The organism is Variovorax sp. P4_B11 (assembly GCF_056402355.1).
In genome coordinates this window covers 1-57,671 of record NZ_JBFUHO010000026.1, presented here as the reverse complement: position 1 = coordinate 57,671, position 57,671 = coordinate 1, and the positions used below count along the sequence as shown (strand labels likewise).

49 protein-coding genes and 1 riboswitch (1 of these 50 running past the window's edge) are annotated in these 57,671 nt (G+C 68.7%); of the genes, 24 read left to right on the top strand and 25 right to left on the bottom strand.

From position 1 onward, the window contains the following. The 6 genes from AC1DYD_RS22245 to AC1DYD_RS22220 form a co-directional block, all read left to right on the top strand. Nucleotides 1-1,007, top strand: the 3' portion of a protein-coding gene (locus AC1DYD_RS22245; protein ID WP_478174926.1) for a TRAP transporter substrate-binding protein. The gene continues 22 nt to the left of window position 1, outside the view; the window shows 1,007 of its 1,029 coding nt (coding positions 23-1,029); the start codon falls outside the window, past its left edge; it ends in the stop codon at nt 1,005-1,007. Between the two features lie 148 nt (nt 1,008-1,155). Then, complete coding sequence (locus tag AC1DYD_RS22240) at nt 1,156-1,659, top strand: TRAP transporter small permease (RefSeq protein WP_478174925.1); 504 nt, start codon at nt 1,156-1,158, stop codon at nt 1,657-1,659. Nucleotides 1,660-1,818: 159 nt separating this feature from the next. Beyond that, nucleotides 1,819-3,120: a TRAP transporter large permease gene (locus AC1DYD_RS22235; RefSeq protein ID WP_478174924.1), complete on the top strand. Its 1,302-nt coding sequence runs from the start codon at nt 1,819-1,821 to the stop codon at nt 3,118-3,120. A gap of 221 nt (nt 3,121-3,341) precedes the next feature. Next, entirely contained in the window at nt 3,342-3,755 is a 414-nt protein-coding gene (locus AC1DYD_RS22230) for an acyl-CoA thioesterase (protein WP_478174923.1), read from the top strand. A 106-nt stretch (nt 3,756-3,861) separates the two neighbouring features. Then, the gene (locus AC1DYD_RS22225; RefSeq protein WP_478174922.1) at nt 3,862-4,704 is read left to right on the top strand and encodes a caspase family protein; all 843 of its coding nucleotides are present in this window, start codon (nt 3,862-3,864) and stop codon (nt 4,702-4,704) included. Between the two features lie 9 nt (nt 4,705-4,713). After that, nucleotides 4,714-10,662, top strand: coding sequence for a CHAT domain-containing protein (locus AC1DYD_RS22220; RefSeq protein ID WP_478174921.1), 5,949 nt, complete (start codon nt 4,714-4,716; stop codon nt 10,660-10,662). 250 nt (nt 10,663-10,912) lie between these two features. Here AC1DYD_RS22220 and AC1DYD_RS22215 read toward each other — a convergent pair whose 3' ends face one another. The 3 genes from AC1DYD_RS22215 to AC1DYD_RS22205 form a co-directional block, all read right to left on the bottom strand. Beyond that, nucleotides 10,913-11,275, bottom strand: coding sequence for an SPW repeat protein (locus tag AC1DYD_RS22215; protein ID WP_478174920.1), 363 nt, complete (start codon nt 11,273-11,275; stop codon nt 10,913-10,915). A gap of 133 nt (nt 11,276-11,408) precedes the next feature. Continuing rightward, on the bottom strand, nt 11,409-11,924 hold the full coding sequence (locus AC1DYD_RS22210; protein WP_478174919.1) for a nucleoside deaminase: 516 nt from the start codon (nt 11,922-11,924) through the stop codon (nt 11,409-11,411). Between the two features lie 39 nt (nt 11,925-11,963). Continuing rightward, nucleotides 11,964-12,200: a TOBE domain-containing protein gene (locus AC1DYD_RS22205; protein ID WP_478174918.1), complete on the bottom strand. Its 237-nt coding sequence runs from the start codon at nt 12,198-12,200 to the stop codon at nt 11,964-11,966. A gap of 77 nt (nt 12,201-12,277) precedes the next feature. Here AC1DYD_RS22205 and AC1DYD_RS22200 point away from each other — a divergent pair, with 77 nt between their 5' ends. The 3 genes from AC1DYD_RS22200 to AC1DYD_RS22190 are packed head-to-tail and all read left to right on the top strand — an operon-like array spanning nt 12,278 to nt 15,935. Further along, nucleotides 12,278-13,078 (top strand): FadR/GntR family transcriptional regulator, encoded by an 801-nt coding sequence (locus tag AC1DYD_RS22200; RefSeq protein WP_478174917.1) that lies wholly within the window; start codon nt 12,278-12,280, stop codon nt 13,076-13,078. 11 nt (nt 13,079-13,089) lie between these two features. Then, nucleotides 13,090-14,106: a D-erythronate dehydrogenase gene (gene denD, locus AC1DYD_RS22195; RefSeq protein ID WP_478174916.1), complete on the top strand. Its 1,017-nt coding sequence runs from the start codon at nt 13,090-13,092 to the stop codon at nt 14,104-14,106. Beyond that, nucleotides 14,106-15,935, top strand: coding sequence for an IlvD/Edd family dehydratase (locus AC1DYD_RS22190; RefSeq protein WP_478174915.1), 1,830 nt, complete (start codon nt 14,106-14,108; stop codon nt 15,933-15,935). The genes denD and AC1DYD_RS22190 overlap by 1 nt, the downstream gene beginning before the upstream one ends. A gap of 3 nt (nt 15,936-15,938) precedes the next feature. On the opposite strand, the gene AC1DYD_RS22185 is transcribed toward AC1DYD_RS22190, so the two are convergent. From AC1DYD_RS22185 to xdhC, 6 genes are all read right to left on the bottom strand, one after another. After that, complete coding sequence (locus AC1DYD_RS22185; protein WP_478174914.1) at nt 15,939-17,141, bottom strand: beta-ketoacyl-[acyl-carrier-protein] synthase family protein; 1,203 nt, start codon at nt 17,139-17,141, stop codon at nt 15,939-15,941. Beyond that, a complete protein-coding gene (locus AC1DYD_RS22180; RefSeq protein WP_478174913.1) occupies nt 17,138-17,380 on the bottom strand; it encodes an acyl carrier protein in 243 nt (80 codons plus the stop codon). Before AC1DYD_RS22180 ends, AC1DYD_RS22185 begins: the two co-directional genes overlap by 4 nt. 72 nt (nt 17,381-17,452) lie before the next feature. Then, complete coding sequence (locus tag AC1DYD_RS22175; RefSeq protein WP_478174912.1) at nt 17,453-18,214, bottom strand: phosphatase PAP2 family protein; 762 nt, start codon at nt 18,212-18,214, stop codon at nt 17,453-17,455. A 56-nt stretch (nt 18,215-18,270) separates the two neighbouring features. After that, nucleotides 18,271-19,605, bottom strand: a complete 1,335-nt coding sequence (locus tag AC1DYD_RS22170; RefSeq protein WP_478174911.1) for a glycerate kinase type-2 family protein — start codon at nt 19,603-19,605, stop codon at nt 18,271-18,273. A 161-nt stretch (nt 19,606-19,766) separates the two neighbouring features. Then, nucleotides 19,767-20,972, bottom strand: coding sequence for a urate hydroxylase PuuD (locus tag AC1DYD_RS22165; protein ID WP_478174910.1), 1,206 nt, complete (start codon nt 20,970-20,972; stop codon nt 19,767-19,769). Nucleotides 20,973-21,244: 272 nt separating this feature from the next. Beyond that, entirely contained in the window at nt 21,245-22,057 is an 813-nt protein-coding gene (gene xdhC, locus AC1DYD_RS22160; RefSeq protein ID WP_478174909.1) for a xanthine dehydrogenase accessory protein XdhC, read from the bottom strand. Between the two features lie 53 nt (nt 22,058-22,110). Here xdhC and AC1DYD_RS22155 point away from each other — a divergent pair, with 53 nt between their 5' ends. Then, nucleotides 22,111-22,611: a hypothetical protein gene (locus AC1DYD_RS22155; RefSeq protein ID WP_478174908.1), complete on the top strand. Its 501-nt coding sequence runs from the start codon at nt 22,111-22,113 to the stop codon at nt 22,609-22,611. Between the two features lie 266 nt (nt 22,612-22,877). Here AC1DYD_RS22155 and uraH read toward each other — a convergent pair whose 3' ends face one another. Beyond that, a complete protein-coding gene (uraH, locus tag AC1DYD_RS22150; RefSeq protein ID WP_478174907.1) occupies nt 22,878-23,240 on the bottom strand; it encodes a hydroxyisourate hydrolase in 363 nt (120 codons plus the stop codon). 74 nt (nt 23,241-23,314) lie between these two features. Here uraH and AC1DYD_RS22145 point away from each other — a divergent pair, with 74 nt between their 5' ends. From AC1DYD_RS22145 to AC1DYD_RS22125, 5 genes are all read left to right on the top strand, one after another. After that, the gene (locus AC1DYD_RS22145; protein ID WP_478174906.1) at nt 23,315-23,989 is read left to right on the top strand and encodes a GntR family transcriptional regulator; all 675 of its coding nucleotides are present in this window, start codon (nt 23,315-23,317) and stop codon (nt 23,987-23,989) included. Between the two features lie 5 nt (nt 23,990-23,994). Next, on the top strand, nt 23,995-24,945 hold the full coding sequence (gene puuE, locus AC1DYD_RS22140) for an allantoinase PuuE (protein ID WP_478174905.1): 951 nt from the start codon (nt 23,995-23,997) through the stop codon (nt 24,943-24,945). 1 nt (nt 24,946) lies between these two features. Beyond that, on the top strand, nt 24,947-26,725 hold the full coding sequence (gene uraD / locus AC1DYD_RS22135) for a 2-oxo-4-hydroxy-4-carboxy-5-ureidoimidazoline decarboxylase (RefSeq protein WP_478174904.1): 1,779 nt from the start codon (nt 24,947-24,949) through the stop codon (nt 26,723-26,725). A gap of 1 nt (nt 26,726) precedes the next feature. Continuing rightward, on the top strand, nt 26,727-27,953 hold the full coding sequence (locus AC1DYD_RS22130; RefSeq protein WP_478174903.1) for a M20 family metallopeptidase: 1,227 nt from the start codon (nt 26,727-26,729) through the stop codon (nt 27,951-27,953). 502 nt (nt 27,954-28,455) lie between these two features. Beyond that, nucleotides 28,456-28,857, top strand: coding sequence for a GreA/GreB family elongation factor (locus AC1DYD_RS22125; RefSeq protein WP_478174902.1), 402 nt, complete (start codon nt 28,456-28,458; stop codon nt 28,855-28,857). Between the two features lie 13 nt (nt 28,858-28,870). On the opposite strand, the gene AC1DYD_RS22120 is transcribed toward AC1DYD_RS22125, so the two are convergent. From AC1DYD_RS22120 to AC1DYD_RS22105, 4 genes are all read right to left on the bottom strand, one after another. Next, nucleotides 28,871-31,000 (bottom strand): PAS domain-containing hybrid sensor histidine kinase/response regulator, encoded by a 2,130-nt coding sequence (locus AC1DYD_RS22120; RefSeq protein WP_478174901.1) that lies wholly within the window; start codon nt 30,998-31,000, stop codon nt 28,871-28,873. 9 nt (nt 31,001-31,009) lie between these two features. Further along, nucleotides 31,010-31,639: a response regulator gene (locus AC1DYD_RS22115; protein ID WP_478174900.1), complete on the bottom strand. Its 630-nt coding sequence runs from the start codon at nt 31,637-31,639 to the stop codon at nt 31,010-31,012. Nucleotides 31,640-32,198: 559 nt separating this feature from the next. Next, entirely contained in the window at nt 32,199-32,321 is a 123-nt protein-coding gene (locus tag AC1DYD_RS22110; RefSeq protein ID WP_478174899.1) for a hypothetical protein, read from the bottom strand. Nucleotides 32,322-32,337: 16 nt separating this feature from the next. Then, a complete protein-coding gene (locus AC1DYD_RS22105) occupies nt 32,338-32,652 on the bottom strand; it encodes a hypothetical protein (protein ID WP_478174898.1) in 315 nt (104 codons plus the stop codon). A 213-nt stretch (nt 32,653-32,865) separates the two neighbouring features. On the opposite strand from AC1DYD_RS22105, the gene AC1DYD_RS22100 reads away from it, so the two are divergent. After that, nucleotides 32,866-34,347: a nucleobase:cation symporter-2 family protein gene (locus AC1DYD_RS22100; RefSeq protein WP_478174897.1), complete on the top strand. Its 1,482-nt coding sequence runs from the start codon at nt 32,866-32,868 to the stop codon at nt 34,345-34,347. A gap of 280 nt (nt 34,348-34,627) precedes the next feature. On the opposite strand, the gene AC1DYD_RS22095 is transcribed toward AC1DYD_RS22100, so the two are convergent. After that, complete coding sequence (locus tag AC1DYD_RS22095; protein WP_478174896.1) at nt 34,628-36,448, bottom strand: SLC13 family permease; 1,821 nt, start codon at nt 36,446-36,448, stop codon at nt 34,628-34,630. 4 nt (nt 36,449-36,452) lie between these two features. Then, nucleotides 36,453-37,301 (bottom strand): aldo/keto reductase, encoded by an 849-nt coding sequence (locus AC1DYD_RS22090; protein ID WP_478174895.1) that lies wholly within the window; start codon nt 37,299-37,301, stop codon nt 36,453-36,455. A gap of 127 nt (nt 37,302-37,428) precedes the next feature. Here AC1DYD_RS22090 and AC1DYD_RS22085 point away from each other — a divergent pair, with 127 nt between their 5' ends. The 8 genes from AC1DYD_RS22085 (at nt 37,429) to AC1DYD_RS22050 (ending at nt 44,781) form a co-directional block, all read left to right on the top strand. Beyond that, complete coding sequence (locus tag AC1DYD_RS22085) at nt 37,429-38,016, top strand: helix-turn-helix domain-containing protein (RefSeq protein ID WP_478174894.1); 588 nt, start codon at nt 37,429-37,431, stop codon at nt 38,014-38,016. A 1-nt stretch (nt 38,017) separates the two neighbouring features. After that, nucleotides 38,018-38,584, top strand: a complete 567-nt coding sequence (locus AC1DYD_RS22080; protein WP_478174893.1) for a GNAT family N-acetyltransferase — start codon at nt 38,018-38,020, stop codon at nt 38,582-38,584. 4 nt (nt 38,585-38,588) lie between these two features. Further along, nucleotides 38,589-38,682, top strand: a riboswitch (TPP riboswitch). Between the two features lie 68 nt (nt 38,683-38,750). Further along, nucleotides 38,751-39,854 carry a LuxE/PaaK family acyltransferase gene (locus tag AC1DYD_RS22075; protein ID WP_478174892.1) on the top strand — a complete coding sequence of 368 codons (1,104 nt, stop codon included), beginning with the start codon at nt 38,751-38,753 and terminating at the stop codon, nt 39,852-39,854. Next, on the top strand, nt 39,851-41,320 hold the full coding sequence (locus AC1DYD_RS22070) for an acyl-CoA reductase (RefSeq protein ID WP_478174891.1): 1,470 nt from the start codon (nt 39,851-39,853) through the stop codon (nt 41,318-41,320). Before AC1DYD_RS22075 ends, AC1DYD_RS22070 begins: the two co-directional genes overlap by 4 nt. Before the next feature lie 156 nt (nt 41,321-41,476). Beyond that, nucleotides 41,477-42,223 carry an ABC transporter ATP-binding protein gene (locus AC1DYD_RS22065; protein ID WP_478174890.1) on the top strand — a complete coding sequence of 249 codons (747 nt, stop codon included), beginning with the start codon at nt 41,477-41,479 and terminating at the stop codon, nt 42,221-42,223. Next, the gene (locus tag AC1DYD_RS22060) at nt 42,220-42,987 is read left to right on the top strand and encodes an ABC transporter permease (protein ID WP_478174889.1); all 768 of its coding nucleotides are present in this window, start codon (nt 42,220-42,222) and stop codon (nt 42,985-42,987) included. Before AC1DYD_RS22065 ends, AC1DYD_RS22060 begins: the two co-directional genes overlap by 4 nt. Nucleotides 42,988-43,001: 14 nt before the next feature. Further along, on the top strand, nt 43,002-44,003 hold the full coding sequence (locus tag AC1DYD_RS22055) for an ABC transporter substrate-binding protein (protein WP_478174888.1): 1,002 nt from the start codon (nt 43,002-43,004) through the stop codon (nt 44,001-44,003). A 10-nt stretch (nt 44,004-44,013) separates the two neighbouring features. After that, nucleotides 44,014-44,781 carry an SDR family oxidoreductase gene (locus AC1DYD_RS22050; protein WP_478174887.1) on the top strand — a complete coding sequence of 256 codons (768 nt, stop codon included), beginning with the start codon at nt 44,014-44,016 and terminating at the stop codon, nt 44,779-44,781. A 14-nt stretch (nt 44,782-44,795) separates the two neighbouring features. Here the strand turns inward: AC1DYD_RS22050 and AC1DYD_RS22045 are convergent, their stop codons facing one another. From AC1DYD_RS22045 to lpdA, 9 genes are all read right to left on the bottom strand, one after another. Beyond that, entirely contained in the window at nt 44,796-46,163 is a 1,368-nt protein-coding gene (locus AC1DYD_RS22045; protein ID WP_478174886.1) for a sigma-54-dependent transcriptional regulator, read from the bottom strand. Next, nucleotides 46,160-47,995 (bottom strand): sensor histidine kinase, encoded by a 1,836-nt coding sequence (locus AC1DYD_RS22040; protein WP_478174885.1) that lies wholly within the window; start codon nt 47,993-47,995, stop codon nt 46,160-46,162. Before AC1DYD_RS22040 ends, AC1DYD_RS22045 begins: the two co-directional genes overlap by 4 nt. A gap of 137 nt (nt 47,996-48,132) precedes the next feature. Then, the gene (gene phbB / locus AC1DYD_RS22035) at nt 48,133-48,882 is read right to left on the bottom strand and encodes an acetoacetyl-CoA reductase (protein WP_478174884.1); all 750 of its coding nucleotides are present in this window, start codon (nt 48,880-48,882) and stop codon (nt 48,133-48,135) included. 175 nt (nt 48,883-49,057) lie between these two features. Beyond that, nucleotides 49,058-50,242, bottom strand: a complete 1,185-nt coding sequence (locus AC1DYD_RS22030; protein ID WP_478174883.1) for an acetyl-CoA C-acetyltransferase — start codon at nt 50,240-50,242, stop codon at nt 49,058-49,060. A gap of 63 nt (nt 50,243-50,305) precedes the next feature. Next, on the bottom strand, nt 50,306-51,640 hold the full coding sequence (locus AC1DYD_RS22025; protein WP_478174882.1) for an NAD(P)/FAD-dependent oxidoreductase: 1,335 nt from the start codon (nt 51,638-51,640) through the stop codon (nt 50,306-50,308). 35 nt (nt 51,641-51,675) lie between these two features. Further along, nucleotides 51,676-53,019, bottom strand: a complete 1,344-nt coding sequence (locus AC1DYD_RS22020; RefSeq protein WP_478174881.1) for a dicarboxylate/amino acid:cation symporter — start codon at nt 53,017-53,019, stop codon at nt 51,676-51,678. Between the two features lie 19 nt (nt 53,020-53,038). Then, nucleotides 53,039-55,363 carry an NADP-dependent malic enzyme gene (locus AC1DYD_RS22015; protein ID WP_478174880.1) on the bottom strand — a complete coding sequence of 775 codons (2,325 nt, stop codon included), beginning with the start codon at nt 55,361-55,363 and terminating at the stop codon, nt 53,039-53,041. Nucleotides 55,364-55,381: 18 nt separating this feature from the next. Further along, a complete protein-coding gene (locus AC1DYD_RS22010; protein WP_478174879.1) occupies nt 55,382-56,176 on the bottom strand; it encodes an alpha/beta fold hydrolase in 795 nt (264 codons plus the stop codon). A 10-nt stretch (nt 56,177-56,186) separates the two neighbouring features. Further along, the coding region (gene lpdA, locus AC1DYD_RS22005; protein WP_478174878.1) for a dihydrolipoyl dehydrogenase at nt 56,187-57,671 on the bottom strand (1,485 nt) is incomplete at its 5' end.

The window sequence follows — 57,671 nt, the reverse complement described above, 5'->3', positions numbered from 1 at the left end:
CCCTCGCCGCGCTCGCCGCGCTGCTGGCCCTCTCGTGCGTGTCCGCCGTCGCGCAGGACAAGCCGGTCAATCTCAAGATGTCGAGCTGGGTGCCGGCGCAGCATCCGCTGAACCCCTCGCTGCAGGCCTGGGCCGACGACATCAAGAAGGCGTCGAACGGCACGATCACGGCGACGCTGTTTCCCTCCGAGCAGCTCGGCAAGGCCTTCGACCACTACGACATGGCGCGCGACGGCATCGCCGACTTCGCCTACGTCAACCCCGGCTACCAGCCGGGCCGCTTCCCGATCATGGCGGGCGCGTCCCTGCCCTTTCTGTTCGCCGACGGCAAGGGCGGCTCGGGCGCCATCGACGCCTGGTACCGCCCCTACGCCGCCAAGGAAATGAAGGACGTGAAGTTCTGCTTCGCCTTCGTGCACGACCCGGGCACCTTCCATGCGCGCAAGAAGATCCTGCTTCCGACCGACATCAAGGGCATGAAGATCCGTCCGGCGACCAGCACCATCGGCCAGATGGTCACTTCGCTGGGCGGCACCAACGTGCAGGCCTCGGCGCCCGAGTCGCGCGACATGCTGGAGCGCGGCGTGGCCGACGCCATCACCTTCCCGTGGGGCTCGATCGGGCTGTTCGGCATCGACAAGGTGGTGAGCTTCCACATGGATGTTCCGCTCTACGTCACGCCCTTCGTCTGGGCCATGAACCAGAGCAAGTACGACAGCATGTCGGCGACGCAGAAGAAGGTCATCGACGACCACTGCACCAGCGAATGGGCCGAGAAGGTCGCCACGCCCTGGGCCGAGTTCGAGTTCGCCGGCCGCGCCAAGATCGCCGGCCAGGCCGGCCACGAGATCTACAAGCTGACGCCCGAGCAGCTCGACGCCTGGCGCCGCGCCACCGCACCCGGTGAGGCGCAATGGGCCGAGGGCGTGAAGAAGGTGGGCCAGGATCCGAAGGCGGTGATGGATTCGCTCAAGGCCAGCCTGGCGAAGAACAAGTCGGCGCTCTGATGCTTCAGCGTCTGGCAACCGTTGCCCCATGGCCGGCGAAGCCCGGCCTGTTGGTGGAACACCGCGGAACCGGCAACGCCCGGCCGCTGGTGTTGCCCCCGGCAGGGGGTGGGCGGCTACACGAAGTGAGCCAACCTGGGGGGGAGCAATGAGCAACAAGATGATCAATGCCATCGAATGGCTGGCCGCCATGTTCGTGGGGATCGTCGCGCTCAACATCTTCCTCGCGGTGGTGCTGCGCAAATTCTTCAACACCTCGATTCCCGATTCGTACGATTTCGGCCGGATGCTGCTTGGCATCCTGATCTTCTGGGGCATCGCGGCCACCAGCTACCGCGGCGGCCACATCACGGTCGACCTGGTGTGGACCGCCGCCGGCCCGCGCACGAAGCGCTGGATCGACGTCTTCGCCACGCTGGTGCTGCTGTTCGTGGTCGCGGTGCAGACCGCCACGCTGTTCGACAAGGTGCGCGGCACCTACGTCGACAACGTGCTGACCTACGACATGAACATCCCGACCTGGCCCTTCTATGCGGTGGCCTGGCTCGGCGACGTGTCGGCCGTGGTGCTGATCGCGATCCGCACCTACCGGCTGATCTTCCATCCCGAACTGCTCGAAGAGACGAAACCTGAAATGAAAGCCGATGAATGAGCATTGCAGGACCGCTCCAAGATGCGCGGGCCTCGGGGGGCTGTGAGGACACGCACGTGCCGAACGTGGGGGCCACATGAGCATCGCAGGACCGCTCCAAGATGCGAGGGCCCCCTCGGGGGGCAGTGAGGACACGCCAGTGCCGAACGTGGGGGCCCCATGAGCACTGATGCCATCGCCGTTCTCGGTTTCGTGGTTCTCTTCGCATTGATGCTCCTGCGCGTACCGGTCGGCATGGCGATGGGCCTGGTGGGCGTCACGGGTTACGCCTGGATCGTCGGCCCCGGCCCGGCGCTCAAGCTGGTCGGCCAGACCTCGATGCGCACCGTGACCGACTACACCTTCGGCGTGATCCCGATGTTCATGCTGATGGGCGCGCTGGTCTCGGTGTCGGGCGTCAGCCGCGAGCTCTTCAAGGCCGCCAACTCGATGATCGGCCACCTGCGCGGCGGGCTCGGCGTGGCCACCGTGCTGGCCTGCGGCGGCTTCGCGGCCATCTGCGGCTCGTCGGTCGCGACGGCCGCCACCTTCTCGGCCGTGGCCTATCCGGAGATGCGGCGCTTCAACTACCCGCAATCCTTCTCGACCGGGGTGATCGCGGCCGGCGGCACGCTGGGCGCCATCCTGCCGCCGTCGACCGTGCTCGCGGTCTACGCCATCCTGACGCAGCAGGACATCGGCAAGCTCTTCATGGCGGGCATCGTGCCGGGCATCCTGGCGATGACCATGTACGTCCTGACCATCGTGCTGATCGTCAAGGCGCGGCCCGACTGGCTGCCGAGCGGCGAGCTCAAGCCCTGGAAAGAGCGCGTGGCCGACCTCAAGAACGTCTGGGCGCCGCTGGTGCTCTTCGTCTTCGTGATCGGCGGCCTCTACGGCGGCTTCTTCACGCCCACCGAGGCCGGCGGTGTCGGCGCCAGCGGCGCCTTCATCCTCGGCCTGCTGCGCCGCAAGCTCGACGGCCCGAAGATCCGCGAGGCGCTGCTGTCGGCCACCCGCACTGCGGCGGCGGTGTTCACGGTGCTGATCGGCGCGCTGCTGTTCGGCTACTTCCTGACCATCACGCAGAGTCCGCAGAAGCTCACCGAGTTCCTCACCAGCCTGGGCATCGGCCGCTACGGCGTGCTAGCGCTGATCATGCTGATGTACCTGGTGCTGGGCTGCCTGATGGACGCGATGGCGATGATCATCCTCACGGTGCCGATCATCTTCCCGGTGATCGTGCACCTCGGCTTCGACCCGATCTGGTTTGGCGTGATCATCGTGATGACGGTCGAGCTCGGCCTGATCCATCCGCCGGTGGGCATGAACGTCTTCGTCATCAAGAGCGTGGTCAAGGATGTCAGCTTCACCACGATCTTCAAGGGCGTTCTGCCCTTCATCCTGACCGACATCCTGCGGCTGGTGATCCTGATCGCGTTCCCGATCATTGCACTCTGGCTGCCAACGAAAATGGGGTGAGATGCGCTCGCCCCCAGGTTGGCTCACTTCGTGTCGGGCGCCTCGAGTCGCTGCCAGAGGCAGCGACCCTTCGGAGCCGTCCAAGCCTGCGCAGGCAGGCTTGGAGCCGCGGCTCCCCAGCCCCCTGCCGGGGGCAACACCAGCGGCCCGGCAAAGCCGGTTCCGCGGTGTTTCACCAACGGGCCTGGCTGCGCCGGCCACAGACATGCACAGTCATCGATATGAACATTGAAGTCAGCTATTGCGTCCGCGTCGAATTCGGCGACTGCGATCCTGCCGGGATCGTCTGGTTTCCCAACTTCTTCCGCTGGATCGACGCCGCCTCGCGCCACTTCTTCGCCGAGCGCGGCGTGCCGCGCTGGGAAGAGACCGCCAGGACGCTGGGCGTCATCGGCACGCCGCTGGTCGACACCCACACGCGCTTCGTCAAGAGCGCAAGCTACGGCGACGCGCTGCAGATCGCCGTGGCGATCCCCGAATGGCGCGAAAAGAGCTTCGTGCAGACCTACCGCGTCCAGCGCGGCGAGGACCTGATCCTCGAATGCGAAGAGGTACGCATCTTCGCGGCGAAGCGCGAAGGCGGAGGCATCCGTGCGGTGCCGATCCCGCCCGAGATCCGGCGGCTCTGCGAGTAGGCACGGTTCGGGCCCTCCCGCACCCTAGCGTGCGCCATACCTCGTTTGGCGGACGATTTGCACCGCCGCGGCGTGTCCAATGCCTGGAGACGACCGGAGGCTCCGCATGAACAAGCTCGCCCTGTGCATCGGCATCAACAACTACCCCGGGACCGACATGGACCTGGCGGGCTGCGTCAACGACGCCAACGACTGGGCCGCCGAACTGTCGGCACGCGGCTTCAGTGTCAGCAAGCTGCTCGACGAGCAGGCCACCAAGGCCGGAATGATCGCGGGCTTCCGGCGCGTGATCGGCCAGGCCGCCCCCGGCGACGTGGTGCTGATCACCTACTCGGGCCACGGCACCTACCAGTACGACACCGACGGCGAAGAGGCCGACGGCCTCGACGAGGCCCTGTGTCCGCATGACATCCGGGCCCTCGGCGCCGCGCTGATCGACGACGAGATCCATGCCATCTTCAAGACCCGCCGCGACGGCGTGCACCTGGTGCTGATCTCCGACAGCTGCCATTCGGGCACCGTGAACCGGGCGCCGCCCGACAACAGCGACAAGGAGGCCGGCCGGATGCCGCGCTTCATGCCGATGCGCGCCTGGATGCCCGAGGCGCGCCTGGCCACCGCGGGGCCGCAGGGCGCAGCGGTGCCGAAGAAGGGCAAGCACGGCGCCTCCTCGGCCTTCGCGACGGAGCCGGAAGACGACGCCGGCGACGTGCTGCTGGCCGGCTGCGAGGAAGGCGAAGGCCACTTCAGCTACGACGCCGACTTCCAGAACCGCCCGAACGGCGCCTTCACCTTCTACGCCCTGAAGGCGCTGCGCACGCTGCCGGCAGGCGCCACCTACGCGCAATGGCACCAGGCGCTGGCGGACGACCTGCCTTCCACGCGCTATCCGCAGAAGCCGCAGATCCAGGGCAGCAGCGAATCCACGGGACGCGCGATCTTCAGCTGAGGGTGCGCCATGGCCGAAGCGATCGTTCTGCAGATCACCGGACGCAGGAGCGACACGCCCGAGGTCCCTTCCTTGCTGCGATCGACCGCGAGCCGCGGCGTCGGCGCCGACCGCACGCCCGACGAATTCCTGCCGCCGGGCCTGCTGGAAGCCAAGGCCAGCATCGACCTCGCCGGTGGGGCGCGCGGCCTGCCCGAGGGCGGCAGCGCGGACCTGGAAGCCGAAGCCGGCCAGGTGCTGGTGCTGGAGCTGGCCGACGGCGGCACCCTGATCACCAGCCCCGCGGGGCTGCAGGCGGCGTTGCTGCGCAACCGGCCGGACCTGGTGGCCACCGATGGCCGGATCCTTTTCGACCGCATGAACGCCGAGGGCGCGGTCATGCAACGCGGCATCCTCACCCGTGCCGCCGGCGGCCTGGTCAGCCGCGTGATCTCGCTCGCGGTGGGCCGGGACCCGCTGATCGATGCGGCACAGGCCCGCCTGGCCGAGCTGATGCAGCGCAAGGGCAAGCCCGCGGACATCGCCGGCCTGGGCGTCAGCTGGCTCGGCACCAAAGCCCTGATGTGGGCCGTCGAGGAGCGGCTCGCGCGCCCTGCCGGGCATCTCTACCGCTGGCAGGACGGCGGCGGCGCGCTCGAAGGCGGGCAGGCCGACGACACCGCCCGCATGACCGGTGCCGGCGGCACGCCGCGGCCGGCGCTGGTCTTCATCCACGGCACCGGCTCCAGCACGCTGGGCAGCTTCGGCGACCTGCAGCGCAGCGACCGCGGACTCTGGGCCCGGCTCGAGAGCCGCTTTCCCGGCGGCATCTACGGCTTCGAGCACCGCACGCTGTCGGAGAGTCCGATCGAGAACGCGCTGCAGCTCGCCACCGCGCTGCCGCGCGGCGCCCGCATCAGCCTGGTGACGCACTCGCGCGGCGGCCTGGTCGGCGACCTGTTGTGCCTGCAGGACATCGACCAGCACATCGACAGCTACAGCTATGCCTTCCCCGGCGTCGGCGACGCCCAGGGCCGCGAGGCCGAAGTGCGCAAGGAACTCGACCGCGCGCACGCCGAGCACCGCGAGCAGCTGCGCGCGCTGTTCACCCTGCTGCGCGACAAGGCGCTGGTGATCGATCGCTACGTCCGGGTGGCCGCGCCGGCGCAGGGCACGCGGCTCGCGAGCGGCAACTTCGACGTCTTCCTGTCGGGCCTGCTGACGCTGATCGGCCGGGTGCCCTACTTCTTCGGCAATCCGCTTTATTCGGCCTTCAAGCGGGTGGTGATCGAGATCGCGAAGAACCGCACCAATCCGCACCTGATGCCGGGCCTCGAGGCGATGCTGCCCGACTCGCCGATGGCGGCCCTGCTGCGCGACGGCGCGGTCCAGCCCGGCCTGCGCATGGCGCTGGTCGCGGGCGACATCCAGGGCGGCAACCTGCTGATGCGCATGGGCGTGCTGCTGACCGACTTCCTGCTGTTCGACAACACCGACAACGACCTGGTGGTCGACACCGCCGCGATGCTCGCCGGCGTGGCCGCGAAGAGCCAGGCACGGGTGCTGTTCGACCGCGCCGCGGATGTCTCGCACTTCAACTACTTCAGCAACCTGGAGACCCGCAGCGCGCTGCGGGACTGGCTGGTGGAGGAGCAGCCCGACGCGCTCGACGCCTTCCAGGCCTTCCCGGCCGGCTTCACCAGCCTCGATGCGGCCGGCATCGGCAAATCGCGCGGCGTCGCCGGCGCCGACCGGCCGGTGGTGGTGCTGCTGCCGGGCGTCATGGGCACCTGCCTCGACGCCGACGGCCAGAGGGTCTGGCTCGATCCGGTCTCGCTGGCCGCCGGCGGGCTCCGGAAGATCGCCTTCGACGCCGAGCGGGTCACGGCCGGCGAACTGTTCGGCAAGACCTACGGCGACATCTGCGAGCAGCTCGCGGACAGCCACCGGGTGCTGCCCTTCCCCTACGACTGGCGCCAGCCGCTGGACGTGCTGGGCGAACGGCTCGGGACCTTTCTCGAGCTGCTGCTGAAGCAGACCGCGCAGCCGGTGCGCCTGCTCGCGCACAGCATGGGCGGCCTGGTGGTGCGGGCCTGCATCCATCGCCGCCGCGATGTCATGGACGCCCTGATGCGGCGCGACGGCGCCCGGCTCGTGATGGCCGGAACGCCGCACCAGGGCTCGCATTCGATGGTCGAGAACCTGCTCGGCAAGGGCAACGCGCTGCGGGCGCTGGCCCGGCTCGACCTGCGCCACGACCTGCAGGACGTGCTGGACATCGTGGCCGGCTTCCGCGGCGCGCTGCAGCTGCTGCCGGCGCCGGGCTTCGTCGACACCTTCCAGGGCCAGCCCGAGGGCGGCGACGCCCATCCCTACTGGGAAGCCGAAACCTGGAAGGCGCTCAAGGCCCTGAACACCGACCTCTGGTTCGGCGACCAGCGCTGCGGCCAGCCCGACGCCGGCACGCTGGCCGCAGCCGGCTGGCTGTGGACCGAAGACGCCAAGGCCGGGGCCGCGCCGAGCCTGCCCGCCGACTACCAGGAGAAGGCCATCTACGTCTTCGGCATCGCGCCCAACACGCCCTGCGGCCTGCGCCTGGAAGCGCGCGGCGGCAGCAAGCGCCTGCGCATGGTGTCGACCGCGCGCGGCGACGGCACCGTGACCTGGGACTCGGGGCGCATCGGCAACATCGGCAGCTTCTACTACCTGCCGGCGGTGCATGGCGACCTGCTGTCGACTGCCGGCAGCTTCACCGCCCTGGGCGAACTGCTGGTCAGCGGCAGCACCGCCCGGCTCGATCGCCATCCGCCCGCGGCCCGCGCGGCAGCGCCCGAGCGGCCGCGCAGCTACGACCCGGGTCCGCCGAACGCGATCGACGACATCAACCTGGCGGCGACGGTGATGGGCGGCACCCCGGGCAGCCGCATGGCGCCGCGCGGCCGGCTCGGGCTCGAGGTGCGCATGAAGGCGATGGACCTGCGCTTCCTGGCCTGCCCGATCCTGGTCGGCCACTACGAGAACGACTCGATGGCCGGCACCGAGGCCCTGATCGACACCGAACTGATGGACGGCCAGCTGGCGCAGCGCAAGGCGCTCGACCTCTACGCCGGGCCGCTGGGCACCGCCGCCGTGGTGCTGCGCGCGCCGAGCGCGCTGGACCGCCGGCGCGGCGTGCTCACGGGCGCCGTGGTCACCGGCCTCGGCCGCTACGAGGGCAGCCTGAGCCAGGATTCGCTGATGCTCGCGGTGCGCGCCGGCGTGCTGCGCTACCTGCTGCAGGTGGTCGACGTGATGGGCCGCGAGAACCGCGAGGTTCCGCTGGCCACGCTGCTGCTGGGCTACAACTCGTCGGCCAATCTCACGATCGCGGCCTCGGTCGAGGCGCTGGTGCGCGGCGTGGTCGAGGCCAACGAGAAGTTCAAGCGCACCACCGGACTCTCGGTGCGCGTGTCGCAGCTCGACATCGTCGAGCTCTACCTCGACACCGCGATCACCGCGGTCTACGAGCTGCGGCAGCTGACGCCGCGGCTGGCCGACATGGCGGCCGCCAAGGATCAGATGCTCGCCTGCAGCGGCGAGCTGATGCAGGGCATCGGCCTGCGCCAGCGCCTGTTCGATACCCGCGGCGCCAGCTACTGGCCGCGGCTGATCGTGACCGACGCCGACGACCCGCCCGGCGGCGCGCGGCCCGAGGGCGCGACCCGGCTCGCCAACCGGCTGCGCTTCCTGTATGTCGGCCAGCGCGCGCGCGCCGAGGCCGTGGTCCAGCAGCGCCAGCCGAGCCTGATCGAGACCCTGGTGCGCCAGCAGATCAGCCAGACGACCTGGAACTCCGATTTCGGCCGCATGCTGTTCCAGCTGATCGTGCCGCCGGACTTCAAGGACGCCGCGCGGCAGTTGCAGCGGATCGTGCTGGTGGTCGACGGTGCCACCGCCAACCTGCCCTGGGAGCTGATGCTGACCGACCCGCTGTTCACGCCCGAGGCGCAGGGCGACGGCCCGCTGCTGCCGCTGGCGCTGTGCACGCCGGTGGTGCGGCAGCTCTCCTCCACCGCCTTTCGCCGCGACGTGCGGCAGAGCCTGGCCCGCAACGCCTATGTGGTCGGCAATCCCTCGGTGCAGGGCTTCGGCGCCGCCTTTCCCGACCCGGCCAATCCCGAGCACAGGGACCCGGACGCGCTCGCCGGCGCCGAGGTCGAGGCGACCGCGATCGCCGCGCTCTTCGCCAACATGGGCTACGACGTCAGCCGCGCGATCGGGGACCACAACCTGGCCTCCGACGTGCTGGCCAAGCTCTACCGCAAGCCCTACCGGATCCTGCACGTGTCGGCCCACGGTGTCTTCGACCAGCTGCACGCCGATGGCCTTCGGCGCAGCGGCGTGGTGCTCTCGGGCGGCCTGCTGATCACCGCGGCCGAGATCGCGGCGATGGAATCGGTGCCGGAGCTGGTGTTCCTCAACTGCTGCCACCTCGGGCAGATCGACGCCGGCGCGCCGGCCGGACCCACGGTGCGCGACGGCAACAAGCTGGCCTCCAGCGTGGCGCGCGAGCTGATGGACATCGGCGTGCGCTGCGTGGTGGTGGCCGGCTGGGCGGTCGACGACAAGCTGGCGCAGCAGTTCGGCGAGGTCTTCTACCAGGCGTTGCTGCAAGACCGGCGGCCCTTCGGCAATGCGGTCTTCGAAGCGCGGCAGGCGCTCTGGGCCGCCCGGCCCGACAACGTGACCTGGGGTGCCTTCCAGGCCTATGGCGACCCGCTCTGGCTGGCCGAGACCGATGCCGATGGCGTTGCCGGCGCGTCGAAGGGCAGCAGCACCTTCGTCTCGCTCGACGAGATGCTCGACGAGCTGGCCCGCGCACGGGTGGAGGCCTCGCGCCGGCCCGACCGCCAGCTCGAGAGCGACCGGCAGGCGCGTATCAGGGCCATCGAGGTGGCGTGCGACAAGCGCTGCCCGCCGGCCTGGCTGCGGCTGCCGGCGCTGCAGTCGGCGCTCGGCGCCACCTGGCGTGATCTCGGCTGCATCGAGCAGGCACACCAGGCGCTGCTGTCGGCGATCCAGTCGGTCGACCCGCAGGGCCGGGTGCCGATCCGCGACATCGAGCAGCTGGCGGCAGTCGAGATCGAACTCGGTGCCGCGCGCGCCGAGCAGGACGTCAACCGCATCCGCGCCGAACAGCAAGGCGGCAAGGCGCGCAGCCCGCGGCCCGGCCCCGAGGGCCTGTCGCTGATCGAAAACGGCATCGAACGGCTGCTGTCGCTGGACAAGCTGGTGTCCAACGCGGGCCTCCTCCATTCCGGCCCGGCGGCGATCCTCAACGCCGACCGCTTCGCCTTGCTGGCCAGCGCCCACAAGCGGCGGGCCGTGGTGTTCGCGCAGCGGCTGCTCCGCCTCGACGCCAGCGCGACCCAGCGGGCCCCCTGGCGGGATGCGATGGCCGAGGCGGCCGCCGCCGGCCTGCAGGCCTACTCGCGGGCGCAGGGGGTGCCGGGGGACGACGGCTTCAGGCCCTGCTACGCCTTGCACGGCCTGGCGCTGCGGGTCGCGCTCGACGGCTGGGACGAGGCCGACGAGATGTCGGCCGGCGTGGCCCTGGCCCGGCAATGCGGCCAGGCCGTGTCGCGCCTCTATGCCGCCGGCGGCGATCCCTGGGACGTGGTCATGAGCCCGGAGGCGGTGCTGGTCGAACGGCTGCGCGACGGCAGCCTCGCGGCACCGGGCGCCGCCGGCGAGGCGGCGCTGAACGACGTGCTCCAGGCCTATCGCGCAGCGCTGGAGAACCTGAGCCCGAAAGTGCGGCATGTCGACAGGACGGTCGAGCACCTGGAGATGCTGTCGACCCTCTTCGACGCCCGTTTCCTGATGGGCAGCGGCGCTGCCTACCAGCGCATGGCCGATGGCCTGGTTGCGCTGGTCATCCAGTTGCGGCCGGGGCGCGACGCGCGCGGCGACCGGCCGAAAGCGGCATTGCCGGGGTGAAAGAGCCCCCACGCTCCCTCACTTCGTGTGGTCGCTGCCCCCCAAGGGGGCCGCAGGCCGCCTTGGGGCGGCCCGGCGTCGGCCTGAGCCCCCACGCTCCCTCACTTCGTGTGGTCGCTGCCCCCAAGGGGGCCGCAGGCCGCCTTGGGGCGGCCCGGCGTCGGCCTGAGCCCCCACGCTTCCTCACTTCATGTGGTCGCTGCCCCCTCAAGGGGGCCGCAGGCCGCCTTGGGGCGGCCCGGCGTCTCGCTCAATGCGCCGCGCCGTGCAGCCAGCCGCTGTAGTCCTTGTCGGTCCAGAGCGTCCAGAGCGCCAGCACCGCGATCACCAGGCCGCTGCACACCGCGGCGAGCATCGCATCGCGCTGCGCGTCGAAGCCCAGCACCCAGGGGGAGATCACCAGCCATGCGCCCAGCACGCACTCGGTCCACTCTTCCCATGCGCGCGGCACCAGCATTGCGCCGAGCGCGGCCGCAACCAGCGCCACGCCGACGACCACGGCGTTGACCATGGCTGTCCGCGTGTCCTGGAAGCCCAAGACCCATGGCGAAAGAACGACCCAGACGCCCAGCAGGGCATTGACCACATCCTGCCAATGTTTCAGTTGCTTCATGACACACCTCCTGCCGCCGGCGAGCGCGTACTGGCGCCCCAAACGGCATGTTGTTGGATCACGCAACGCCCGCCATGTTCCGCGCGGATGCGGGCCGGGCGTCATTTCGTTATTGCCGGCAACCAGCGAACACTCAGCGCGCAGCCCAGAAGGCGCGCTGCATCGCGATCGTCTCCTGCGCGATCTCGGCCACCGGACCGATCAGCTCCACCGGCTTCTGGCAATGGTCGAAGACGTAGCGCGACGGCACGCTCATCGTCGGGTTCTCGGCATGGCTGCCGGTCTCGGCGAGCAGTTGCGCCTCGGTCATGCAGAACACCACGCGGCCGATGTTGGCCCAGTAGGCGGTGCCGGCGCACATGCAGCAGGGCTCGACCGCCGTGTAGAGCGTGCAGCCCCACAGGAACTCGGGCGTGAAGTTGGTCGCGGCGACGCGTGCCAGCGTCGACTCGGCGTGGTTGACGGTGTCGATGTTGCATTGCTCCAGCAGCACGGTCTCCTGGTCGGGACCGACCAGCACGGCGCCGAAGGGGTGATGGCCGAGCGCGACGGCGCGCTGGGCCACCGCGTTGGAGCGGCGCAGGTGGCGCAGCATCTGGTCGTGCGTGGGGTGCAAGCCCTGGGCCGGAAGGGGTGGGGTCTGGGACATGGTCTGGATATTCCTCGATCGGGCGACAGTCCGAGGCTATTACTTTTGCCGTTGGCCGGTGCCGGCGTCGAAGAGATGCGCGCGCTGAAGGTCGGGTTGCAGGTGGATCGTGGTGCCGGGCGCGAAGTCGTGGCGCTCGCGGAACACAGCCGAGAGTTCGACCCCTTCGTGGCGGCAGGCGACGAAAGTGTCCATGCCGGTCGGCTCCATCACCGCCACTTGGGCGGCAATGCCGCCCTGGTCGGCCAGCGCCAGCATCGCGACCCGGCGGCGCATCAGGGCAAACCGTTAGGCATCAACCCGCAAAAAATTTGTATGATGACCTGATAACCGCCTTTTTCTCTTCCTCCGCCGTGCGGGATTCCGCCTCCCCCCAACCCCAGCCGCTGGTCGTCGACCGGCTGTCGGACCGGTTGGCGGCGCTGCTGGGCGCGCAGATCGAAAGCGGCGCCCTGCAGGCCGGCGACCGCCTCCCCACCGAGCAGCAGCTGGCCTCGGCCCACGGCGTCTCGCGCACCGTGGTGCGCGAGGCGGTGCACCAGCTCAAGTCGAGGGCCCTGGTGCAGTCGCGCCAGGGTTCCGGCGTCTTCGTCGCGCCGCCGCCTCTCAACCAGCCGCTGGCCTTCGACCCGGCCGTGCTGACCTCGGTGCAGGCGGTGGTCCACGTGGTCGAAGTGCGGCGGGTCCTCGAAGGCGAGATCGCCGCACTGGCCGCCGAGCGCGCCACGCGCAGCCAGATCGCGTCGCTGCGGCGCGCCCTCATGGCCATCGACACCGCGGTGGCCGAGGGCCGCGACGGCGTCGCCGAGGACCTGGCCTTCCACCGCGTGATCGGCGAGTCGACCGGCAACCCGCAATTCCGCCTGCTGCTCGGCTTTCTCGAGCAGTACCTGCGCGAAGGCATGCGCATCACGCGCGGCAACGAGGCCCGGCGGGCCGACTTCATGACGGCAGTGCAGCGCGAGCACCGCGCCATCTTCGAGGCCATCGCGGCCCACGACCCGGTCGCGGCCCGCCTGCACGCCAACGAACACCTCATCCGCGGGGAACAGCGGCTGGTCGAGGGCGGCGTCATCGACGGTCGCCGTCGCCAGGCCGCTGCCCGGGTCGCTCGCGCCGGGGCCTCCGCACCCATCCGCAAAGCAAAGCACTGAAGGAGAACGCAATGAAACTCATGATCACCGGCGGCGGAGGCTTCGTCGGCGCCCGCCTCGCACGCACCCTGCTCGCTCGCGGCACGCTGGCCGGCCAGCGCATCGAGCGCATGGTGCTGACCGACATCGCGCCGCCCCCGGCCGACCTGCTGGCCGACGCGCGGGTCGAGGCCCGCACCGGCGCACTGCTGGCGCAGACCGAGGCGCTGCGCGAAGAGCCCTTCGACGGCATCTTCCACCTGGCGTCGGCCGTGTCGGGCGAATGCGAGCTCGATTTCGACCTCGGCCTGCGCTCCAACCTCGACAGCACGCGGGCGCTGCTCGATGCGCTGCGGGCCCACGTGAACGGCGGCGGCAAGCTCGCGCGGCTGGTGTTCTCGAGCTCTGTGGCGGTGTTCGGGCCCGACCCGGCGCTGCCCCTGCCCAAGCAGGTGGCCGACGACACGCTGCCGGCGCCGCAGACCTCCTACGGCACCCAGAAGCTGATCTGCGAGCACCTGGTGGCCGACTACACGCGCAAGGGCTACGTCGACGGCCGTGCCGCGCGGCTCATGACCGTCACCGTGCGGCCGGGCCGGCCCAACGGCGCCGCCTCCTCTTTCTTCAGCGGCATCATCCGCGAGCCGTTGGCCGGCGTCGAATCGATCTGCCCGGTCTCGCCCGAGGTGTCGCACCCGGTGTCCTCGCCGTCGCGCACCGTCGACGGGCTGATCGCGGTCTACGAGGCGACGCGCGAGGCCTTTTGCGGCCGCACGGCGCTCAACCTGCCGGCGCTCAACGTGCGCGTGGCCGACATGCTCGACGCCCTCGAAGCGGTGGCCGGTCCGAAGGTGCGCGCCCGGGTGCGCTTCGAGCGCGACGAGCGCATCGCCGGCATCGTGGCCAACTGGCCCGGCGGCGCAACGGCCGCGCGAGCGGCGCGCCTGGGCCTGCTGCCGCACGAGAATTTTGCCGATATCGTCCGCCAGTACATCGACGACTGCGCGGCGCTGCCGAATGCAGACCAGACCTTGAAGGGAATGTCCTGATGAAAACCCACACGAAGAAGAAAGCCAAGTCCACCGCCCAAAAGCCGCGAACGCCGGCGCTGCGCTCGCAGGCCTGGTTCGACAATCCGGCCAATGCCGACATGACCGCGCTCTACCTCGAGCGCACCATGAACTTCGGCCTCGGCTTCGACGAACTGCAGTCGGGCCGGCCGATCATCGGCATCGCCCAGACCGGCTCCGACATCGCGCCCTGCAACCGCCACCACCTGGTGCTGGCGGAGCGGGTGCGCGAAGGCATCCGCGACGCCGGCGGCATCGCCTTCGAATTCCCGATCCACCCGATCCAGGAAACCTGCAAGCGGCCGACCGCGGCGCTCGACCGCAACCTCCAGTACCTCTCGCTGGTCGAGGTGCTCTACGGCTATCCGATCGACGGCGTGGTGCTGACCACCGGCTGCGACAAGACCACCCCGGCACAGCTGATGGCCGCCGCCACGGTCGACATCCCGGCGATCGCGCTCAACTCGGGGCCGATGCTCAACGGCTGGTACCAGGGCGAGCGCACCGGCTCGGGCACCATCGTCTGGCGCGCGCGCGAGATGATGGCCGCCGGCGAGATCGGCTACCAGGAGTTCCTGAAGCTGGTCGCGTCGTCGGCCCCCTCGACCGGCCACTGCAACACCATGGGCACCGCGTCGACGATGAACTCGCTGACCGAGGCGCTCGGCATGACGCTGCCCGGCAGCGCCGCGATTCCCGCGCCCTACCGCGACCGCCAGGAGATGGCCTACATGACCGGCAAGCGCATCGTCGAGATGGTGCGCGAGGACTTGAAGCCCTCCGACATCCTCACACGCGAGGCCTTCGAGAACGCGATCGTCGTCAACTCCGCGCTCGGCGGCTCGACCAACGCGCCGGTGCACCTGAACGCGATCGCCCGCCACATCGGTGTCGAATTGACCACCGGCGACTGGGAGAAGCACGGCTACAAGATCCCGCTGATCGTCAACCTGCAGCCGGCCGGCGAGTACCTCGGCGAGGACTACTACCGCGCTGGCGGCGTGCCTGCGGTGGTCGCCGAGCTGATCGCCAAGGACAAGATCAAGCCGGCCCTCACGGCCAACGGCAAGACCCTGATCGAGAACTGCGAAGGCCAGTTCACCAGCGATCGCAAGGTGATCTGGCCCTATGCCAAGCCGATGAAGAAGAACGCCGGCTTCCTCAACCTCAAGGGCAACCTGTTCGACTCCGCGATCATGAAGACCAGCGTGATCACGCCCGAATTCCATACCCGCTACCTCGAGGACCCGAAGGACCCGATGGCCTTCGAAGGCACGGCCATCGTCTTCGACGGCCCCGAGGACTACCACCATCGCATCGACGACCCGAAGATGAAGATCGGCCCCCACAGCGTGCTCTTCATGCGCGGCGTGGGCCCGGTCGGCTATCCGGGCGCGGCCGAAGTGGTCAACATGCGCGCGCCGTCCTACCTGATCAAGAAGGGCATCACCGCCCTGCCCTGCATCGGCGACGGCCGGCAGTCCGGCACCTCGGGCTCGCCCTCGATCCTCAACGCCTCGCCCGAGGCGGCGACCGGCGGCGGTCTGGCGCTGGTGCGCACCGGCGACCGCGTGCGCATCGACCTGAAGAAGCGCACCGCCAACATGCTGGTGTCCGACGAGGAGCTCGAGAAGCGGCGCGCCGAGCTGGCCGCCGCCGGCGGCTACCCGTACCCCCCGAGCCAGACGCCGTGGCAGGAAATCCAGCGCGGCATCGTCGACGAGTTGTCGGCAGGCATGGTGCTCAAGCCGGCGGTCAAATACCAGAAGATCCACGCGACCTTCGGCATCCCCCGGGATAACCACTAGCGCTCAGGACCGGCTGAAAAGCAGCACCGAATTCGTGCCGCCGAAAGCGAAGGAGTTGCTGATCGCGGCATGCAAATCCGGCGCGTCGCTGTCACCGGGCAGCACCAGGTTCAGCCCGCAGGCCGGATCGGCCGCGACGCAGTGCATGTTCGGCGGCAACGCACGAAGATGCAGTGCCAGCACCGTGACCACGGCCTCGAGCGCGCCCGCGGCGCCGAGCAGGTGCCCGTGCAGCGCCTTGGTCGAGCTCACGCGCAGGCGGTCGAGGTCCTCGCCCCAGACAGCGGCCAGCGCATCGCGCTCGACCACGTCGCCGATGCGGGTGGCCGTGCCGTGCGCATTGCAGTAACCGACGTCGCGCGGCTGCAGCCCGGCCTGGCGCAGCGCCTGGCGCAGCGCGCGCGCCTGGCCCGGCGCGTCCGGCTTGGTCAGGTGGGTGGCGTCGCAGCTGATTCCCCAGCCGGCCAGTTCGGCGTAGGCCCGGGCGCCGCGGCGGCGTGCGCGCTCGGCCGATTCGAGCACCAGGAAGGCGGCCCCCTCGCCGAGCGCGAAGCCGCTGCGGTCGCTCGCGAAAGGCCGGATCGCAGTGGCCTCTTCGCCGGGCTTGACGTTCGCCAGCGTCTGCATCGCCTGCCAGGCGAGCACCACGCCCGGCACGATGAGCGCCTCGCTGCCGCCAGCGATCGCCAGATCGACATCGCCACGCTGCACCGCCTTGGCCGCTTCGGCAATGGCCACCGACGAGGAGGCGCAGGCCACCGAATAGGTCAGCACCGGACCCTGCGCGCCCTGGCGCATCGCCACCTGCGACGCCGGGGCATTCGGCATGAAGGCCGGGATGGTCAGCGGCGGCACCCGTGCGCCGCCGCGGTAGGCCGCCTCGAGCGCCGCGGCGCCGCCCATGCCGCAGCCGGAGAAGACGCCGATGCGCTCGGGATCGATGTCTCCGAGCGCGCCGGCATCCCGCATCGCGAGGTCGGCCGCGGCCACCGCGAGCTGACTCACACGGTCGACGCCGGCAAGCTGCAGCTTGGTGAACCAGCGCGATTCATCGAAGGCCACGCGCGCCGCGGCGGCCGCCTTGGGCAATTCGGGAAAGACCGGCTCCAGCGCCGAACGGCCGCGCAGCAAGGCCTCGAACGCGCCGGCGTGATCATCGCCGTGGGGGGCCATGAGGCCCAGGCCGGTGACCGCAACCGGGTTCACGTGGTGGTCTGCGTCGCCCTGATGCTGTCGACCACGGCCGCGAGATCGGCCAGGGTGTCGATTTTCGGATCGTCGTCGGGCATCGCGATCGAGAAACGGTCTTCGATGGCGAACACGAACTCGGCCAACGCCAGCGAATCGAAGCCTTTCTCGCGCATCGAAGCATGGGGGTCGAGTGCCGATGCCTCGATGCCGTACTTCTCGTGGATCAGGTCCTGCAATTCCTTCAGCGAACTCATCGTGCGGTGTCCGTCGTCATTTCTGGCCGTCTCCCTGAGGACGGCAATGTTGTGGATGTCGGCCCGCGAGAATCAGCTCCTCCTGGCGCGGCCGCCGAAGCGGCCCGCGGGCAGTGACGTCTCATGATATCCGCTCCAGCCCGTCGGATTCGCGCTGGGGCGGGGCCGCCAGCGCAGCGACGGCAGCGCGAACAGGACGCCCAGCAAAGCGCCGGCGAGCACGTCCAGTACCACGTGCTGCTTGATCGCCAGCGTCGACCAGGCGATGGCCGCGAACCACAGCGCATTGGCCAGGCGCAGCGACATCGGCGCCCCCGCGTCGCGCAGGATGTGCTCGACCCAGAGGGCCGTGAAGATTGCGATCGCGACATGCATCGACGGACAGGCATTGCCGGCGGCGTCGACGCCCTGCAGGATCGCGAAGCCCGGAAAGTCCGTCGGCGGCAGCGGGATCGGCGGGATCTGGGTCGGCCAGAAGTAGAACAGGGACAGGCCCGTCAAGCACAGGCCGCCGACCCACAGCCCATACACCACCAGTTCGCGGAAGCTGAGCTGGAGTCCGGGCGCAAAGCCCACATACAGCCAGAGCGAGAAATAGGCGACCAGCGCCTGGGGCTGGAACGGGACCAGGTGGTCGAACGCGGTCAGCGGCATCACCGCGACCGGGCTCGCCGGCTGCCGCAACAAGTGGAAGTAGCCGATGAAGAACAGCCAGGTGAAGGCGGTGGTGCCGATCACCTTCAAGGCGAAATGCCTGCGGATCCGCAACCAGATCTCGACCTTCCAGCTCTCGGGGGGACGGGGCGCCGGGCGCGGGTCGGGGGGGGGAGTCATGGGGCTCGGCGTTGTCGCGGATTCTCGCATCAGCAACAACGCCGGGCGAGTCGACGCTAGAGAATCAGCAGCGCCCTGAAGTCATTGACGTTGGTATGGGTCGGTCCGGTCACCAGCAGATCGCCGATGGCATCGAAGTAGCCGTAGGCGTCGTTGCGGTCCAGATGGTCGGCGAGCTTGACACCGGCCGCCTCGGCGCGGCGCAGCGTGTCGGGCGTGACGACGGCGCCGGCATTGTCCTCGACGCCGTCGATGCCGTCGGTGTCGGCCGCCAACGCCCAGACACCGTCGCGGCCGGCCAGCGCGCCGGCGAGCCCCATGCAGAACTCGCCCGCCCGGCCGCCGCGGCCCTTGGCCTGGCCGGGCCGCCGCGGCCGGATGGTGACCGTGGTCTCGCCGCCCGACAGGATCACGCAAGGCTTGGCGAACGGCGCGCCGCGCAGCGCCACGGCGCGCGCCAGGGCGCCGTGCACCTTGCCCACTTCGCGCGATTCGCCTTCGATCTCGTCGCTCAGGATGTGGGCCGGAATCCCGGCGGCATGGGCCGCGGCCGCAGCCGCCTCGAGCGACTGCTGGGGCGCCGCGATCACGTGCGTCACGTGGCCCTCGAACACGGCATCACCCGGCTTCGAGGTCTCGAGCGCCCCGCTTTCGAGGCGCGCCCGCACCGGCGCGGGCACCTCGATCCGGTAGCGGTCGAGGATCGCCAGCGCGTCGGCGCAGCTGCTCGCATCGGGCACGGTGGGGCCGCTGGCGATCACGGCCGGGTCGTCCCCCGGCACGTCGCTGATGGTCAGCGTCACGACCTTGGCCGGTGCACAGGCGGCCGCCAGCCGGCCGCCCTTGATCCGCGACAGGTGCTTGCGCACGCAGTTCATCTCGCCGATGTGGGCGCCCGATTCGAGCAGCTCGGTGTTGATGCGCTGCTTGTCGGCCAGCGTGAGCCCGTCGGCCGGCAGCGTCAGCAGCGAGGAGCCACCGCCCGAGATCAGACACAGGACGAGGTCGTCGGCCGTCAGGCCTTGGGTGAGCGCGAGGATTCGCTGCGCGGCGTCGAGTCCGGCCTGGTCGGGCACCGGATGCGCCGCCTCGACCAGTTCGATGCGCGAGGCCAGCCCCTCGGGGCGCGGCGGGATGTGGCCATAGCGCGTGACCACCAGGCCCGACAGCGGTGCCTCCGCCGGCCACAGCGCCTCCAGCGCCTGCACCATCGAGCCGCCGGCCTTGCCGGCGCCGAGCACCAGCGTGCGGCCCTTCGGCGGTGGGGGGAGGTAGGCGCCCATGCTGGCCAGCGGCAGCGCCCGCTCGACCGCGACGCGGTACAGATGCTCAAGGAATTCGCGCGGCGCCGAGTGCGCGTCGGGGGATGGTTGCAGTTTCGATGTGGTCATAGATCGCCTTGTCTCGACATTGTCTCCATCTTCGCCCGCCTCGCCGCGAGGCGAGTTGGGCCGTTCGTGAAACACCGCGGAGCTGGCTTTGCCAGGCCGCTGGTGTTGCCCCCGGCAGGGGGTGGGCGGGCTACACGAAGTGAGCCCAACCTGGGGGCGAGCTATTTCGTACTGGCTCCGCCTTCGAACCACTTGCCGATCAAGGCCCGCTCGGCGTCGGTGATACCGGTCGAATTGTTCATCGGCATGATCTTGGTCACCACCGCCTGCTGGTACACCGCCTGCGCATGCGCGGCGACCTGGTCGGGCGTGTCGAGGCGCACGTTCTTCATCTGCACCTGGGCGCCGTGGCACATGTAGCAGCGCTGCTCGAGCACCTTCTGCACGTCGCCATAGGACACCTTCTTGACCGCCGCGCCGGGCGCCGGTTCCGCCGCCGGCTCGGGCTTCATCCAGACGATGGTGAGGCCCAGCGCCGCGATGCCGAACAGCGCGTAGGGAATCGGATTGCGCGCATTGCCGAGCTTGAATCGATGGCGCACCACGAAGAACTGCCGGATGGCCGCGCCGCCGAGCATGATCAGCAGCAGCACGATCCAGTTGTACTTGTGGGTGTAGGTGAAGCTGTAGTGGTTGCTCAGCATCGCGAACAGCACCGGCAAGGTGAAGTAGGTGTTGTGCACGCTGCGCTGCTTGCCGCGCTGGCCATGCACCGGGTCGACCGGCTTCCCTTCGCGCAGCGCCTGCACGTTCTTGCGCTGGCCCGGGATGATCCAGAAGAACACGTTGCCGCTCATGGTCGTGGCCATCATCGCGCCGACCAGCAGGAAGGCCGCACGGCCGGCAAACCACTGGCAGGCCAGCCAGGCCGCGAAGGCGATGAAGATGGCGACCAGCACGCCGACGATGGTGTCGCCGTTCTTGCGCCGGCCGAACAACTGGCAGATGCCGTCGTAGACCATCCAGAAGACCACGAAGAAGGCCAGCGCGACGCCGATCGCGGCGCCGGGCTGCCAGTCCATCCTGGACTTGTCGATCAGGTAGGTGCTGGCGTTCCACAGATAGGACATCGTGAACAGCGCGAAGCCCGTGAGCCAGGTCGAGTAGCTCTCCCAGTACGACCAGTGCAGGTGGTCCGGCAGCCGCTTGGGCGCCAGCGCGTACTTCTGCATGTTGTAGAAGCCGCCGCCATGCACCGCCCACTGTTCGCCGCCGACGCCCTTGTCGAGGGATTCCTGGTCTTGCGGCTTCTCGAGGCTGTTGTCCAGCATCACGAAGTAGAAGGAGGCGCCGATCCAGGCGACGGCGGTGATGACGTGGACCCAGCGCAACAGCAGATTGGCCCAGTCGAGGTAGTAGCTTTCCATGTGCTCTCAACCTTGTCGGCGCGTGGGGGCGCCGCGGTGTACCGGCCTGCTCACCACTGCGGGCGCTGTAAGCAGAGAAAGTGCCGCGAACGCAGACCCGGGCTGGGGTCTCGCTCCGCTGCGGCTTGTTGTGGACTGAAGTGTATACACTTTTAAGGGCTGGCTCCCGGGTTTTTGCATCACTCAGCGTGCTCGAAAACCCTGAGCGCCATTGACAGGAACACCTTCACGCAGGAGCGCTTCGTTATTCGCCTTCGGAGCGGCCGGGCGCCTCATGCAGGCGGAAGCGATTGCAACAACTGTGCCGCGACCGCCACGGCAATCACCTCGGGTTCCTTGCCGGTGATGCCGGGAACGCCGATCGGACAGGTCACCCGGTCCATTTCCGGCGCCGTGAAACCCCGTGCCTCCAGCCGGTGGCGAAAGGTCGCCCACTTCGTCTTGCTGCCGATCAGGCCGATATAGGGCAGGTCGTCGCGCTTGCGCAGGCGCTTGAGGCAGGCGATGACGATATCGAGGTCTTCCGCATGGCTGAAGCTCATGATCAGCACGCGCGAGCCCGGGGCGAGCTGCGCCACGGCCTGCTGCACCGGGTCGGAATGCTCGGTCTCGATCTGCGCCGGCAGCTCGGGCGGAAAGACGCCGTCGCGGCTGTCGATCCAGCGCACCGCGAACGGCAGTGCAGCGAGCAGTCGCGCCAGGGCGGCGCCCACGTGGCCGCCGCCGAACAGCGCCACCGGCTCCAGGTGCGCCAGCAGTTCGGCTTGCAGTGCCTTCGCATCCCCGGCATCGATCAGCCGATAGGACAGGAAGACCACGCCGCCGCAGCACTGGCCCAGGCTCGGGCCCAGCGGGTAGCGCCGCACGCCCTCGATCGGCGGGCCGCCCGCGAGCCAGACGCGGGCTTCATCGGTGGCCTGGAACTCGAGCTGGCCGCCGCCGATGGTGGCGGTGAGCCCCTCGGCCCAGACCGCCATCCAGGTGCCGGCTTCGCGCGGCGCCGAGCCCTGGGTCGACTCGACGCGCACCAGCACGCCGCGTTCGTGCGCCAGCCGCCCCAGCAATTCGTCGACTGCGCCGCTCATCTTGGAAACCTCCGGTTGCGCGGCCCATGGCCGGGCGCGGTATAAACCCGCCGATGCATTTTCAGTCCACTTCGCGCCGCCTCGCCCTGGCGGCCGCACTCCTCGCCAGCCTGTGGCTGGCCGGCTGCAGCACCACGCCGACCGGCGCGGTTCCGGGCCAGCTCAGCAGCGCCAAGCCCGAGCCGGGCGACAACAGCCGCGGCAAGCCGCGCGCGTCGAGCGCCGCCACGGCGCGCGACTACCGCAAGGACGCCGCCCGCCATGTCTACCAGATCAACAAGGACCGCATCTACGGCGGCAAGCTGCCGCCGTTGCTCTATGCGGTCGGCACGCTGCAAGTCAACCTCGATGCCGACGGCAAGGTCCTGTCGATGCACTGGATGCGGGCGCCGACGCACGCGCCCGAGGTGATCGCCGAGATCGAGCGCACTGTGCTCGTGGCCGCGCCCTACCCGGCCGCCACGCGGCTCGGCAAGGTCACCTGGACCGACACCTGGCTGTGGGACGAAGGCGGTCATTTCCAGCTCGACACCCTCAGCGAAGGGCAGATGTAGCTCGCCCCCAGGTTGGCTCACTGCGTGTAGCCGCCCACCCCCTACCGGGGGCGCAGTCAGCGGCCCGGCGAAGCCGGTTCCGCGACTGCCCACCAACGGGCGCGCTGCGCGCAGCCGAAAAACAATCCCAGCGCCAGTCTCCCCGGCCGGCGCAGCCAGGCCCGTTGGTGAAACACCGCGGAACCGGCTTCGCCGGGCCGCTGGTGTTGCCCCCGGTAGGGGGTGGGCGTCCGGACACGAAGTGCCGGACAACCTGGGGGCGAGCATCATGACCCGCGGTAGGTCGAGTAGCTCCATGGGCTCACCAGCAGCGGCACGTGGTAGTGCTGGTCGGTGTGCGCGACACCGAAGTCCAGCGCCACGCGATTGAGGAAGTTCGGCTCGGGCAGCGTCACGCCGCGGGCCTTGAAGTAGCCCGCGACATCGAACACCAGCCGGTAGGTGCCGGCCTTCAGCGTGCTGTTGTCATACAGCGGGCCGTCGCTGCGGCCGTCGGCGTTCAGCGTGAAGCGCCGCACCAGCGTGGCGCGGGCGTCCTCGGCCGTGCCGTCGGTGGTGAACAGCGCGACCTCCATGCCGGCGGCCGGACAGCCGTGCATCGTGTCCAGTACGTGAGTGCTCAGGCCCATGAATGTTCTCCTTCGGTGCATTCGGGAAATTACGGTCGACAAAAGTGTATACAGTTATCGGCTTTGGGTCTATCATGAAAAGCATGGACTCGACCACCACCCGCTCCATCGTCGACGCACTCACCAAGGCCATTGTGGAACACCGGCTGCAGCCCGGCAGCAAGCTGGCCGAGCAGAAGCTCGCCGACCACTTCGGCGTCTCCCGCACCCTGGTGCGGCAGGCGCTGTTCCAGCTGTCGCAGAACAAGCTGATCCGGCTCGAGCCCGCGCGCGGCGCCTTCGTCGCGGCACCCGCGGTCGACGAGGCCCGGCAGGTGTTCGCAGTGCGCCGCATGCTCGAGGCCGAGATGACGCGCGCCTTCGTGCGCAGCGTCACGCCGGCCAAGATCAAGGCGCTCAGGGAGCATGTGGCGCTCGAAAAGGCCGCGGTGTCGGGCGAGGACATCTCGGGCCGCACCGAGCTGCTGGGCGATTTCCACGTGCGCATGGCCGAACTCATGGGCAACACGGTGCTGGCGCAGATCCTCGGCGAACTGATCTCGCGCTGCGCGCTCATCACGCTGATGTACCAGAGCGCCACCGCGGCGGAGCACTCGAACGACGAGCATGCCGACATCGTGAAGGCCCTCGCCGCCAAGGACGAGGAACGCGCCGTGCGCCTCATGACCGAGCACCTGGACCACGTCGAGGCCAACCTCACCTTCGACCGCAAGGTTCCCACCCACGACATCTCGCTGGCCTTGGCCTGACACCCATGAGCATTTACGACAGCACCCTGCCCTACCCGCGCGATCTTGTCGGCTACGGCCGCAATCCGCCGCATGCGCAATGGCCCGGCCGCGCCCGCATCGCGGTCCAGTTCGTCCTCAACTACGAGGAAGGCGGCGAGAACTGCGTGCTGCACGGCGACGCCGGCTCCGAGCAGTTCCTCTCCGAGATGTTCAATCCCGCGAGCTTCCCCGAGCGCCACATCAGCATGGAAGGGATCTACGAGTACGGCTCGCGCGCCGGTGTCTGGCGCATCCTGCGCGAGTTCGAGAAGCGCGGCCTGCCGCTGACCGTGTTCGGCGTCGGCATGGCGCTCGCGCGCTACCCGGAGCTCACCGCCGCCTTCAAGGACCTGGGCCACGAGATCGCCTGCCACGGCTGGCGCTGGATCCACTACCAGGGCATCGACGAAGCCACCGAGCGCGAGCACATGCGGCTCGGCATGGATGCCATCCAAAAGCTCACGGGCGAGCGGGCGCTCGGCTGGTACACCGGACGCGACAGCCCGCGCACCCGGCGCCTGGTGGCCGACTACGGCGGCTTCGAATACGACAGCGACTACTACGGCGACGACCTGCCCTTCTGGATGAAGGTGCAGAAGACCGACGGCCAGGTCGTGCCGCAGCTGATCGTGCCCTACACCCTCGACTGCAACGACATGCGCTTTGCGCTGCCGCAGGGCTATTCGCATGCCGACCCCTTCTTCCAGTACATGAAGGACAGCTTCGACGCGCTCTATGCCGAAGGCGACGAGGCGCCGAAGATGATGAGCATCGGCATGCACTGCCGGCTGCTCGGACGTCCGGGCCGCATCGTGGCCCTGCAACGCTTTCTCGACCACATCGCCGGCCACGACCGGGTCTGGGTCTGCACCCGGCTCGACATCGCACGGCACTGGAAGGCGACGCATCCCTACGCCGCCTCGCAAGGAGACTGACATGGCGCTCACCATCGACCAACTCAACGCGGCATCGGCCGACGAAGCCGTCGCCCTGCTCGACGGCGTCTACGAGCATTCGCCATGGATCGCGGCGCGATCGCTCGTGTCGCGGCCTTTCCGCTCGCTGCCGCATCTCAAGCATGCGCTGGTGCAGGCCGTGACCCATGCCTCGCGCGAAGAGCAGCTCGGCCTGATCCGCGCCCACCCGGAGCTCGCGGGCAAGGCGATGGTCAGCAAGAGCCTCACGGCCGAGTCGACCCACGAGCAGAACAAGGCCGGCCTGACCGACTGCACGCCGGAGGAATTCGCGAAGATCCAGCAGCTCAACGCCGACTACAACGCCAAGTTCGGCTTTCCGTTCATCCTCGCGGTGCGCGGCCCGCGCGGCACCGGCCTCGCCAAGCGCGAGATCATCGACACCTTCGAACGCCGGCTGCACCACCACCCGGACTTCGAACTCGGCGAGGCCCTGCGCAACATCCATCGCATCGCCGAAATCCGGCTGGACGACAAGTTCGACGCCACGCCGGCGCTCGGCAACGGGGTCTGGGACTGGCAGGAAAAGCTGTCGGTCCACACCGACCCGGGCTATGCCGAGAAGGGCCAGCTCACGGTCACCTACCTCACCGATGCGCACCGCGCCTGCGCTGCGCAGATCGCGGCCGACATGCGCGAGGCCGGCTTCGACAGCGTGCAGATCGATGCCGTCGGCAATGTGGTCGGCCGCTACGAGGGCACCACGCCCGACGCCAAGGCCCTGCTCACGGGCTCGCACTACGACACGGTCCGCAACGGCGGAAAGTACGACGGCCGGCTCGGCATCTTCGTGCCCATGGCCTGCGTCAAGGAACTCAAGCGGCAGAACCGCCGCCTGCCCTTCGCGTTCGAAGTCGTCGGCTTCGCCGAAGAAGAAGGCCAGCGCTACAAGGCGACCTTCCTCGGTTCGGGCGCGCTCATCGGCCATTTCGACCGCAACTGGCTCGACCAGAAGGACGCACACGGCATCACCATGCGCGAGGCGCGTGCGAACGCCGGCCTGAAGGACGAGGACATCCCCAAGATCCAGCGCGATCCGGCGCGCTACCTCGGCTTCGTCGAAGTCCACATCGAGCAAGGACCGGTGCTCAACGAGCTGGACCTTCCCCTGGGCATCGTCACCTCCATCAACGGCGGCGTGCGCTACGTGGGCGAAGTGATCGGCATGGCCAGCCACGCCGGCACCACGCCGATGAACCGGCGCCGCGACGCAGCGGCCGCGGTGGCCGAGTTGATCCTGTTCGCCGAGCAGCGCGCCGCGAAGGACGGTGATTCGGTCGCCACCGTCGGCATGCTGGAAGTGCCCGCCGGCTCGATCAACGTGGTCCCGGGGCGCTGCAAGTTCAGCCTCGACATCCGTGCGCCCAACGACCCGCAGCGCGATGCCGTGGTGCGCGACGTGCTGGCCGCGCTGGAGGAAGTCACCGAACGCCGCGGTGTGCGCTACACCCTCGAGGAAGCCATGCGCGCCGCCGCCGCGCCGAGCGCGCCCGAATGGCAGCAGCGCTGGGAGAAGGCGGTCGACACGCTCGGCGTGCCGCTGTTCCGCATGCCCAGCGGCGCCGGCCACGACGCGATGAAACTGCACGAAGTGATGCCGCAGGCCATGCTTTTCGTGCGCGGCATCAACTCCGGCATCAGCCACAACCCGCTCGAATCGAGCACCAACGACGACATGCAGCTGGCGGTCCAGGCCTTCCAGCTGCTGCTCGACAACCTTGCCGCCGAACCGGCCCACTGACATGACCGACTACACCCAACTCGACGCCTGGATCGACGCCCACTTCGACGAGGAAGTGCGCTTCCTCCAGGAACTGGTGCGCGTGCCCACCGACACCCCGCCCGGCAACAACGCGCCGCACGCCGAACGCACGGCCGAGCTGATCCAGGCCTTCGGCTTCGAAGCCGAGAAGCACGCCGTGCCCGCGCAGGAAGTGAAGGAATACGGCCTCGAATCGATCACCAACCTGATCGTGCGCCGCAAGTACGGCCAGGGCGGACGCACGGTGGCGCTCAATGCGCACGGCGACGTGGTCCCGCCCGGCGAGGGCTGGACCCACGACCCCTACGGCGGCGAGGTCGACGGCGGCAGCCTCTACGGCCGCGCCGCGGCGGTCAGCAAGAGCGACTTCGCGAGCTTCACTTTCGCGGTGCGCGCGCTCGAAGCCGTCGCCAAACCCGCGCAAGGCAGCATCGAGCTGCACTTCACCTACGACGAGGAGTTCGGCGGCATCCTGGGCCCGGGGTGGCTGCTCAAGAAAGGCCTGACCAAGCCCGACCTGATGATCGCCGCCGGCTTCAGCTACGAGGTCGTCACGGCGCACAACGGCTGCCTGCAGATGGAAGTCACGGTGCACGGCAAGATGGCGCATGCGGCCATCCCGACCACCGGCGTCGATGCGCTGCAGGGCGCGGTCCGCATCCTGAACGCGCTCTATGCGCAGAACACGCTCTATCAGCAGGTCAGCTCGAAGGTCGAGGGCATCACGCATCCGTATCTCAATGTGGGTCGCATCGAAGGCGGCACCAACACCAACGTCGTGCCCGGCAAGGTGGTCTTCAAGCTCGACCGCCGCATGATCCCCGAAGAGAATCCGGTCGAGGTCGAAGCCACCATCCGCAAGGTCATCGCCGATGCCGCTGCGCAAATGCCCGGCATCACGGTCGACATCAAGCGCATGCTGCTGGCCAATTCGATGAAGCCGCTGCCCGGCAACAAGCCGCTGGTCGATGCGATCCAGACCCACGGCCAGGCGATCTTCGGCGAGCCGATCAAGGCCATGGGCACGCCCCTCTACACCGACGTGCGGCTGTACGGCGAGGCCGGCATCCCGGGCGTGATCTACGGCGCCGGCCCGCGCACGGTGCTCGAGTCGCATGCCAAGCGCAACGACGAGCGCGTGGTGCTCGAGGACCTGCGGCGCGCCACGAAGGTCATCGCGCGCACGCTGAGCGATTTGCTCTCCTGAGACCTTGCGGGACAGATCAAGAAACTGCGTAGCAGTTTTTGCTCTGTCCTCAACCAATCAGAAACCTTGCGGGACAGATCAAGAAACTGCGCAGCAGTTCTTGCTCCGTCCTCAACCAATCAGAAACCTTGCGGGACAGATCAAGAAACTGCGCAGCAGTTTTTGCTCTGTCCTCAACTGATCAGACGCGCTCCATATCGGCAAGGACCGTGAGGCCATTGATTGAGCCCGCCGCCCTTCGCCACTAGACTCGGCCCATGCACGCCCCGGCCCGCCTCCAGAACCACGCTGCCCTCGCGGTTCTGTTCGCTGTGGCGGACCAGGCGCAGGCGTTGTTTTCGGCCAGCACGGCGGGCTTGCAGTTGACGCCCGCACACTCCTAGGCCCGGCGATCCGCTTCTCCCCCTTGTAGCGCAACCCTCGACCGCCGGGCACCAGCCTCGCGCGGTAGCGGCCGCAGCCCGTGGGTTCGGGCAGGCCGCATTCGACTGGAGTGCGTTCCATGCATGCAACCATCCTCGGCGAGCGGACGCTCACCGAACACGACTTCACCCGACTCAGCAAGCTGCTGGATGGTCTCCTGCCGCCCGCGCTGGCCGACATCCTCGCCTCGGCCGAAGTGATTCGCTCGCGCGAGGTGCCCGCGGACATCGTCACGATGTACTCGCAGGTGGAGCTGATCGACATCCATACGAGGCGCCGGCAGACGCTGACGGTCTGCTATCCCGGCGATTCGGAACCCAGCGCGGGCTTCATCTCGGTGCTGTCGCCGGTCGGCAGCGGCCTGCTCGGCCTCCGGCGCGGCTCGGTGGCACGCTGGCAGACGCCGGGCGGCAAGGAAGGCGGCGCCGAGATCGTCGCCGTCCTGTTCCAGCCCGAAGCCCATGGCGACTACGCGCTCTAGCCCGAACTTTGGCCTAGCCCCGGAAATCACCGGCCGGCGAGGCCAGGTCGGCCAACTGGGCCCGGATGGCACGATTGAATTCGTCCAGGGCTTCCGCGAGCATGGCCAGGCCGGCATCCGGCGCGCCCGGACGGCCGTGGCCGCATGCGAATTCGAGGGCCTCGCACGCCTGGACCACGCGCCGCGCATCGACCATCCGGGCCGCGCCCTTGATCTTGTGCGCGATGGACGCCGCCTCGGCGAAGGCGCCGGAGCCGATGCGCGCGGCGATCTCCTGCGCATCGCTCAGATTGGTTCGCAGCAGCGCCTCGAGGAAGCGCTTTTCGATATCCGCATCGCCGTCGGACAGCCCGCGCAACGCCTGCGGATCGAAGGCGGACTTCAAAGGCGGCTGCGCCGGCTTCGGCAGCGCAAGGGACGCCGCCGTCGCCGGGCCCAGGTGCCGGTGGAGGGCCTCCGACAGCGCATCGAGGCTGAACGGCTTCATCAGGCACTCGTCCATGCCGGCATCGATGGCATGGCGCCGCTCTTCCTCCTGGACATGCGCCGTGCAGCCAAGCACCGGGCGGCGCGGCAAGTGCCGCTCGCGCTCCAGTTCGCGGATGGCCGTGACCAGCGCATAGCCGTCCATGCCCGGCATCGAGCAGTCGGTGATGACCAGGTCGAAATTGCCGTCGCGCCAGAGTTCCAGCGCCGCTTCGCCGTCTTCCGCGAGTTCGCACGCCAGCCCCATGTATTCGAGTTGCCGCTGCAGCAGCAACCGGTTGGCGGGATGATCGTCGACCACCAGGACCTTGCCGCTGCCCTGCCAATGCCGCGCCTGCCCATGGTCGGCCGGAGATGCCGGGATCGTCGCGCTGGCCGGCGCGGGTGACGCCCCGAGATCGAACGCGACCCGCACGCAGGTCCCCTTGCCGGGCTGGCTGCTGACGTCGATCGTGCCGCCCATCCTGATGCACAGCCGCTGCACGATCGGCAGGCCCAGGCCCGTGCCGCCCACCGCACGCGGCCCGGCAGCTTCGGCCTGGAAGAAGGGCTGGAAGAGGTTGGCGACGTCTTTCGGCGCGATGCCGATGCCCGTGTCCTCGACCTCGAGCACGATCGACTCGATATCGCCAGCGCGGCGCACGTGGCGCAACCGGACGGTGACACGCCCGGCATCCGTGTACTTGATGGCGTTGCTGACCAGGTTGTTGGCGATCTGCTTGAAGCGCGCGGCGTCGACCACGTGCCATTCGCCGACCGCTGGATCGATCTCCAGTCCGAGCGTCAGGCCGCGCTGGCGCGCCAGGCTCCCGAACATCCGGGCGGTCTCGTCCAGGATCGGCCGCAGCCGCGCCGGCGCCAGCACGATCTCGAGGCCGCCGGCCTCGATCTTCGAGATGTCGAGGATGTCGTCGATCAGCCCGAGCAGGGAAACGGCCGAATTCCGCGCCAGGTCGACCGATTCGCGGTCGCGGGCGGTCAGCCGGCCTTCGCGCGCCAGCAGTTCGAGCATGCCCATCACGGCGTTCATGGGCGTGCGGATCTCGTGGCTCATGGTGGCCAGGAAGTTGGACTTGGCGCGGTTCGCCGCTTCGGCCTTGCCGAGCGCCGCCTCGATCTGGCCGATCAGCTGGTGACGCTCGGTGATGTCGATCGCCCCGGCAACCAGGCCGCGGGGCGCTGCGCCATCCGCCAGCGTGATGGGCGTCGCCCAATGGAAGATGCGGCGCGACTCGCCGCGCAGGGAGATGTCGACGTCCTCGCTGATCGAACCGCCATGGGCCAGCAGGCCGAGGTAGCGCTGCTGCAGCAGCCGCATGAGGCGCGCATCGACGTAATCCAGCCCGCTCTCCACCACCGTCTTGTCTTTCACCGCCTCGCGGGTGGTGCCGAAGAGTTTCTCGAAGGCCGGGTTGCAGAAGATCAGGCGTCCCTGGGTATCGCGCACGCAGATGGCGTGCGGGATGCCGTCGATCAGGGCGCGCTGGAACGCGAGCTCGTCGCGCAGTTCGGCCTTCACGGCCCTGCGGCGCTGCAATTTCCTGGACAGACGACGGTTCCAGACCGCGAGCAACGCCAGCGATGCGACCAGCGCGACCCCCAGCACCTGGTCCCATGCGGAATGGATCGCGACGGGACTGGAAAAACCGAAAAACATCGCGGCCCTTCAGGAGATGAGATGGTGGGCGCGCGTGAAGTCCACCAATTCGACCAGCGTTGAAATCCGGAGCTTTTCGAAGATGCGCGTCTTGTAGCTGCTGATCGTCTTGTTGCTGATCAGAAGCGTCTCGGCAATTTCCTTGTTGCTCATGCCGCGCGCAAGGTATTGCAGCACGGTCAGCTCCCGGTCCGACAAGGTTTTGATGAGTGCGTCCGCGGGCGACGCCGAATTGGAATGCTGGGAGGTAAGTGCCGACGAGGGAAACAGGCTGTAGCCGGCCAGCACCGTTTGCGCCGCTTGAACGACCGCCGCCATGTTTTCGCTCTTGCTCATGAAGCCATTGGCGCCCGCCTGCACCGTGCGCGCGGCGAAAATGGATGCCTGCTGGGCAGAAAGCACCAGCAATTTGGCCGAAGGCTGGGATCTGCGTACGCGCTCGATCAGGTCGAGGCCGCTGAGCCGGGGCAGATCGAGGTCGAGAATGATCAGATCCGGGGTGTGCTCCCTGAAGGCGGCGAGCGCCGTCGGCCCGTCGCCCGCCTCTCCGACGACCTTGAAACCGCCCGCTGCTTCGAGCGCCGCGCGGACTGCCAGTCGAATGGCCGGGTGATCGTCGACGACGATGACGGTGTGCATGAAATTCCCTTACTTTGAGTTCGGCCACGCGCAGGCCATGCATGAGAAGCGGCATTTTTGATCGAATGCCATCAGACTCTCGATTTCCAATCGATTTTAAGTCGCCTCCGAACCCAATAGAGGACAAATCAGGATTGATATATTGTCATATTCAACCAATTCGAGACTAATTCCACACAATCAGGTCATTGAACCATATTTCATTTTCAGAATTTTCTTATTGATTTTTATCCATTTCCTGATACTTGATAAGAAATTTCTCAATCAATAATTCCAATATATCAATTGCAATTGTCTCCAATTGAAACCTCTGGCACAGGCAGGTGGCGACCGCGCCCAAACCGCGGTCATGGCGGGGCCGTCACTCTGTGGCGGGCGAGAACGGGAAAATGCCGCGGACGCACCCGCGCGGGCGGCAGGGATTGCCGGAGCGACGCTCGCGCGCGTCCGGTGGGTCGGGAGTTGGGGCCGGGCCGCCTGCCACGCGTGCAGCCCTCGGCCGACGCGGCAAATCGGCCGGGCGGCGGGCGCCGGATCTTCGCAGCGCCCTGCCGGGATATCAGGCGGTGCGCTGGCCGCTCTGGATCTGATAGCCGTTCTGGTAGATGCCGATCACCAAACCATTGACAGGGTCGGACGGCCGGGCGGTCACGAAGCGGTTGCCTCCGGTCTGGTAGACCATTCGACGGGGCGGAATGTCACCCGCGCGCCGCCTCCAGCAAGCCCTCGATCGCGAGCACCACACCTTCCCGCGCGTCCTTCGAAGGGGTGCCCTCGAGCAGCATCTGCCGGACGAGTCCAAGGGTGTTGATCAGTTCGGCCTCCATCTCGGTCAGGAGCGGAATCACCTCGAAATGGGGGTACTTGCCCTTGGCCCCCATCGGTCGTCCGGGACCGGACAGGTCGACGTCATAGCCTTCACTGATTGCCTGTTTCTGAGTCTTCATGGGAGCTTGCAAGGAATGGTGGGTCACGCCGGCGCCGAAGGCCGGCACCGAATCGATGTAATACATTGTGCCTAGTTAAGCCAAAAGTAACAAGATGATTCATTAGATTCTTGTCACCTGCCAGGCCCGCGACTGGCGTCGACGCGCGGAGCGCGGGTTTTCCGCCATACGTCGGACCGCCTGATTTGTATACAGTTTCGCGTACAGAACGGTGAACGATTCAAGGCAAAGCGCCGTTCGCCTGAACCTCTTCCTCCACGCTGCCCAGGAGTCCACTCAATGACGGCTGCCTCGCCTTCCATCCACCCGGTCGACCAGCGCCTGCCGGCCGGCAAACTCGCCGCCCTCGGCCTGCAGCACGTGCTCGTGATGTATGCCGGTGCGGTGGCGGTGCCGCTGATCGTCGGCCGCGCGCTGAAGCTCACGCCGCAGGAGGTCGCGCTGCTTATCTCGGCCGACCTGTTCTGCTGCGGCGTCGCGACCCTGATCCAGGCGCTCGGCGCCACCCAGTGGTTCGGCATCAAGCTGCCGGTGATGATGGGCGTGACTTTCGCGTCGGTCGCACCGATGGTCGCGATCGCCAATGCCAACCCGGGCCAGGCGGGCGCCCAACTGCTGTTCGGCGCCATCATCGGCGCCGGCGTCATCTCGATACTGATCGCGCCGATGGTCTCGCGGATGCTGCGCTTCTTCCCGCCGGTGGTCACGGGCACCATCATTGCGGTGATCGGCATCAGCCTGATGCGGGTCGGCATCAACTGGATCTTCGGCAACCCCGTGGGGCCGACCGCACCGGCGCTGGTCGACCCGGTGTACGCCAAGTGGCTGGCCGACGTCACCTCGCCCGGCTCGGCGGTGCCGCCGATCCCCAAGGGACTCTCGATCGTGCCGTCGGTGCCCAACCCCAAGTACGCCGACCTCGGCGGCCTGGCCATCGCGGCGCTGGTGCTGGTGTCGATCCTGCTGATCGTCAAGTACGCCAAGGGTTTCATCGCCAACATCTCGGTACTGCTCGGCATCGTGATCGGCGCGGTGGTGGCCACCGCCTTCGGCTTCATGACCTTCGAGAAGGTCGGCAGCGCGGCCTGGTTCGACATCGTGCTGCCCTTCCACTTCGGCATGCCGAAGTTCGACCCGGTGCTGATCCTCACAATGTCGCTGATCATGATCGTGGTGATGATCGAATCGACCGGCATGTTCCTCGCGCTCGGCGAGATGACCGACCGCAAGATCGGCCAGCAGGACCTGGCGCGCGGCCTGCGCACCGACGGCCTGGGCACGCTGATCGGCGGCATCTTCAACACCTTTCCGTACACCAGTTTCTCGCAGAACGTCGGCCTGGTGGCGGTGACCGGCATCAAGAGCCGCTACGTCTGCGTGGCCGGCGGCCTGATCCTGATCGTGCTGGGCCTGCTGCCCAAGATGGCGGCGATGGTCGAGTCGCTGCCCACCGTGGTGCTGGGCGGCGCCGGCCTGGTGATGTTCGGCATGGTCGCGGCGACCGGCATCCGCATCCTGTCGGGCGTGGACTTCAAGACCAACCGGCACAACGCGATGATCGTCGCGGTGTCGATCGGCGTCGGCATGATCCCGCTGCTGGCACCCAACTTCAAGCAGTGGATGCCGCATGCGATCCATTCGCTGGTCGAGTCGGGCATCCTGCTGGCGTCGATCTGCGCGGTGCTGCTGAACCTGTTCCTGAATGGCGCGAAGCACGACGAAGCGGCGATCGTCGCGGCGGCGAAACAAGCAGAGGCGTGACTTGGGCTCGCCCCCAGGTTGGCCCGCACTTCGTGTCGGGCCGCCCACCCCCTACCGGGGGCGCAGTCAGCGGCCCGGCGAAGCCGGTTCCGCGACTGCCCACCAACGGGCGCGCTGCGCGCAGCCGACTAACAACCCACAGCGCCAGTTTCACCGGCCGGCGCAGCCAGGCCCGTCGGTGAAACACCGCGGATCTGGCTCTGCCAGTCCGCTGGTGTTGCCCCCGGTAGGGGGTGGGCGCCCGGACACGAAGTGCCGGGCAACCTGGGGGCGAGCCAAATCAGAACGGCAGCAGCAACGGCACCAGCGCGACGCTGGCGATCAACACCAGCAGCACCAGCGGCAGGCCGATGCGCACGAAGTCCATGAAGCTGTAGTCGCCCGGCCCGGCCACGAGCGTATTGACCGGCGAGGACACCGGCGTGACGAAGGCGGCCGAGGCCGCCAGCGCGACGATCATCGCGAAGGGGTACGGCGAGGCCTGCAGCTCCTTCGCGATCGCCAGCGCCACGGGGGCCATCAGCACCGCAGTGGCGGTGTTCGAGATGAACATGCCGAGCACGGCCGTGACCGCGAAGATCACGGCCAGCACGGTGCGCGGGCCGGCTTCGCCGACGACGCCCATCAGCACCTGGGCCGCGAGATCGACGCCGCCGGTGCGCTGCAGGGCCAGCGAGAACGGCAGCATGCCGACGATCAGCACCAGGCTGGGCCAATGGATCGAACGGTAGGCGCTGCGCAGGTCGACGCAGCCGAAGAGTCCCATCAGCAGGCAGCCGATCAGCGCCGCCTGCACATTGGGCAGCACGCCGCTGACCATCAGCGCCACCATCAATGCCAGCGAGGCCAGCGCGAACGGCGCCCGCGAGGCCGCCGGCGACACCTCGTCGAACTCGGCCGGCAAGTTGAAGACGATCAGGTCCATGTCGGGGCGCAGCCGGCGGATCGCATGCCAGAGGCCGACCACCAGCAGCGTGTCGCCGGCCTTCAGCGGCACATCGAGAATCTCCCCGCGCTCGGGCGTGCTGCCGTGCTTCAGGCCGATGACCGAGACCTCGTGCTGGGCGCGCAGGCGGGCCTCGACGATGGTCTTTCCGATCAAGGCGGAGCCCGGCGGGACCAGCGCCTCGGCCATGCCGATGTCCTGCGAATGCTCGGAAAAATAGGCGCCGGCGAGCGGCAATCGTTCGAGCGCGAGACGATGGCCGAGACCCTCCAGGTCGGCGCCCGGCCGGCAGAGGTCGAAGAAGAGCACGTCGCCGACCTCGATCGCGGTGCCCGGCGCCAGGAGGTCGCGCGCGAATCGGCGTCGGCGCTCGATGGCCAGCAGGTTCAGGCCCGGGATGGCGGCCGCGTCGAGCGCGTCGAAGACCCGGCCGACGGCCGTGGACCCGGGCCGCACGCGGAATCGGGATCCGCGCTCGGCCAGCGCGTACTCGCCGATCCACTGGTCGAGCCCGGCCCGGCGGTCCGCCGTCCGGGGCGGCTGCTGCGCGCCACCCAGCCAGCGCCGCACGCCCAGCATGTAGGCGACGGCCAGCAGCAGCAGAGGCAAGCCGAAGGGCGTGAAGCTGAAGAAGTGGAAGCCTTCGAAGCCCTCGCGCACCAGCTCGGCATGGACCACCAGGTTGGGCGCCGTCGCCACCAGGGTCAACATTCCGCTGATCAGCGCCGCGACCGACAGCGGCATCATCAGGCGTCCGGCCGCGACACCGGTGTTGCGCGCCACGCGCATCACGATCGGCACGAAGATCGCGACCACGCCGGTCGAACTCATCACCGAGCCGACCCCGGCCACGATGAGCATCAGCAGCACGATCAGCCGCGTCTCGTTGCCGCCCGCCCGCGCCACCAGCAGATCGCCGAGCCGCTGCGCCACGCCGGTGCGCAACAACCCTTCGCCGATCACGAACAGCATCGCGATCAGGACGATGCTGGGGTCCGCAAAGCCGGCCAGCGACTCCTGCATGCTGACCGCGCCGGTGAAGGGCAGTGCCGCCATCATGAGCAGCGCGACCACATCGGTACGCGGGCGGCCAAGCGCGAACATCCCCACGGCACCGGCCAGCAGCGCGAGGACGAGGCCGAGTTGCGGGGTCATGGGTTCAGATCATGGCCAGCGGCTTCTTGCGCCGCGGCGCCGGGTGCAGGCGGTCGATCGCGGCCAGCACGTCCGGACTCAGCGCCAGGCCGGCCGCCGCGAGGTTGTCGCGCAGATGGACCTCGCGCACCGCCTTCGGAATGGCCGCCACGCCGGGCTGCGCCAGCACCCACGCCAGCGCGAGTTGCGCCGCGCTGACGCCGAGCCCGCGGGCGATCTGCTGCAGTCCGGCGTCGGCGGCCAGCGCGCCCTGGTCGATCGGGCTGTAGGCCATCATCGGCATGCCGCGCGCGCGCTGCCAGGGCAGCAGGCTGAACTCGGGGCCGCGCTCGGCCACCGAGTAATACACCTGATTGGCGGCGCAGTCGCCGGCCAGCGCGGCGAGTTCCTCCATGTCGTCGGTGTCGAAATTGCTGACGCCCCAGCGAAGGATGCTGCCGTCGGCGACCAGCGCCCGCATCGCGTCCCGGGTGTCGGCGAGCGGATGCTCGCCGCGCCAGTGCAGCAGGTAGAGGTCGATGTGGTCGAGGCCCAGTCGTGCGAGGCTGCGCGCGCAGGCCTTCGGGGTGCCGCCGCGGCTGGCGTTGTGCGGATAGACCTTGCTGACGATGAACAGCTCCTCGCGCTTCACATCGCCGGCACGCAGCGCCTCGGCCACGGCCTGGCCGACCACCTCCTCGGCGCCGCCCTCGCCATACATCTCGGCCGTGTCGATGAGGCGCAAGCCCATGTCGATGGCGGCGCGAACCGCGGCGACTTCCGCGGCGCGCCGGGCAGCGGACTCGCCCATCTTCCAGGTGCCCAGACCGAGCGCGGGCATTTGCCCGCCGCCGGGCAATTGCAGGTATCGCATGGGAACTCCTTCTCGCTCGGGGCGGAACCGCTCCCGCTCGCCACGATGCTAACCAAGCAGCCGCCGTGCCGGGCCGGCGCAGCGCGGACTGGACGATTAATCCAATATATCGGATACTCATTCCAACATGACGGATCAAGCAAGCGGACTGAACGGGCGCATCGCCGAGCGGGTGCGCGCGCTGCGGGCGGCGCGCGGCCTCTCGCTCGACGCACTGGCCGCGCACTGCGGCGTCAGCCGCTCGATGATTTCGCTGATCGAGCGCGCAGAGAGCAGTCCGACCGCGGTCGTGCTGGAGAAGCTCGCCACCGGCCTGGGCGTGGCGCTGGCCTCGTTGTTCGAGCCGGCGCAGGCCAGCGACGACCCGGTGGCGCGGCTGGCCGACCAGCCCTTGTGGCGCGATCCGCATTCGGGCTACGTGCGGCGCAACGTCTCTCCCGCCGGCGTGTCGTCGCCGATCCGGATCGTCGAGGTGGCCTTTCCGCCGCAGGCGCGCGTGGCCTACGAGAGCGGCGCCCGCGAGCCGCGCATCCACCAGCAGGTGTGGGTGCTCGAGAACGCCATCGAGGTCACGGTCGGCGATGTCTGCCATCGGCTCGACGCCGGTGACTGCCTGGCCCATGTGCTCGACCGTCCCGTGAGCTATCACAACCCGACGCGCCGCCTGACGCGCTATGCCGTCGTGATGGCCACCCTGCCCTCTGCGTGGAGATGAAATGACCCCCGACACAGCCCCTTGCGTGCGCCACATTCGACGCCTCGACCCGGTCTCCGACGCGCAGGTGCGCGCGCTGTCCGAACTGCTGATCGATTGCGTCGACGGCGGCGCCTCCGTGAGCTTCATGCAGCCGTTGCCGCTGTCGAGAGCCATGGCGTTCTGGCGCCAGGTGGCCGAGGGGGTCGCCAGCGGCGAGCGCGCGCTGCTGATCGCCGAGGATGCGGAAGGCATCGTGGGAACCGTGCAGCTGGTGCTGGCCCAGCCCGACAACCAGCCGCACCGCGCGGACCTGTCGAAGATGCTGGTCCACCGCCGCGCGCGATGCCGCGGCTGGGGCGAGGCGCTGATGCGCGCGGCCGAGCAGACGGGACGCGATTGCGGCAAGACGCTGCTGGTGCTCGACACCTCCAGCGACAGCGCCGAACGGCTCTATGCGCGACTCGGCTGGCAGAGGGTCGGGGTGATTCCCGGCTATGCGCTGCTGCCGCAGGGCGGGCTGTGCGCGACGACCTATTTCTACCGGGAGCTGGGCGGCGGGGATCGCGCGCGCCTGGGATCCATGTAATATCGACGACGCTCCGGGGTGCACGCCACAGTGCTGAGATCCAAACCCGCGAACTTGAACCGGTTAATGCCGGCGGAAGAAGAGCAATCACTTCGATCATCGGCGCATCCTGCCGAGGTCGAGGTGGCCTTCGGAGCATCCGTTTCACGGTCACGAAGAAGTCCTTATGAACAACACCTCCGCGATCACGGGTACGGCCGGCGACGTGGTCGCCGACGTCCTCGCCTTCATCGCGCAAGACGGGTGCACCGACGACGCGTTCGATAGTCTGGCCTTGCGCCTGTTCGCCCACCAGTACGGCAACAACGAGGCCTATCGACGCTTCTGCCAGCGGCGCGGCGCGACCCCGCGCAATGTGAAGCGCTGGAGCGACATCCCGGCAGTTCCGATCGACGCCTTCAAGGAGCTGGACCTGCGTTGCGAGCCGCCAGCCGCAACGGACCGGGTCTTCATGACCAGCGGCACGACCCGCAGCGAGGTCAAGGGCCGTCACTTCCATCCGACGCTGGCGGTCTACGACCGGTCGATGATCCGCAACTTCTCGGAGCGCTTCATGCAGGGCCGCGGCCGGATGCGCATGGGCATCCTGTTCCCCACTGAAACCGTGCTGCCCAATTCCTCGCTGGCCCACTACCTGGCGCTCGCGCTGGACGCATTCGGCACCGGGGAGAGCCGCTACTTCGTGAGCCCGCAGGGATTGGACCTCCCGGGCCTGTGCGAGGCCCTGGCGGATGCCGAACATCGCGGCGAGCCCTTGGCGCTGCTCGGCGCCAGCTACAGCTTCGTGCACCTGATCGACGAACTCAAGCAGCGCGGCCGGTCGTTCCGCCTGCCCGCGGGCAGCCGGGTGCTGGACACCGGCGGCTACAAGGGACAGTCGCGCGAACTGCCGCTCGACACCTTCTATTCGGCGCTGGCCGCGCTGCTCGGCATCGAGCGATCGCACTGCATCAACATGTACGGCATGACCGAGCTGAGCACGCAGTTCTACGATGCCGGCAATGCGTCGGTGCCCTCGGTGAAGTCCGGGCCGCACTGGATCCGTTCTCGGCTGGTCGACCCGCTCACGGGCCGCGAAGTCGCGCCTGGCGAACGCGCAATCCTGGTCCATTGCGACCTCGCCAATTTCAATTCGGTGACCACCATCCTGACCGAGGACGTGGGCCTGGCCGCGGAGGGCGGCTTCCTGCTGCTCGGTCGCGCCGAGGGCGCGCAGGCCAAGGGCTGCTCGCTGGCGGTGGAGGAATTCATCCGGGCGGCGGCGGCATGACGACGCTGAACGCGGCTGCCGGCTACCTGCCCGGCCTGGCGCCTGCGCGAGTGCAATGGCAGGCCCTGGTCTTCGAATCGGGCCCGACCCGGCTCGAGGTCGCCGTTCCCGTGCTGAGCCCGGAACAGATGCGCGCGCTCGCCGTGCGGGTCAAGCAGGCCAGCCGCCGCCATCTGAAGACCATGACCGTGTCGCAGGTCGTGGACGTCGTCGATCGCGCGATGGCCCGCCTGCTGGACCCGGCCGACCGCTACCGCCGGGAGATCGACCAGCTGCTGCCGATCGTCAGCGGCTACGACGCCGAGATGGTCCGCCTGGGCCTCACGGCCTTCTTCAAGACCTTTCGCGCGCCGCAACTCCATCGCTTCGTCGCCGAGGATTTCGCCAATCCCAAGCTGCTGGACGAATTCCAGCCGCGCCCCAAGGGCGGCGCGGCCAAGGCCTTCGGGCCGGATCTGCTGGTCCACAGCTGGGCCGGCAACGTGCCGGCCCTTCCGCTCTGGAGCCTGGTCTGCGGATTGCTCGTGAAAGCCGGGAGCATCGGCAAGCTGCCGAGCGCGGAGCCGCTGTTCGCGGGCCTGTTCGCACGGCTGCTGGCCGAGGTCCATCCGCCGCTGGCCGATTGCCTGGCCGTGGTGTGGTGGAAAGGCGGTGCGGAGGAACAGGCATCGGCCCTCTATGCCGAGGCAGACACGGTGCTCGCCTATGGCGGCAACGATTCGCTGGAGCAAATCCGCCGTCGGCTGCCGGTCACGACGCGCTTCCTGCCGTACGGCCACAAGCTGGGCTTCGGCCTGGTGAGCGCCTCGGCCCTCGACACCCTGCGGGCGCCGGCGACGGCACGCCTGGCCGCCTGGGACGTGATGCGCTACGACCAGCAAGGCTGCTATTCGCCCCATGTGTTCTACGTCGAACGCGGCGGCAGGGTGTCGCCGCGCCAATTCGCGCAGTACCTCGCCAGCGAGCTCGCCAACCTGCAGAACCGCTTCCCCCGCCGGGCCCTCGCACTGGAAGATTCGGCCGCGGTTGCCGGCTGGCGCCAGGCCATCGAGCTGCAGGCGATGGCGGCGGGCGGCGGGCTCGGCGGCGAGCTGATCGGCGAGGACGGCGCGGCCTTCGGCGTCGCCTACACCGATGAGGCGAAAGGCCTGGTGCCGACGGCACTGAACCGCAGCATCCAGGTCGTCGCGGTCGATACGCTGGACCAGGTGGTCGCGCGGGTGGAAGCGCACCGGCCGTTCCTGCAGACCGCGGGCGTGGCCGCGGCTCCGGCCGAACTGTTCCGGCTGTCGGAGCTGCTGGGAGCCGCCGGCGTGACACGGATCAGCGCCATCGGCGCGATGAGTTCGCCGGAGGCGGGCTGGCACCACGACGGCCGGTTCAACCTGCTGGACCTCGTGCGGATGGTCGAGATCGAGCAGTCGGCAGAAATCGCGGCCGACAAGCTGGCGCCTTACGCGGACTGAAATGAAACACCCCCGAAGCGCCTGCGGCGCCTCCCCCTCAAGGGGGCGATACCAGCGGCCCGGCAAAGCCGGTTCCGCGGTATCCCCGGCACGGGCCCGTGCAGGTTTCATGGGTCGCGGGTCACGCAATAGCGTGGTGGAAAACCAGGATCAGTTGTGAGCTTCCTCGACATCGACAAGGTGGGCTTCACCTATCCCGGCTGGCCGCCGGTGGTGCGCAGCATCGACTGGACCATCGCGCAGGGCGAATTCCATTGCCTGGTCGGACGCAGCGGCTGCGGCAAGACGACCTTGCTCAAGCTCGCGGCGGGTCTGCTGCATCCCCAGACGGGCAGCATCCGCCTGCAGGGAAAGGAAGTGGTCGCGCCGGGCCCGCAACTGGGCTTCGTGTTCCAGTCGCCGACGCTGCTCGAGTGGCATCGCGTGATCGACAATGTCCTGCTGCCGGTGTCGCTGCAGCACAAGCCCAGCGCGGACGAGACCGACAAGGCGCGGCAACTGCTGGCGCTGCTGGGCCTGGCCGATCACGCGCAGCACTACCCCCGGCAGTTGTCGGGCGGCCAGCAGAGCCGCGTGGCCCTGGCGCGCGCCCTGATCCTGGAGCCGGCGCTGCTGCTGCTGGATGAACCCTTTGCCGCGCTCGATGCGATCACCCGTGGCGAGCTTCAGGACGACCTGCTGCAGATGTGCCGGCTGCGCCGCACCACCGTCCTGTTCGTCACGCACGACATTGCCGAGGCGGTGTACCTGGGCGACCGGGTCGCGGTGATGGACCGCGGCCGGATCGTCCGCGACATCCGTGTCGAGGTGAGCAGGCCGCGCGCGCCGGCGATGCGCTACGGCGAAGCCTTCAACCGGCATTGCGCGCAGGTGCGCGATGCGATGGACATGGCAACGGCATGAAGACAGCCTCCGCACGTACCCGGTTCGGCGCCTGGGCGCTGCTGCTCGCCCTGCTCGCCGGATGGGAACTGGCGTCGCGCGCCTCCGGCGTGTCGGCACTGGTCCTGCCGGCGCCTTCGGCGGTGATGAAGTCGCTCTGGATGGGCCTGTCCACCGGCTACCTGTGGCCCCACATCCGCGCGACCGGCCTCGAGCTGGTACTCGGCCTGTCCACCGGCTGCCTGATCGGTTTCGCGAGCGGCGTGGCCCTCGCCGAGTCGACCCTGCTGCGGCGCCTGCTGAAGCCCTACATCGTGGTCAGCCAGGTCGTCCCCAAGCTGGCGCTGGCGCCGCTCTTCATCGTCTGGTTCGGCTTCGGCATGACGTCGACGGTGGTGATCACGGCGCTGATCTGCTTCTTCCCCTTGATGGAGAACACCGTGACCAGCCTCCAGCAGATCGACCCGCAGCGGCTGGAACTGTTCCGGATGCTGGGCGCCACGCGGCGCCAGACACTGCTGCGCCTGAAACTGCCCGCCGGGCTGCCCGGCATCCTCGCAGGTCTGCGGGTGGCGGTGGTGCTGGCGCTGGTCGGCGCCGTGGTCGGCGAGTTCATCGGCGCCAGCCAGGGGCTCGGCGCGCTGATCATCGCCTCGCAAGGGATGATGGACACGCCGTTGATGTTCGCGGTGCTGGTGGTCATCGCCGCGCTCGGGCTGCTGCTCTACGAGATCACGCTGGCCGTCGAGAGACGACTGCTGCTGCCCTACACCCGAATCTCATGAAGGAACCACTGACCATGCAAAGACCCATCGCACGCCGTGCCGCGCTGCTCGCGAGCGCCGCGATCCTGGCCTTGACGGCCGCCCGCGGCGCCAACGCCGCCGACCCGCTCGAGAAGATCACGGTGGCCGGCTGGAGCAAGCCGATCACCGAGATCACGCACCTGCTGGTCGAGCCCGACAAGGGCATCTTCAAGGCCAACGGGATCGATCTGGCCTACGTGCCGGGCGCCGGCGGGGGCGACGCGATCCGCAACATCCTGACTGGCCAGGCGGACGTCGCCTTCACCGATCCGGGGGCCTTCTTCTCGGCCCTCGACAAGGGCGAGAAGCTGCGCGCGATCTACGACATCTACCCGCAGAACGTCTTCAACGTCGTCTCGCTGAAGTCCGCCAACATCACCAAGCCAGCCGACCTGAAAGGCAAGAAGATCGGCGTCTACAGCCTGTCCAGCGGCACCCGCCAGAACCTGCTGGTGCTGCTGCACCAGGCCGGGCTGACCGAATCCGACGTCACCATCGTCGTCACCGGGCTGTTGAACTTCGCGCCGCTGCTGCAAGGCCAGGTCGATGCCACCGCCGCCACCGACACCGGCTTGCTGGTGGGCAGGCGCAAGGGACTGGGCGAAGTCAACGTGATGGAGGTGCGCAGCTATTTGAACGTATCGAGCGACCTGTTCGTGGTCCGGGAACAGGTCTACCAGCAGCGCAAGCCCTTGCTGAAGCGCTTTCTGAAGGCATACCGCGAAAGCGCGGCCTGGATGATCGCCAACCCCGAGGAGGCGGCAGGCCTGGCCGTGAAATACGCCATCGACGGCACCGACCGCGCCGCCAACCTCGAAGTGATCCGGCTGCGCAATGCCTCCAGCGTGTCGGCCGCCACCGCGAAGAACGGCCTCGGCGCCTTCGACCTCGAGTCGCTGCAGAAGGCCGCCGATGCCTACCGGAAGCTGGGCCTGATCGAGCACGACATCCAGGTCCCCGACGTGGTCGCCACGGACCTGCTGCCGGCACGATGAGGGCGACGCCATGAAGTTCGATGGCAAGGTGGTGCTGGTGACCGGGGCCAGCCGCGGCATCGGCGCGGCCATCGCGCAGGCCTTCGCAGGCGAGGGCGCGACGGTGGTGGTCAACCACCTGAGCAACGACGCCGCAGCCGCCGCCGTGGTCGCGCATTGCAAGGCGGCCGGTGGCGATGCCTGGGCGGCGAAGGCCGATGTCCATTCGGCCGCGGCCGTGCAGGCCATGGTGGAGCAGGTCCTGGATGAAGCGGGGCGCATCGACGTGGTCGTCAACAATGCCTTGCGCCCCTATTCATTCGACCCGCAGCGCCGGGCCCTGTTCGACGAGACGGCGTGGCGGGACTACCAGGCGCAGTTCGACGGCGCCGTCGGCGGCGCCTACAACGTCTGCCGGGCCGTGCTGCCGCACTTCAGGCAGCGCGCCCAGGGCAGCATCGTCAATATCGTCAGCGACCTGGTCGAGCGCCCGGTAATTCCGTACCACGACTACACGACCGCCAAGTCGGCGCTGGTCGGCTTCAGCCGCAACCTGGCCGCCGAACTGGGGCCGCTCGGCATCCGCGTCAACTGCGTCGCCCCCGGGCTGGTCTACCCGACGCAGGCCAGCCGCGCGACCCGGGAAGAATTCCGCGAGTCGCTGATCGCCGCCACCCCGCTGCGACGGATCGCCCGGCCCGAGGATGTGGCCGGTCCGGTGCTTTTTCTCGCTTCCGACTGGAGCCGCTTCATGACGGGACAGGTGCTGTTCGTCGATGGCGGCCTGGTGATGAGATAGGCACGGTCGGGGAGTCACTGGGACTTGAATTCTTCCGCCGTGATACCGAGCTTGCGCAACTTGTCGTGCAGCGTCTGCCGCGCGATCGCCAGCGCGCTGGCGGTGGCCGGCTGGTCGCCCTGGTGCTTGCGCAGCGCCTCGACGATCACCGCCCGCTCGAAGGACTCGACCTGCTGCGGCAGTCCGCGCGGCAAGGCCGGCATGCCTTCGGTGGTGCCGCGCACCTGCGTCAGGCGCTCGCCCAGCAGGCCAAGCACGAAGCGGTCGGCCACGTTGCGCAGCTCGCGCACGTTGCCGGGCCAGGCGTAGGCCATCAGGTCGGCCAGCTGCGCGCCGCTCAGGATCGGCGCGACGCGCTCATAGCGCGCGGCCGCCAGCAGCGTGAAATGCTCGAACAGCAGAGGGATGTCCTCGCGCCGTTCGCGCAGCGGCGGCAGTTCGATGAAGGCCACGCCGAGCCGATAGTACAAATCGGCCCGGAACTTCTGCCGGTCGCTCATTTCCTTGAGGTCGTCCTTGCTCGCGGCCACCACGCGGCAGTCGAAGGGAATGGCCTTGTTGGAGCCGATGCGTTCGATGCTGCGCTCCTGCAGCGCGCGCAGCAGCTTGATCTGCACCGCCATCGGCATGCTCTCGATCTCGTCGAGGAAAAGCGTGCCGCCGTTGGCGTATTCGAACTTGCCCACGCGCACCCGGTTGGCGCTGGTGAAGGCGCCGGCCTCGTGGCCGAACAGCTCGCTCTCGGCCAGCGCCTCGGGCAGGCCGCCGCAGTTGAGCGGCACGAAATGCTGTCGGCGGCGTTCGCTGTGGTCGTGCAAACAGCGGGCGACGAGTTCCTTGCCGGTGCCGGTCTCGCCGTAGATCAGCACGTCGGCCGAGGTTCCGGCCAGCGTCATCACGGTGCGTCGCACCAGTTGCATCTGCGCCGAGCGGCCGATCAGCACCGACTGGATGCCGTGCCAGTTCTCCAGCGCGTCGCGCAGCGCGCGCACTTGCAGCGAGAGCTGCCGCCGCTCGATGGCGTGACGCACGATGGCCACCAGCCGTTCGGAGCTGAAAGGCTTCTCGATGAAGTCGTAGGCGCCCTCGCGCATGGCCTGGACCGCCATGGCGATGTGGCCGTGTCCGGTGACCAGGATGACGGGCAGCTCGGCGTCGGCATTGTGGAGTTCGAGCAGCCATTCGGTGCCGCTCAGGCCCGGCAGGCGCACGTCGCAGACCACGATGGCCGGCACGCCGTAACTGATCTGCCCGCGTGCGCGTTCGGCGCTCGCGAAGGATTCGACCTCGAAACCGGCCAGGGTCAGCACCTGGGTCGTGCTGATCCGGACGTCTTCGTCGTCCTCGACCAGCAGCACCCGGATGGCAGGGGCTTCGCTCACTTGTAGATCACTCCTGTGGGATGGGGGGTAAAGATGGTTTGGATGGCGGCCGGCAGGTCGACGACGAAGCAGGCGCCGCCTTCCGGCAGGTTGATGGCACGCAGAGTGCCGTCCATGGCTCGCACCAATTGTGCCGAGATCACGAGGCCCAGGCCCAACCCGGTGCCCGCCGGCTTGCTGGTGACGAAGGGCTCGAACAGGCGCGGCAGGATGTCGGGCGGAATGCCCGGCCCGGTGTCGCTCACGCGCAGGATCACGCGGCCCTCCTGCGGCCTCGCCTCGAGCCGCAGCGTGCGCCGCGGCGATGCCTGCATGGCGTCGATGGCGTTGCGCATCAGGTTGGCGAGCACGCTGCCCAGCGCAGCCTCCTCGGCCATGACACTCAGGGTCGCGGGCTTCACGTCGATCTCGACGGCGACGCCGTTGTTCTTCGAGGCCTCGGCGACGATGAGCTGCGCGTCGGCCACGGCCTTCGACACCGGAACCGGCGCGAGCGGCAGCTCGCTCTTGTGCGCGAAGGTCTTGAGCTGCGAGGTCAGGCGCGCCAGGCGGTCGACCATGCCGCGGATGCGCTGCAGGTTGCCGCGCACATCGTCGAAGCGGCTCTTTTCGAGCAGGATGCCGGCGCTCTCCGAGAGCGTGCGCATCGCCGTGAGCGGCTGGTTGAGTTCGTGCACCACGCCGGCCGACATCTGGCCCAGCGCCGCCATCTTGCCGGCATGCACCAGCTCGCCCTGGGCGGCGCGCAGTTGCGCGGTGCGCGCGACCACAGTCGATTCGAGGGTGTCGTACGCCGCCTGCAGCGCGGCCTGGCTGGCCAGCTTCTGCCGCACGGCCCGGCGGCGCTGCCACAGCGTGACGACGATCAGCAGCAGCACCGCCATCGCCAGGCTCGCGGTGATGGCCGCGTTGCGCGCGCCCACGCGCACCGGCGCCAGGTCGTCGAGCACCACCAACTGCCACGGCGCGCCGCGCAGCGAACGCGTCGAGGCGAGCTGGTCCACGCCGTCGAGCGCGATGATCTGCACGTCGCGCGCCAACGCCTCCTTCTGCGTCCATTGCAACGGCTGCAGGCCGGCCTCCCCGTAGGGGCGCGAACGCTGCACCTCGGCCCGCTGCAATGCGTCGAGCGGCGACAGCGGCCGGAACTTCAGGTCATCGCGGGTGGCGAGGATCACCACGCCACGCTGGTCGATCAGCGCCACGTCGCCCGGCAGCTTGCGCCAGCCGCGCTCGGCCCCCTCGAGGTTGACCTTGACGGCCACTACGCCGCGCGTGGGCTGGCCGCGGCGCAGGGCGTAGGAGAGGTAGTAGCCGGGCTTGCGGCTGGTGATGCCGACGCCGTAGAAACGGCCCCGCCCCTGCCCCAGCGCATCGATCACGTAGGGGCGGAACGACAGGTCCTGGCCGACGGTGGTGCCGGGCCGGTCCCAGTCGGAGGCCGCCAGCGAGGTGCCGGTGGCATCGAGCACATAGAGCATCTCCGCGCCCGCAGCGGCGTTGACGCCGTCGAGGTAGCGGTTGACCGCGTCGCGCAGCGCCGCATCGGAAGGCGTGCCGAGCAGCGCCGGGACGATGGGCGTCATCTCCAGCAGCGCGGGCAGATACTCGAAACGGGCCAGGTCGGCGTCGAGCCCGGTCGCCAGCATATCGAGCCGGTGGTCGCCCGCCTCGCGCAGCCGCGCCAGGCCGTTCTGCATGGCGAGATGATGGCCGGCGAAGGCGGCCAGGGCCACCAGCGCCAGCGCGCCGCACCAGCGCGGCAAGCCGCGCCAGCGTCTTTGCGTGTCGGAAGGCAAATCGAAGCGCCGGGCCGGCTCCCGTGAAGTCATGAACCCGTTATTGCACAAGAGCGCACGGGCCGCATCAGTGGCTGCCCGGTGGCGCGTGTCACGGGTCGTTTCAGACAGGCCCCGTGTCTGCTCAGGCATGGCGCAGTTGGCCGGTCTTGCCGCGGAAGACCGGCCGCTCATTGCATGTGCTGGCCGCCGTTGATGGCGATGTTGGCGCCGGTCACGAACGCCGCCTCTTCCGAGGCGAGGTAGATGATCAGGCCCGCCACTTCCTCGGGCTTGCCGAGACGGCCCACGGGGATGTGCGGCAGGATCTTGCTGTCGAGCACTTCCTTCGGAATGGCCGTGACCATCTTGGTGCCGATGTAGCCCGGCGAGATGGTGTTCACGGTGACGCCCTTCTTCGCCACCTCGAGCGCCAGCGCCTTGGTGAAGCCATGCACACCGGCCTTGGCGGCCGAATAGTTGGTCTGGCCGAACGCGCCCTTCGAACCATTCACCGACGACACGTTGATGATCCGGCCCCAGCCGCGGTCCACCATGCCGTCGGCGACCTGCTTGCTCATGTTGAACAGGCTGTCGAGGTTGGTGCGCAGTACCGCGTCCCAGTTGACGCGGTCCATCTTCTTGAAGGTCATGTCGCGCGTGATGCCGGCGTTGTTGACCAGCACGTCGACCGGGCCCAGCCGCTCCTGCACTTCGGACACGGCGCGGGCGCACGAATCGTAGTCCGCCACGTCGCAAGGCACTGCCAGAATATCGTAGCCGCGCTGCGCCATCTGCGCCACCCACTCGGCGTGCGACTTGTTGCCCGGCGAATAGGTCACCGCGAGCCGGTAGCCCGCATCGACCATCTTGGTGGAGATCGTCTCGCCCAGGCCGCCCATGCCGCCGGTGACCAGAACCACGTGTTGTTTGTTGCTCATTGGCTTGCTCCTCGTCGTGAAATGAAAAAAGATTCCGTTCGATCCCCTGTGCTGCACGAAACTGTCGCGGTCCAATCGGGGGATAGCGCGGAACCGGCTTTGCCGGGCCGCTGGTGTCGCCCCCGGAAGCGGGTTGGCGAAGCGACACGAAGTGCGCGAAGACTGGGGGGTGAACCTATGCCCGCTCGACGGCCATCGCCACGCCCATGCCGCCGCCGATGCACAGCGAGGCCAGGCCCTTGTGGGCGCCGCGGCGGCGCATCTCGTGCAGCAGCGTCACCAGCACGCGGCAGCCCGAGGCGCCGATCGGATGGCCGATGGCGATGGCGCCGCCGTTGACGTTGATGCGGCTGGTGTCCCAGTCCATCTCGCGATTGACCGCGCAGGCCTGCGCCGCGAAGGCTTCGTTGATCTCCATCAGGTCGAGGTCCTGCGCCTTCCAGCCGGCCTTCTTCAGCGCCAGCCGTGAAGCGGGAACCGGGCCCATGCCCATCAGCGACGGGTCCAGCCCCGCGCTCGCGTAGGCGCGGATCACCGCCAGCGGCTGCAGTCCGAGCGCGGCGGCGCGCGAGGCCGACATCACCAGCACCGCGGCCGCGCCGTCGTTCAGGCCCGAGGCATTGCCGGCCGTCACCGAGCCGGTCTTGTCGAAGGCCGGACGCAGGCCGGCGAGCGCATCGGCGTTGGTCTTGCGGTTCACGAACTCGTCGGCCGCGAAGACGATCGGGTCGCCCTTCTTCTGCGCGATGCCGAAGGGCAGGATCTCGTCGTCGAAGCGCCCCGCGTCCTGCGCGGCCGCCGCTTTCTGCTGCGAGGCCAGCGCCAGCGCGTCCTGCATCTCGCGCGTGATGCCGTACTTCTTCGCCACGTTCTCGGCCGTGGTGCCCATGTGGTACTGGTTGTAGACGTCCCACAGGCCGTCCACGATCATGGTGTCGACCAGCTTCCAGTCGCCCATGCGCTGGCCGTTGCGCGAATTGGGCAGCACGTGCGCTGCGGCGCTCATGTTCTCCTGGCCGCCGGCCACCACGATCTCGGCGTCGCCGCACTTCACGGCCTGCGCCGCCAGCATCACGGCCTTCAGGCCCGAGCCGCAGACCTTGTTGATGGTGAGGCCCGGCACGCCGACCGGCAGCCCCGCCTTGATGACCGTCTGGCGCGCCGGATTCTGGCCCGCGCCGGCCGCCAGCACCTGGCCCATGATCACCTCGGACACCGCATCGCCCGGCACGCCGGCCTTGGCGAGCAGACCCTTCACCACATGCGCGCCCAGCTCGGGCGCGGCCGTGCCGGCGAGCGCGCCGCCGAACTTGCCGACCGCCGTGCGTTGCGCGGCCACGATCACGATATCGTCTGACATGAGAGTCTCCTTGGGTTGATGCGAATGGAATGGCAGCAAGGGTCGGGGCACGGCCTTGCCTGCTCAATGCAGCTTGACGTGGGGTTCGGTGCGCCGCGTGATGAGGCGGGCCAGCGTGTCGAGTGAGACCTTGACGACGCCATGCAGCGCCAGCTCGTGCATCTTGTAGAGCGACACGTACATGAGGCGCGCGAAGCTGCCCTCGATCATCAGGCTGCCGCCGATGAGGCCACCCATCATGTTGCCCACGGTGCTGAATTCACCGAGCGACACCAGCGAGCCGAAATCGCGGTAGCGGTAGGGCTTGAGCGCCTTGCTCGCCATGCGCCGGCGGATCTGCGCGGCGACGTGCGAGGCCTGCTGGTGCGCCGCCTGCGCGCGCGGCGGCACCAGGCCGCCCTTGCCGCCGTTGGCCCCGGGCCAGTCGCAGGCCGCGCAGTCGCCGATGGCGAAGATGTCGGCATCGCGCGTGGTCTGCAGCGTCGGCAGCACCGCGAGCTGGTTGCTGCGGTTGGTTTCGAGCCCCGCGATGTCCTTCATGAAATCGGCCGCCTTCACGCCCGCGGCCCACACCACCAGCTCGGCCGGCAGCGTGCGTCCGTCGGCCAGGCGCACGCCCTCGGGCAGCACCTCGGCCACCTTGGCCGCGGTGTGCACGTCCACGCCCAGCTTGCGCAGCAGCGCCTCGGTGGCGGCCGACAAGCGCGGCGGCAGCGCGGGCAGCACGCGGTCGGCGGCCTCGATCACACTGACCTGGATGTCCTTCTCGGCGTCCACGCGGTCCAGCCCGTAGGCCACGACCTCGCGCGTGGTGCGGTGCAGCTCGGCCGCCAGCTCCACGCCGGTGGCGCCTGCGCCGATGATCGCCACATGCAGCTGCTCGGGCCGCAGCGGCGTGGTCTGCGCATGCGCGCGGATGCAGGCGTTGACCATGCGCTGGTGAAAGCGCTGCGCGTCGGCCTTCGACTCGAGCCGCAGCGCGTGCTCGCGCACGCCGGGCGTGCCGAAATCGTTGCTGAGGCTGCCGATGGCGACCACCAGCGTGTCGTAGCCGAAGGCGCGCGCGGGCGTGACCAGCCGGCCCTCGTCGTCCATGTAGGGCGCGACGTGCACCTCGCGCCGCTGGCGGTCGATGCCGGTCAGCTCGCCGAGCCGGAAGCGGAAGCGGTGCCAGTGCGCCTGCGCGAGGTAGTCGACCTCGTGCGCACTCATGTCCATGCTGCCCGAGGCGATCTCGTGCAGCTTGGGCTTCCACACGTGGGTGCGGTGCTTGTCGACCAGCGTGATCTCCGCCTGGCCGCGCTTGCCGAGCGAATCGCCCAGGCGCGTCGCCAGTTCCAACCCGCCGGCACCGCCGCCGACGATGACGACGCGGTGTCTGGAATCAGGAGTGCTCATGGAGTGCGGCTATGAGAGGACTGTGCGCGGTGCGCTCAGTGCGTCGAGCCCGCGGGCATGCGCGCCACGACCGTGTCGAGCACCTGCTCGGGCTCGTCCGCCTCGGCAGCGCTTTCCTGGTTCAGTTGCCGCGTCAGGCGGCCGGTGTCGAGGTCGCCGGTCCACTTGGCGACCACCAGCGTGGCCACGCCGTTGCCGATCAGATTGGTGAGCGCGCGCGCTTCCGACATGAAGCGGTCGATGCCCAGGATCAGCGCCAGGCCCGCCACCGGCACATGGCCCACCGCCGACAGCGTTGCGGCCAGCACGATGAAGCCGCTGCCCGTGACGCCCGCGGCGCCTTTCGACGTGAGCAGCAGCACCAGCAGCAGCGTGATCTGCTGGGTCAGCGACATCGGCGTGTTGGTGGCCTGCGCGATGAACACCGCCGCCATCGTCAGGTAGATCGAGGTGCCGTCGAGGTTGAACGAGTAGCCCGTGGGAATGACCAGGCCGACCACCGATTTTTTGGCGCCCAGGTTCTCCATCTTGGCCATCATGCGCGGCAGCGCGGCCTCGCTCGACGAGGTGCCCAGCACGATCAGCAGCTCTTCCTTGATGTACTTGATGAACTTCCAGATGCTGAAGCCGTGGAAACGTGCGATGCCCCCGAGGACCACGAAGATGAAGAACAGGCAGGTGGCATAGAAGGTCGCCATCAGCTGGCCCAGCGACACCAGCGAACCCACGCCGTACTTGCCGATGGTGAAGGCCATGGCGCCGAAGGCGCCGATCGGGGCCACCTTCATGATGTAGCCGACGATGCCGAAGAGCACGTGCGAGCCCTTCTCGATCACATCGAACACCAGCGTACCGCGCCCGCCGAACTTGTGCAGCGCAAAGCCGAACATCACCGCGATCAGCAGCACCTGCAGGATCTCGCCCTTGGCGAAGGCATCGACCACGGTGTTGGGAATGATGTTGAGCAGGAACTCGGTGGTCGAGGTCATCTTGCCCGGCCCGGTGTAGGCGGCGATGGCCTTGGTGTCGAGCGTGCTCGCATCGATGTTCATGCCGCGGCCGGGCTGCACGACGTTGATGATCACCAGGCCCACCAGGAGCGCGATGCTGCTGACGACCTCGAAGTACAGCAGCGCCAGGCCGCCGGTCTTGCCGACCTTCTTCATGTCCTCCATGCCGGCGATGCCGACCACCACCGTGCAGAAGATGATCGGCGCGATGATCATCTTGATGAGCTTGATGAAGCCGTCGCCCAGCGGCTTCATCGCCGCGCCGGTGTCGGGATAGAAATGGCCCAGCAGCACCCCGATCACGATGGCCGTGATGACCTGGAAGTAGAGCGACTTGTACAAAGGCTTGGATACGGGTTGGTGGTCCACGGATGTCTCCTTGAAAATTTCAGACACAGGCGGAATGGGCCTGCTGCGCAAGGCTTTCGAATGGTGCCGCGCCGCGTTGCGAGTTGGCGTCGACCACCGCCAGCGCCGTCATGTTGACGATGCGGCGCACGGTGGACGACGGCGTGAGGATGTGCACCGAGCGTGCCGCGCCCAGCAGGATTCCGCCCACCGTGATGCCGCTGCCGGCCGCCATGCGCAGCAGGTTGTAGGAGATGTTGGCCGCGTCGACGTTGGGCATGATGAGCACATTGGCTTCGGTGTCCAGCGCCGAGTCCGGGAACTCGTGGTCGAGGATCGACTTGGACAGCGCCGCGTCGCCGCGCATCTCGCCCTCCACCGCGAGCTGCGGATCGCTCGCCTTGATGAGCGCGAGCGCCTCGCGCATCTTCAGGGCCGAGGCCGCGTTCGAGCCGCCGAAATTCGAGTGCGACAGCAGCGCCACACTCGGCGTCACGCCGAAGCGGCGCACCTCTTCGGCCGCCAGCAATGTGATCTCGGCGATCTGCGCCGCATCGGGGTCGCGGTTGACGTGCGTGTCGCAGATGAAGAGCTGGCGTCCCGGCAGCATCAGCATCTGCATGGCGGCCATGGTCTTCGTGCCCGGGCGCAGGCCGATCACGTCGCGCACATGACGCAGGTGGTCGCCGTAGCCACCCAATGTGCCGCACAGCATGGCGTCGGCCCGGCCCTGGCGCACCAGCATCGCCGCGAGCAGCGTGCCGCGGCTGCGCATCTCGGTCTGCGCCACCAGGCGCGAGACGCCGTCGCGGCGCTTGAGCTGGTAGTAGGCCTCGGCGGCGTCGCCGTGCACGGCGGGGTCGAGCAGGTCGACAGCCTCGCAGTCGGTGCCCGGCGCAAGGCGCAGGCCGTACTGTGCGATGCGCTCGGCGATCACCTCGGGGCGGCCCAGCAGCAGCGGCCGCGCCAGGCCTTCGTCCACCACCACCTGCGCGGCGCGCAGCACGCGCTCGTCCTCGCCCTCGGCGTAGACCACGCGCTTGGGCGACTGCTTGGCGGCTGCGAACAGCGGCTGCATGCTGCTGCCCGACTGATAGACGAACTGCGACAGGCGCTGGCGGTAGGCCTTCATGTCGGCGATCGGCCGTGTGGCCACGCCGCTGTCGGCCGCGGCCTGCGCCACCGCGGGCGCGACCGCCTCGATCAGGCGCGGGTCGAATGGCTTGGGGATCAGGTAGTCGCGGCCGAAACGCAGGCCGAGCGCGCCATAGGCCTGCGCCACCACTTCGGGGATCTCGGCATGCGCGAGCTCGGCGATGGCGCGCACGGCGGCGAGCTTCATCACTTCGTTGATCGTGGTCGCGCCGACGTCGAGCGCGCCGCGGAAGATGAACGGGAAACACAGCACGTTGTTGACCTGGTTCGGATAGTCCGACCGGCCGGTGCCGAGGATGGCGTCGGGGCGCACGGCCAGCGCGTCTTCCGGCAGGATCTCCGGCGTCGGGTTGGCCATGGCGAGGATGATCGGATCGCGCCCCATCTCCTTCACCATCTCCGGCTTGAGCACGCCGCCGGCCGACAGGCCGAGGAAGATGTCGGCGCCGCCGATCACGTCGGCCAGCGTGCGCGCCGAGCTGTCCTGCGCATAGCGGGCCTTGTTCGGATCCATCTGCTCCTTGCGGCCGGTGTAGACCACGCCCGCACTGTCCGACACGTAGATGTTGTGCATCGGCAAGCCGAGGCTCACGATCAGGTCGAGGCAGGCCAGTGCCGCCGCGCCGGCGCCCGAGGCCACCAGCTTCACCTCTCGGATGTCCTTGTTCACATGGCGCAGCGCATTGAGGATGGCGGCGGCCGCGACAATGGCGGTGCCGTGCTGGTCGTCGTGGAAGACCGGGATCTTCATGCGCTCGCGCAGCTTCTTCTCGATGTAGAAGCACTCGGGCGCCTTGATGTCTTCGAGGTTGATGCCGCCGAAGGTGGGCTCCATGCGCGCGATGGTGTCGATCAGCGCATCGGGGTCGGTCTCGTCGAGCTCGATGTCGAACACGTCGATGCCGGCGAATTTCTTGAACAGGCAGCCCTTGCCTTCCATCACCGGCTTGCCGGCCAGCGGGCCGATGTTGCCCAGGCCCAGCACCGCCGTTCCGTTGGTGATGACCGCCACCAGGTTGGCGCGCGAGGTGAGATTCATGGCCTCGGCCGGGTCGCGCACGATCTCCATGCAGGCGTCGGCCACGCCGGGCGAGTAGGCGAGCGCGAGGTCGCGTTGGGTGGCCATCGGCTTGGTCGGGTTCACCGAGATCTTGCCGGGCGTGGGATAGCGGTGGTAGTCGAGGGCGGCTTCGCGCAGGTTGTCGGACATGGTTTCTCCGTGGGGATGTCAATGAGGGGCGGCCGCGCAGGCGTCGGCCAGCCAGCCGCGCAGTCCGCGCAGCAGCGCCGCGGGCTGGTCGGCATGCACCCAGTGGCCGGCATCGGCGATGCGCTCGGTCGCCGCACGCGGGAACAGCGCACGGATGCCGGCGAGCGACGAAGGCGGCACGTAGTCGGACTCGGCGCCGTGGATGAACAGCGCCGGTCCGCCGTAGCGCGCGTCGCGCAGCGCTTCGGGAAAGCCGCAGAGCTCGCGCATGCACAGGCCGGTGGCGAGCAGGTTGAGCCGCCAGTCGAAGCGGTCGTGCTGCCGGCGCAGGCTCTGCATCAGGACGTCGACCGGGGCTTCGGCGCTGAGGCTGTCGGCCAGCGCCTGGTGGATCTCGCGACGGCCGGCTGCGCCGGCCACGTCGAGGCTGCGCATGGCCGACACGTACGACGAGAACTGGTGGGTGTAGCTCTCGGGCGCGATGTCGATCACGGCGATGCCGCCGATGGCTTGCGGGTGCGAGAGCGCGAGGGCCATCGCCGTCTTGCCGCCCATGCTGTGGCCGATCACGAAGGGCCGCTGCAGCTGCTCGCGCTCGATCAGCGCGCGCACGTCGCCCGCCATCTCGGCGTACGACATCGACCCGGCCCACGGCGAGGCGCCGTGGTTGCGGGCGTCGGGCAGGTAGACGCGATGGCCGGAGGCCAGCGCCTGCGCGACCTGCGTCCAGTTGCGTCCCGCGCCGAACAGGCCGTGCAGGATCACCACCGGAGGCCCCGATCCCAGGGCCTCGAAAGCCAGTGTGAGCGGCATGGCGGGCGGCCTACTTCTTCTTCACCGGGGGCAGGTCGGTGCAATGCCCTTCGAACAGCTCGGCCGCCATGCCGATGGATTCACCGAGTGTCGGATGCGGGTGGATGGTCTTGCCGATGTCGCCGGGCTCGCAGCCCATCTCGATGGCCAGGCACAGCTCGCTGATCAGGTCGCCCGCATGCGTGCCGACGATGCCGCCGCCGACGATGCGGTGCGTGGCCTCGTCGAACAGCAGCTTGGTGAAGCCCTCGTCGCGCCCGTTGGCGATGGCGCGGCCCGATGCGGCCCACGGAAACACGGCCTTGCCGACCTTCAGGCCCTCGGCCTTGCACTCCTCCTCGGTCTTGCCGGCCCATGCCACTTCGGGGTCGGTGTAGGCGACCGAGGGAATCTGCCTGGCATCGAAGAACGAAGCCTCGCCATGGGCCGCCTCGGCCGCCACATGCGCCTCGTGCACGGCCTTGTGCGCGAGCATGGGCTGGCCGACGATGTCGCCGATGGCGAAGATGTGCGGCACGTTGGTGCGCATCTGCTTGTCGACGTCGATGAAGCCGCGCTCGGTGACGGCCACGCCGGCCTTGTCGGCGCCGATCTTCTTGCCGTTGGGACTGCGGCCCACGGCCACGAGCACGAGGTCGTAGACCTGCGGCTGCTTCGGTGCCTTCGCGCCTTCGAAGCTGACCTCGATGCCGGCCTTCGTCGCCTTGGCGCCCACGGTCTTGGTCTCGAGCATCACGTTGTCGAAGCGCGTCGCGTTGACCTTCTCCCACACCTTGACGAGGTCGCGGTCGGCGCCCTGCATCAGGCCGTCGAGCATCTCGACCACATCGATGCGCGTGCCCAGCGTCGAATACACCGTGGCCATCTCGAGGCCGATGATGCCGCCGCCGACCACCAGCATGCGCTTCGGAATTGCCTTGAGCAGCAGCGCACCGGTGGAGTCGACGACGCGTTCGTCCTCGGGCATGAAGGGCAGCTTCACGGCCTGCGAGCCCGCGGCGATGATGGCCTTGGCGAACTTCACCACCTTCTTCGCGCCGCCCTCGGCCGCCACCTCGACGTGGTAGGCGTCGAGGAAGCTGCCGACGCCGGTGACGACCTCGACCTTGCGCGCCTTGGCCATGCCGGCCAGGCCGCCGGTGAGCTTCCTGACGACGCCATCCTTGAAGTCGCGCAGCGCGTCGATGTCGACTTCGGGCGCGGTGTACTTGATGCCGTGTCTGGCAAGCAGCTTCACCTCGTCCATCACGCCGGCCGTGTGCAGCAGCGCCTTCGACGGGATGCAGCCGACGTTGAGGCACACGCCGCCGAGCGTGGCAAAGCGTTCGACCAGCACGGTCTTCATGCCGAGATCGGCGCTGCGGAAAGCGGCCGAATAGCCGCCGGGGCCGGCGCCGAGCACCAGCACCTCGCACTCGATGTCGGCCTGGCCGGCGTAGTTTCCCGCCGTGGGCGCGGGTGCGGCGGCCACGGGTGCCGCGGCAGCTGCCGGTGC

Coding starts and splice junctions, on each gene's coding strand:
- AC1DYD_RS22240 (WP_478174925.1), top strand. CDS start 1,156: ATGAGCAACAAGATGATCAATGCCATCGAATGGCTGGCCGCCATGTTC.
- AC1DYD_RS22235 (WP_478174924.1), top strand. CDS start 1,819: ATGAGCACTGATGCCATCGCCGTTCTCGGTTTCGTGGTTCTCTTCGCA.
- AC1DYD_RS22230 (WP_478174923.1), top strand. CDS start 3,342: ATGAACATTGAAGTCAGCTATTGCGTCCGCGTCGAATTCGGCGACTGC.
- AC1DYD_RS22225 (WP_478174922.1), top strand. CDS start 3,862: ATGAACAAGCTCGCCCTGTGCATCGGCATCAACAACTACCCCGGGACC.
- AC1DYD_RS22220 (WP_478174921.1), top strand. CDS start 4,714: ATGGCCGAAGCGATCGTTCTGCAGATCACCGGACGCAGGAGCGACACG.
- AC1DYD_RS22215 (WP_478174920.1), bottom strand. CDS start 11,275: ATGAAGCAACTGAAACATTGGCAGGATGTGGTCAATGCCCTGCTGGGC.
- AC1DYD_RS22210 (WP_478174919.1), bottom strand. CDS start 11,924: ATGTCCCAGACCCCACCCCTTCCGGCCCAGGGCTTGCACCCCACGCAC.
- AC1DYD_RS22205 (WP_478174918.1), bottom strand. CDS start 12,200: ATGCGCCGCCGGGTCGCGATGCTGGCGCTGGCCGACCAGGGCGGCATT.
- denD (WP_478174916.1), top strand. CDS start 13,090: ATGAAACTCATGATCACCGGCGGCGGAGGCTTCGTCGGCGCCCGCCTC.
- AC1DYD_RS22190 (WP_478174915.1), top strand. CDS start 14,106: ATGAAAACCCACACGAAGAAGAAAGCCAAGTCCACCGCCCAAAAGCCG.
- AC1DYD_RS22180 (WP_478174913.1), bottom strand. CDS start 17,380: ATGAGTTCGCTGAAGGAATTGCAGGACCTGATCCACGAGAAGTACGGC.
- AC1DYD_RS22175 (WP_478174912.1), bottom strand. CDS start 18,214: ATGACTCCCCCCCCCGACCCGCGCCCGGCGCCCCGTCCCCCCGAGAGC.
- AC1DYD_RS22170 (WP_478174911.1), bottom strand. CDS start 19,605: ATGACCACATCGAAACTGCAACCATCCCCCGACGCGCACTCGGCGCCG.
- AC1DYD_RS22165 (WP_478174910.1), bottom strand. CDS start 20,972: ATGGAAAGCTACTACCTCGACTGGGCCAATCTGCTGTTGCGCTGGGTC.
- xdhC (WP_478174909.1), bottom strand. CDS start 22,057: ATGAGCGGCGCAGTCGACGAATTGCTGGGGCGGCTGGCGCACGAACGC.
- AC1DYD_RS22155 (WP_478174908.1), top strand. CDS start 22,111: ATGCATTTTCAGTCCACTTCGCGCCGCCTCGCCCTGGCGGCCGCACTC.
- uraH (WP_478174907.1), bottom strand. CDS start 23,240: ATGGGCCTGAGCACTCACGTACTGGACACGATGCACGGCTGTCCGGCC.
- AC1DYD_RS22145 (WP_478174906.1), top strand. CDS start 23,315: ATGAAAAGCATGGACTCGACCACCACCCGCTCCATCGTCGACGCACTC.
- puuE (WP_478174905.1), top strand. CDS start 23,995: ATGAGCATTTACGACAGCACCCTGCCCTACCCGCGCGATCTTGTCGGC.
- uraD (WP_478174904.1), top strand. CDS start 24,947: ATGGCGCTCACCATCGACCAACTCAACGCGGCATCGGCCGACGAAGCC.
- AC1DYD_RS22130 (WP_478174903.1), top strand. CDS start 26,727: ATGACCGACTACACCCAACTCGACGCCTGGATCGACGCCCACTTCGAC.
- AC1DYD_RS22125 (WP_478174902.1), top strand. CDS start 28,456: ATGCATGCAACCATCCTCGGCGAGCGGACGCTCACCGAACACGACTTC.
- AC1DYD_RS22120 (WP_478174901.1), bottom strand. CDS start 31,000: ATGTTTTTCGGTTTTTCCAGTCCCGTCGCGATCCATTCCGCATGGGAC.
- AC1DYD_RS22115 (WP_478174900.1), bottom strand. CDS start 31,639: ATGCACACCGTCATCGTCGTCGACGATCACCCGGCCATTCGACTGGCA.
- AC1DYD_RS22110 (WP_478174899.1), bottom strand. CDS start 32,321: ATGGTCTACCAGACCGGAGGCAACCGCTTCGTGACCGCCCGGCCGTCC.
- AC1DYD_RS22105 (WP_478174898.1), bottom strand. CDS start 32,652: ATGTATTACATCGATTCGGTGCCGGCCTTCGGCGCCGGCGTGACCCAC.
- AC1DYD_RS22100 (WP_478174897.1), top strand. CDS start 32,866: ATGACGGCTGCCTCGCCTTCCATCCACCCGGTCGACCAGCGCCTGCCG.
- AC1DYD_RS22095 (WP_478174896.1), bottom strand. CDS start 36,448: ATGACCCCGCAACTCGGCCTCGTCCTCGCGCTGCTGGCCGGTGCCGTG.
- AC1DYD_RS22090 (WP_478174895.1), bottom strand. CDS start 37,301: ATGCGATACCTGCAATTGCCCGGCGGCGGGCAAATGCCCGCGCTCGGT.
- AC1DYD_RS22085 (WP_478174894.1), top strand. CDS start 37,429: ATGACGGATCAAGCAAGCGGACTGAACGGGCGCATCGCCGAGCGGGTG.
- AC1DYD_RS22080 (WP_478174893.1), top strand. CDS start 38,018: ATGACCCCCGACACAGCCCCTTGCGTGCGCCACATTCGACGCCTCGAC.
- AC1DYD_RS22075 (WP_478174892.1), top strand. CDS start 38,751: ATGAACAACACCTCCGCGATCACGGGTACGGCCGGCGACGTGGTCGCC.
- AC1DYD_RS22070 (WP_478174891.1), top strand. CDS start 39,851: ATGACGACGCTGAACGCGGCTGCCGGCTACCTGCCCGGCCTGGCGCCT.
- AC1DYD_RS22060 (WP_478174889.1), top strand. CDS start 42,220: ATGAAGACAGCCTCCGCACGTACCCGGTTCGGCGCCTGGGCGCTGCTG.
- AC1DYD_RS22055 (WP_478174888.1), top strand. CDS start 43,002: ATGCAAAGACCCATCGCACGCCGTGCCGCGCTGCTCGCGAGCGCCGCG.
- AC1DYD_RS22050 (WP_478174887.1), top strand. CDS start 44,014: ATGAAGTTCGATGGCAAGGTGGTGCTGGTGACCGGGGCCAGCCGCGGC.
- AC1DYD_RS22040 (WP_478174885.1), bottom strand. CDS start 47,995: ATGACTTCACGGGAGCCGGCCCGGCGCTTCGATTTGCCTTCCGACACG.
- phbB (WP_478174884.1), bottom strand. CDS start 48,882: ATGAGCAACAAACAACACGTGGTTCTGGTCACCGGCGGCATGGGCGGC.
- AC1DYD_RS22030 (WP_478174883.1), bottom strand. CDS start 50,242: ATGTCAGACGATATCGTGATCGTGGCCGCGCAACGCACGGCGGTCGGC.
- AC1DYD_RS22025 (WP_478174882.1), bottom strand. CDS start 51,640: ATGAGCACTCCTGATTCCAGACACCGCGTCGTCATCGTCGGCGGCGGT.
- AC1DYD_RS22015 (WP_478174880.1), bottom strand. CDS start 55,363: ATGTCCGACAACCTGCGCGAAGCCGCCCTCGACTACCACCGCTATCCC.
- AC1DYD_RS22010 (WP_478174879.1), bottom strand. CDS start 56,176: ATGCCGCTCACACTGGCTTTCGAGGCCCTGGGATCGGGGCCTCCGGTG.